Raw genomic sequence first — 57,284 nt, forward strand, 5'->3', positions numbered from 1 at the left:
GTGGCCGTAATACTTGGCGTAGTTGTGCACATCCACGATCACGTACATTTTTGCCGCCTTGGCGTTGGCGACTGCCTGCCGGATCAACGCCAGCTGGGCCGGATCCAGCTCGCCACCTGTCTTTGGCTGCAGCCGTTCCCACAGGATCGGCAAGCGCACGGTGTTCATGTGCTTGCCGGCGAAGTAGGCATATTCATCGGCCGCCGGATACCGATAGTCGATGTTGAGCACGCCGGGCTTTTGCGAGGATTTGATCTCGGCGCCGGAAAGATTGACGCCTGCATACTTCAGGCCGGTGGCGCTTTGCGCCTGCGCCAGGGGCATGGTGGCCAGCAATAGGAAAGACAGCGCGCGGCAACGCAGCCGGCGCGTATGCGTGGTGAGGGATTTCATGGGGGAACTCCTGAGACTTCTGCGTGCGAAAGAGCTGTGCAAGGACGACGTGCCGAGACGGGCATGAGCTCGTTCGATGTACGACAGCAACGCGTCCATCACCAGACTAGGCGTATGCGCCCGCAAAAACTACGGTTGAGAGGGATCAATCGGCCAAGCTGTGCAGTGACACGCAGTTCTTGTGTTAGAGCGCGCACGCATGGCCCGAACGCACCGCACCGTTTGCACATGCTTCATGCGCGTGGCACACACCATGACCTGCGCGACGGCGTGCTGCGCATCGTGCGAGTGCAGCTGCGTTGCAGGCAATGCCTGGGCACTGCAGCGCGCATCTGCCATCGCGAAGGGTGCCTGATTGATGATGCTGTGGAGCGGGGAGTGCGATGCCACGTCGGCCGGCAGTGCGCAGATATAGTGCGTTTCGCGCACGCGATAGCGCGTGTTGGATGAGACCGCTTTTGCGATATCCACGTCGCGTGGCGCAATCGCATCGCACCAGCGCGTGCCGTTGCACGCCATCGAAGCGCGCACACGGCAACACGTAGCACGTGGACTGGCGCAGGATTGCCGCTGCCTTCTGCTACACCCAGCGAGCCAGCAGCGGTCTGCTTTTCTCAGAAGCAGGCTGCCCCACGCGATGCACGGCAATGACAAAAAAAGTGGCCGCAACACGGGTTGCGACCACTCTTTAGCCTGCGAAGCCGCTTATTTGCCGGCGCGGCGTGCGTACTTGCTCAGGATCGCCATCTGCGGCTTGTCGCTGCCGTCCTTGCCCGGCTGCACGGTGAAGGGGTAGTCCGGCTTCCACCAGGAACCGGCCGCCCACCAGGTCCAGCCCAGCCACACGTCGCTGTTCTTTTCCATGTAGGTCAGCATGCCTTCCAGCGCCTTGTCGCAGACGGGATTGTTGGCCGTGGCGAATTCGCCCAGAAAGCCCTTCTGCTTGTTCTCGCGCAGCCACGAGGTGAAGCCCTGCAGCTTTTCTTGGCCGACCGAGTCGCTGATGCATACCGGCTTGGTGCCGCTGTAGTCCTTGTCCAGATATTGATGCGCTTCGAAGGCCAGGTTGTTGCCCGGGTCCTTGAGGATTTCCAGCGCCTTTGCGTTGGAGACGCCGTAGCTGGTGCTGCGCCAGCTGTGCGCGCCGGTATAGGCGGTGCCCGGCACCAGGATCAGGTTCTTCGCGGCGGTCTTGCGGATCGCGTTGATCGCTCCCTGCGCGGCATTGGCCCAGTCGGGTGCGGAAATGCCATTGGGCTCGTTCATCAGCCCGAAGATCACCGCCTTGTCGTCCTTGAACTCCAGCGCCAGCCGGCGCCAGAGATCGGCCAACGCGCCGGCCGGCACATCGCTGGTGCCGATGCGCTTGCCGTTGTACGTGGCGTAGTTGTGCAGGTCCAGGATCAGGTACTGCTTGTTGGCCTTGGCTGCCTCAAGCGACTTCTTGATCAGCCCCAATTGGGCCTGGTCCAACTGGCCATTGAGTTCGGGCTGCACGCGTTCCCACAGGAACGGCAGGCGGATCGTATTCATGCCCTTGCCGGCGAAATAGCTGAAGTCCGAGGCGGCAGGGTAGGTGTAGTCCTTGAACAAGGTGCCGGGCTTCTTGCGCGAGTTGAACTCGGCGCCGGACAGATTGACGCCGACATACTTCAGGCCGGCGGTTTCCTTCCTGGGGCCGGGCGGCTCCTTGGCCTGGACCAACGGACCGGCGGCGAGCAGGGTCAGCGCGAGCGCGGCGATGCGCAAGCGGGGAAAGTGCGGGGGAGTGCGGAACATGGAAAGTCTCCTTCGGCATCGACGTGGGCGGCCGCGGGGGAGGGCACGGCCAGCGCAGATGGTGCAGCGCCATCTGCTGCTGCGTGAGTCTGGAAGCTCGCACGTTAGCGCGCCATTCACGCGCAACGCCCGGATTTGACCGCCTGCGAACAAGCGCAAGGCGCATCATGCCGCTGCGCTCGCGTTCGCAAGAGACCAGGTAAGACGCACTGTCGCAGGAGTGCGACATCTACGCGTTTTAAGCTATCGATCCCCTCTCCCCGTTGTTGGCGCGCCTCGCCGACGACGCAACACCCCGGAGTTTTCCATGAGCACAGCCCACGCCTACGCTGCCCAGGCCGCCGACCAACCACTTGCCCCGTTTGTGTTCGAGCGCCGCGCGCCCGGCCCCAACGACGTGCAGATCGACATCGCCTACTGCGGCGTGTGTCACTCGGACCTGCATACCGCACGCAACGAATGGCACAACACGCTGTACCCCTCGGTGCCCGGCCACGAGATCGTCGGCCGCGTCACGGCGGTGGGCAATGCGGTCACCGGCTTCAAGGTTGGCGACCTTGCCGGTGTTGGCTGCATGGTCGACAGCTGCCGCAGCTGCGCCTCCTGCCAGGAAGGCGAAGAACAGTATTGCGAACAGGGTTTCACTGGCACGTACAACGGGCCGATGTTCGGCGGCGGCGAGAACACCTACGGCGGCTACTCCGACCATATCGTGGTCGACCAGAAGTACGTGCTGCGCATCACCCACAGCGACAACCTGGCCGCGGTGGCACCGCTGCTGTGCGCCGGCATCACCACCTATTCGCCGTTGGCACACTGGAAGGTGGGTCCGGGCCAGAAGGTGGGCGTGGTCGGTCTCGGCGGCCTGGGCCACATGGCGGTGAAGATCGCCAAGGCGATGGGCGCCACCGTGGTGCTGTTCACCACTTCCGAAAGCAAGCGCGCCGATGCGATGCGCCTGGGCGCCAGCGAAGTGGTGATTTCCAAGGATGAAGCGCAGATGGCCGCGCAGTACAACACCCTGGATTTCATCCTCAACACCGTGGCCGCGCCGCACAACCTGGACCCGTTCCTCAATGCGCTCAAGCGCGACGGTGCCATGGTGCTGGTTGGCGTGCCCGAGCAATCGCATCCGTCGCCGGCGGTGTTCAACCTGGTGATGAAGCGCCGCACCCTGGCCGGCTCGCTGATCGGCGGCATCCGCCAGACCCAGGAAATGCTGGATTTCTGCGCCAAGCACAACATCGTCTCCGACATCGAAACCATCCGCGCCGACCAGATCAACGAGGCCTACGAGCGCATGCTCAAGAGCGACGTGAAGTACCGCTTCGTGATCGACATGGCGACGCTGGATAAGGCGGCCTGATCGCCCCGCATTAGCTTGATGTCACTGCCTGCGTCTTCATTCGACGCAGGCAGTGGCGCATAAAAACAGTGCCTGCTTAAGAAAGGGGCCAAGCCACATGGCATGCCTACTCAATGGACTGTCGCAATCGCGACATATATTCGCCCAGCGTGGGCCCACTTTTGTCTACTTCTTCGGCAAGATATACGATCTTTCCACTCTTGTCTGCCGCCAGCTTCAAGGGCCCCGGCTTTTCATCGTTCGTCAGCACGAAGGCGCCAAACAAGCGGGCAGCTAAAGATGCATCAGCTTGATTATTACTCAACCCGGTCTTGCGTGAGCTTTTCCGCGTAACTGGCACTTAATCTCTGGCAATGCATAAAATTTTCGATCTGCGTCGGATTGAAACGTGCCCTGTCCGAATCCGCCGTAAACTTGGGCTTTTGAGGGCAAGCCGTCAGATCGAGGGTTTGGAAGCCGAATACTGATGCCGTCTTTATAGACGAACGCTCAATACTAGCGAAAATGTAGGCCTTGAGCGCTTCCTTTTTACCGCCGTTAGGGATCGCTTCAATTTCGATTTCTGCTTCTCTAGTGAGGTGTAGCGTATATATGTCGGACGGAAGTTCAGTTGCGAGATCTATTGCCCTGTCGTGAAGGTAGTTCCACGCGCAGCTATCGATATAGATGGCAATGGTCATATCTAAAATCTTAATTAAGTGAAGCGTGCAAAACGCAGCTCGATTATGAGACTCGAATGCTCAGCACGCCAAGTACACATCTTCCGCGTACAAGCGCGTAACCCGAGGCAAACGGCTTGCCACTCGCTGGCCAGAGCTGCTCATAAGCCAGAAAATAATCTCCAGGCCGATATTGCTCCTTGAGCCACAACCAATCTTTGTTGGCATAAGCAAATGGCACTTGCGGTGCCTTTGTATTTTTAGCGGCGTACGTGAAACCAATCTGCTCCATCTGCACAATGGAAAGAGGCAAGCCATCAAACCGCAGATTGTCCGATTCTTGGCATGTGGCGGCCGGTGCTGCAATAGCGCTACTGGCTGTCAAGATAAGCAGACAGGTAACGAGTGACCTGAGCATGGGGCCAGCGCCTCTCACGCCGCAGCCGGCTCCTTGACCTGCGCCTTCACTCCCAGCATCTGCACGATGCTGCCCGCCGCGTCGCGGCCTTCGGCCACTGCGGTGACCACCAGATCCGCGCCGCGCACGCAGTCGCCGCCGGCGAACAGGCGCGGGTTGCTGGTCTGGTAGGGCAGGCGGCCGTTGCCATCGGATGGGGCGACGATGCGACCGTTGCTGCCCGCTTCCACGCCTTGCGAGGCCAGCCAGTGGGGCAGGGTGGGCGAGAAGCCGAAGGCGATGATCACCACGTCCGCTTCCAGCAGCGATTCGCTGCCTTCCACCGGCACCGCATTGCGGCGGCCGCTGGCATCGGGCTCGCCGAGTTTGGTTTCCACCACGGTCACGCCGATGGCTTCGTCGTCGGCGCCGGATTCGATCGACAGCGGTTGGCGGTTGAACAAAAAGCGGACGCCTTCTTCGCGGGCGTTGGCCACCTCGCGTGCCGAGCCGGGCATGCTGGCCTCGTCGCGGCGGTAGGCGCAGGTGACCTTGGCTGCGCCCAGGCGGATGGCGCTGCGCACGCAGTCCATGCCGGTGTCGCCGCCGCCCAGTACCACGACGCGCTTGCCGTTGAGGTCGGGCAGGGCGAGCTGGTCTTCCCAGCCGGCGATCGGCCGGCCGTGTGGGTCGTTGCCGCTGACGATGCGGCTGTTGTGCACCAGGAACGGCAGCGCGGGCAGCACGTTCTTCAGGTCCTGCCCGGGCAGGCCGCCGTCGGTATAGCGATACGCGCCGGTCCCTAAGAACACCGCGTCGTATTCGGCCAGCAGCTGCTCGATGCTGACGTCGCGACCGATCTCCACGCCCAGGCGGAACTGCACGCCCATGCCTTCGAGAATCTCGCGGCGCTTGCCGATCACCGACTTGTCCAGCTTGAAGCTGGGAATGCCGAACTGCAGCAGGCCGCCGATCTGCTCATAGCGGTCGTACACGACCGCTTCGATGCCGGCACGTGCCAACCGGTCCGCACACGCCAGGCCGGCCGGGCCGGCACCGATCACCGCCACGCGATGGCCGCTGGGCTGCACGTTGCCCAGGTCCGGTCGCCAGCCCATCTTGAAGGCGGTGTCGACGATATATTTCTCCACCGCGCCGATGGTGACTGCGCCGAATTCCTCCAGCGTGCAGCTGCCCTCGCACAGGCGGTCCTGCGGACACACGCGCCCGCACACTTCCGGCAGCGGGTTGGTGGAATGGCACAGCGCGGCGGCTTCTTCGATGCGGTTTTCCTGCACCAGCTGCAGCCACTGCGGGATGGCGTTGTGCACCGGGCATTTCCAGCTGCAATACGGATTGCCGCAGTCCAGGCAACGGCCGGCCTGGTATTGCGCATCGGCCTTGTCGAACTTGCCGTACAACTCGCCCCAGTCGCCGGACGTACGCAGTTCCACCGGAATGCGCGTGGGCATGGTCCGCGGCAGGTCGAGGAATTGGAAGGCTTGTTTGCGGCTCATAAGAAAATCCGTGGCTGATTCCCTTCTCCCGCGTGCGGGAGAAGGTGCCCCCGAAGGGGCGGATGAGGGGCGGCGGGGCCTGTGCCCTCACCCCCGACCCCTCTCCCGCGCGCGGGAGAGGGGAGCACAACTCAGGCTGCGCGGCGCAGCGACTCGGTGAGCGACTCGATGCTGGCGGCCTTGGGTTTGACCAGCCAGAACTTGCCGATGTAGTCGCGGAACTCGTCCAGGATCTGCTGCGCCCAGATGCTGCCAGTGAGTTCGCGGTGGCGGCTGATCAAGGTGTGCAGGTGCTGGCGATGGTTCTCGAAGCCTTCGGCCGAGACGCGATGGATGTCGATCAGCTCGTGGTTGTAGCGGTCCACGAAGTCGCGCTCGATATCCAGCACATAGGCCAGGCCGCCGGTGAAGCCGGCACCGAAGTTCAGGCCGACCTTGCCCAGCACCAACACGATGCCATCGGTCATGTATTCGCAGCAGTGGTCGCCAGCACCTTCCACCACCGCCAGCGCGCCGGAGTTGCGCACCGCGAAGCGTTCGCCGGCGCGGCCAGCGGCGAACAGCTCGCCGCCGGTGGCACCGTACAGGCAGGTGTTGCCGACGATCGGGGTGTTGCGTGCCTCGAAGCGCGCGCCGCGTGGCGGACGCACCACCAGCCGGCCGCCGGCCATGCCCTTGCCGACGTAGTCGTTGGCTTCGCCTTCCAGTTCCAGCTGCAGGCCGCCGGCATTGAAGGCGCCGAAGCTCTGCCCGGCGGTGCCGCGGAAGCGCAGGTTCAGCGGCGCATCGCTCATGCCGTGGTTGCCGTGCGCGCGCGCGATGGCACCGGACAGGCGCGCGCCGATCGAGCGGTCGGTGTTGTGGATCAGAAAGCGATGGTCGCCGCCGGTCTTGTTGGCGATCGCATCGGCGAGCAGGCCGTCCATCTGCGTGGCCAGGCTGTCGGGCGATTCGTACAGGCGCTGGGCGGCGCAGTGGCTGCCGTCATAGCGCGCATGGGTGAGCAGGCGCGACAGGTCGACCTTGACGCCCGGGCGCGGCGACACCTCCAGCTGTTCGAGCAGGTCGGTGCGGCCGACGATTTCGTCCAGCGAGCGCACGCCCAGGTACGACAACCACTGCCGCACTTCTTCGGCCAGCAAGCGGAAGAAGTGCTCCACGCGTTCCGGCAGGCCGGTGAAGTAGCCGGCACGCAGGCGCTCGTCCTGGGTGGCCACGCCGGTGGCGCAGTTGTTGAGGTGACAGATGCGCAGGTACTTGCAGCCCAGCACGATCATCGGCGCGGTGCCGAAGCCGAAGCTGTCGGCGCCGAGCAGCGCGGCCTTGACCACGTCCAGGCCGGTCTTCAACCCGCCATCGGTCTGCAGGATGGTGCGCTCGCGCAGGTCGTTGGCCACCAGCGCCTGGTGCGATTCGGCCACGCCGAGCTCCCACGGTACGCCGGCATAGCGGATCGAGCTGACTGGGCTGGCACCGGTGCCGCCGTCATGGCCGGACACGGTGATCAGATCGGCGCCGGCCTTGACCACGCCAGCGGCGATCGTGCCGACGCCGGCATGCGCCACCAGCTTCACCGACACCAGTGCGGTCGGATTGACCTGCTTGAGGTCGTAGATCAGCTGCGCCAGATCCTCGATCGAATAGATGTCGTGATGCGGCGGCGGCGAGATCAGGCCGATGCCGGGCTTGGCGTAGCGCAGCCGGGCGATCAGTTCGTTGACCTTGTGGCCGGGCAGCTGGCCGCCTTCGCCGGGCTTGGCACCCTGGGCGACCTTGATCTGCAACACTTCGGCATTGACCAGGTATTCCGGGGTCACGCCGAAGCGGCCGGAGGCCACCTGCTTGATCTTGGAGCGCTTCTCGGTGCCGTAGCGGGCCGGGTCTTCGCCGCCTTCGCCGGAATTGCTGCGCCCGCCCAGGCGGTTCATCGCAATCGCCAGCGCTTCGTGCGCTTCCGGCGACAACGCGCCCAGGCTGATCGCGGCGCTGTCGAAACGCCGCAACACGTCCTCGGCCGGGGCGACCTGATCCAGCGGGGTCGGGGTGTCGGCACGCTTGAGCTGCACCAGATCGCGCAGCGTGGAGGCCGGGCGCGCATGCACCGCGTCCACGTACTTCTGCCAGTCGCCGGCATCGCCGGTGCGGGTGGCACGCTGCAGCGTCATGACCACGTCGGGGTTGTACATGTGGTACTCGCCGCCGTGCACGTACTTGAGCAGGCCGCCCACTTCCGGCTTGAGCTGGTCGTTCCAGGCGCGCACGGTGAGTTCGCGCGCCTCGGTGTCCAGCCGCGCCAGGTCCACGCCGCCGATGCGTGCCGGGGTGTCGGCAAAGCACAAGTCCACCACGTCCGGATCCAGCCCGACGATCTCGAACAGCTGCGCGCCACGGTAGCTGGCGATGGTGCAGATGCCCATCTTGGAGATGATCTTGGACAGGCCCTTGTAGATGCCCTTGCGGTAGCGGCGGCCGATCTGCGACTGCTCACCGCCCTTGCTCAGTTGCAGGATGCCGCGACGGCCCAGGTCGAACAGCGTCTGGTAAGCCAGATACGGATACACCGCGGTGGCGCCGACGCCGAGCAGGCAGGCCATGTGGTGCGGGTCGCGCGCGGTGCCGGTCTCGATGATCAGGTTGACGTCGCAGCGCAGGCCCACCTTGCACAGGTGGTGGTGCACTGCGCCGGTGGCCAGCAGCGCATGCGCCATCGGCCGGTCCGGCACCGGGTAGCGGTCGGACAGCAGCAGCATGACGGCGCCATCGCGCGCAGCCGCTTCCACCTCCTGGCAGATGCGTTCCAGCCCGGCCTTGAGGCCTTCTTCCAGGCTGTAGGACAGGTCGATCAGGCGGTTGCGCTCGACGTACTGCTCCATCTTCAGCAGCTGGCGCAGCTTGCGCTGGCTGAGCACCGGCGAGTTGAGGATGACGTGTTTCACCGTCTCCGCACCGGCATGGAAGATGTTGGTCTCCCTGCCGAGCTGGGTGGTCAGCGACATCGCGATGCCTTCGCGCAGCGGGTCGATCGGCGGGTTGGTGACTTGCGCGAACGCCTGGCGGAAGTAGTCGTACAACGGCCGGGTCTGGCGGCTGAGCACCGCCATCGGGGTGTCGTCGCCCATCGAGCCGGTGGCTTCCTGCTCGGTTTCGGCCAGCGGGCGCAGCACCTGCTCCACTTCCTCGGTGCTGAGCTGGAACAGCTTGTGGTAGCTGCGCAGGGTCTGTTCGCTGAAAGGTTCTTCCACCAGCGAGGGGTCGATCAGTTCGGTCTGCAGATAGGTCACGCCCTGCTGCAGCCACTGCTTGTACGGCGCGCGCGCGCGGTTGATGCGGTCGATGGCATCGGAATCGAGCAGGTCGCCGCGCTTGAGATCGATGGCCATCATTTCGCCCGGGCCCAGCTTGCCCTTGCGGGTGATGCGCTCGGCCGGCAATTCCCACACACCGGCCTCAGAGGCCACCAGGAAATGGCGGTCGGAGGTCAGCATCCAGCGCGCCGGGCGCAGGCCGTTGCGGTCGAGCATGCACGCCGCATAGCGGCTGTCGCAGGCGACGATGCCGGCCGGGCCGTCCCATGGCTCGGTATTGAGGCCGTAGAACTCGTAGAACGCGGCCAGGTCGGCGTCCTTGAACTCCAGCGACTGGGTCGCCGGCGGCACCAGGATGCGCAGCGCCTGCAGCAGGTCCATGCCACCGGCGATCAGCAGCTCCAGCATGTTGTCCAGGCTCTGCGAATCGGAGCCGTGCATGGAGATCACTGGGTCGAATTCGGCGATATCGAAACGCGGGGTCTGCCACACCTTGCTGCGCGCCTGCGCCCAGCGTCGGTTGCCTTCGATGGTATTGATTTCGCCATTGTGGGCGAGCAACCGGAACGGATGCGACAGCGGCCAGCGCGGCAGCGTATTGGTGGAAAAGCGCTGGTGAAACACAATCGCGCTGGAGGACAGGTCGCTGCGCTGCAGGTCCGGGTAGAACGTGCTCAGCTTGTCCGGCAGCACCATGCCCTTGTAGCTGATGCCATTGGGCGAGAGCGTGGTGACATAGAAGTCCTGCACGCCCTGCAGCTGCTGCTCGGCGCGGCGGCGCGCCAGGAACAGTGCCAGGGTAAAGCCGTCTTCGGTCTGCTCCGCGCCGGCATCGACAAACACCTGCTCGATGCGCGGCAGGGTGTCGCGCGCCAGCTGGCCGCACACGCTGTCGTCGGTGGGCACCACGCGCCAGCCGCGCAGCTGCACGCCGGCGCTGAGCAACTGGCGTTCCAGTTCGGCGCGACAGCGCGCCGCATCACTTTCGTCCAGCGGCAGGAACACCACACCGGCTGCGTAGCGCGAGCCCAGGGTGATGCCGGCATCGCGCGCAAGTCCGCGCAAGAACGCATCGGGTTTGCGGATCAGCAACCCGCAGCCATCGCCGGTGAGCCCGTCGGCGGCCACGCCGCCGCGGTGGGTCATGCGCGAAAGCGCCGCAATCGCGGTATCCACCAGCGCGCGGGAGGGTTGGTCGTCCAGCTGGGCGACCATGCCAAACCCACATGCGTCGCGCTCATCGCGCACGCTGTTGTAGAGACCGTAGTCGTTGAGCCCTTGGCGAATGCGGGGGGCCATGTCTGCCTCTTTGCGATCTTAGGAGAGCGGCGACGACGTTGCAGCGCTCGATCCGTGGAGCGTTCGAAGAGGTCACCGGATGATCGACTAGACCACAGTTGATGCGGTGCCGCAATACACCGTTACAGCTGCAACGAGAACCGCTGCAAGCCCTTGTGCCAGCAGGCTTGGCGCCGGTCTTCCGACCGACGCCAACGCCGTATCAGCCGCAGCGCACCGAGGTGATCACGTTCTTGGCGTCCACTTCCAGATTGAGCCGTTCGCCGTTGAATTCCATGGTGGTCATCTGGCCGGGTTTGAGCACACGTACCGACTTGGCGCCGGCATCGCTGCGCGCCTGTTCGCCCACCGCATCGGTCAATGGCTGGCCCACCAGCGACTGCACCTGGGTGGCATCGCAGGTACCGATCGGTGGCGCGTCCGGCGCTGCATCCGGCGCGGGCGCAGCGGCTTGTTCGGCCGCGTGCTGGGCCTTGGCGGTGACGGCTTCCTGCTCGTCGGGTTGCGGTTTGTTGCAGGCAGTCAATGCAGCCAGCATCACCAGGGTGCAGGTCAGGCGAGCAACAGGTAGAACAGCGCGCATCGATCACTCCAGCAAAGGGGGATGCCCAAGCATAAGCACAAAGTCACGCGACGGGCATGGCTTGCGCACACGGCGTTGTCGCAGCGTTGACGCAGCCTAGTCTTGCTGCGGCCAACAATCGCGGCCAGTCCCTCGACCTGTGCGCAATGAAAGCCAAACGTGTTGTTCGCAATGCCGCCGTCGCCGTCAGTACCGCCGGCAAGCTCGCGGCGGTCGCCACCGGCGCCGCCGTCGCCACGGCCGCCGTGGCAAGCGCAGCCGCTGTGGCGCAGGCCAGGGCGACCGCGCGTGCGGCCGGGCTGACCTACGTCAACGATCAACAGCCCGGCATCAGCCGCCGCAAGGCCGGCAAGAGCTTCAGTTACCGCGATGCCGACGGGCAGCGCGTTGCCGATGCCGAGACCTTGCAGCGCATCCGTTCGCTGGCGATTCCGCCGGCCTATACCGAAGTGTGGATCTGCGCCAAGCCCAACGGGCATCTGCAGGCCACCGGGCGCGATGCCCGGCGGCGCAAGCAATATCGCTATCACCCCGAGTGGGCGCAGGTACGCGGCGAGGGCAAGTTCGAACGCGTGATCGCCTTCGGCACTGCGCTGCCCAAACTGCGGCGGCGCTTGCGTCGCGATCTGCTGCTGCCGGGCTTCCCTCGCGAAAAGGTGCTGGCGATCGTGGTGGCGTTGCTGGCCGACACCCTGGTGCGCGTGGGCAACGCCGAATACGCGCGCAGCAATCGCTCCTACGGGCTGACCACGCTGCGCAACCGGCACATGGAATTTCTCAAGGGCGGACGCGCGCGGCTGAAGTTCCGCGGCAAGAGCGGCCAGGACCACGATATCGAAGTGGACGACAAGCAGCTGGTCAAACTCATCCGCGAATGCCAGCAGCTACCCGGCCAATCGCTGTTCCAGTACCGCGACGACGATGGCCAGTTGCAGCCGGTGGATTCGGGGGAGGTCAACGATTATCTGCGCGAGGCGATGGGCGAAGACTTCACCGCCAAGGATTTCCGCACCTGGGGCGGCACCTTGGCGGCATTGCAGCGGTTGGCACGCCTGCCCTTGCCCGAGCGCAGCAGCGAACGCGCGCTGACCCAGGTGCAGAACGATGTCATCCGTGAAGTGGCCGATGCCTTGGGCAACACGCCCTCGGTGTGTCGCAAGGCCTATATCGACCCCTGCGTGTTCGAAGGCTGGCGTGCGGGCCAGCTGCAGGCCATGGCCACCGGCGTGCGTGGCGAACGCCAGTGGGAAGCGGCCACGCTGAAGTTCTTGAGCGCTTCGCGCAGCAAGCTCAAGGCACAGGCGAAGTCTGCGACAAGGCGCAAGTCGGCGTAAGCGCCCGACGCCACGGCGTTCGCCACAGCCAAGGGGTCGGCGTGCGCGGGCATCATGTACCGTGCGCGCGCCGGTTCCTGCGCGTCGCGCATGTCCGCCTGGCGACGATCAGCGGCGCGGCGTCAACCATTCCAGGTGGTCGTCTCGGGACGCAGGCAGCGGCGAGTGCCGTACCGAATCCCGAATGTCGACTCCCCAATCCCGAATCTTCAGCCGCAATAAATGGCCGTGATGCTGTTGTTCGGGCCGGTTTCGATGGTGAGCTGATCGCCGCCGCTTTCGCTGGCGCCCTGGGCCGGGTCGGCCAGGCCACTGGCGGTGGTGCCGCCGGTGGCGCGCTCGCCGCGGCGCACGATGACGCGCTGGCTATCGCTATCCACGCGTGCACGTTCGATGGTCTGCGCCGCTGCCGCCAGACCCACCGCACCTCGCACCTTGTCGCTATGGCACTGGCCGGAGATGGCGCCGTCGATGGGCTGCACCTGCGCCACCTGGTTGGAGGCACAAGCCGACAACAACGCAGCGGCAGCGAGTGGGGCGAGGATACGGATCATCGGGAAGCTCCAGGGCAAGAATGCCGCAAGCGTGAAGGTGGTGTTGTCGGGATGGCATGAAGATGCTGCGCCACGCCTTGCGAGGACAGGCGCCACCTGGCTGGTCGCGCGCCGCCAGCCGGTTCTAGGTGGATGGTCGTGGCGCAGTGCGCCTCTGTGCGAAGGCCGACGAGGGTGGATGACCGCGACCTCGGACGGCTTGCTGCGGCTGCCTGTGCGCGCGCTGCGATGGATGCCGCTGCCGCCGACAGACCTTCGAACCGGTGGCCAGACACGTGCAGCAGCAACAACGCCGGCCTGATCCGGGCCCCGCGCATTGCACAGCAAACGCGAACCTCTGCGCGCTTGCTGCACCGCTGGCTGTGCCGCGTGCGCTCATGCCGGCGCAGTCGCCTCGCGCACGAAGGCCTCATAGGTGCGCAGCGGACGTCCCAGCAGCGCCTGCAACTGCGCCACCGTGCCGTCTGCCGCGTGCATGCCCAGGCGCTGGATGCTGGCCATCATCAGGCGCATGTCATAGGCCAGCCACGACGGGCCGTACGTCGCCAGCTGTGCCTCGAAGGCGGCCACGTCGTCGCCGGCGTAGACGATCTCGCGCCCAAGCGCTGCGCTCCAGACCTTGGCAGCGTCCACGCCGGTCAGCGCCTGCGGACCGACCAAATCGAGCGTGACGCGCGGCAGCGGACCGTCTGCACGGTCGCGGCGCAGCAGCTCGACCACGGCGATCTCGGCGATGTCGCGCGCATCGATCATCGCGATGCCCTGCGCGCCGATCGGCATCGGGTAGACGCCGTATTCGGTGATCGTCTGCTGCACCATGCCTTCGTTCTGCATGAAGTACGCCGGGCGCAGGATCGTTGCCGGAATGTCCAGGCTTTCGATCATGCGCTCGACGGTGTGCTTGCCGGTGAAGTGCGGCACGTTGGTGTAGGTGTCGGCATGGATCACTGACAGATACACGATGCGCTCGATGCCGGCTTCCTTGGCCAGGTTCAAGGCGATCAGCGCCTGGGTCACTTCGTCGGGAGTGACCGCATTCAACAGGAACAGGGTGCGCACCGGTGCCAGTGCGGCGCGCATCGATGCGACGTCGGTGAGGTCTGCCACCACTTCGGTGACGCCGGCCGGAAAGGGGCGTTTGCCTTGCTGGCGGACCAGCGCCTTGACCTGCGCGCCGGCGTCGGCAAGGCCTTGGGTGACCAGGGAACCGACGGTGCCGGTGGCACCGGTGACGAGAATGCTCATGGTGAATCTCCTGCGTTGGATGGAAGGTTGGGTGGGTGCCAAGCGGCCTGTGCGGTGTGCTGATGCCGGTGCGGCCGCTTGCTCGGTGGGGCAACGATATGCCGTTGCACTGCCAGTACGAAGACGCCAGGATGTAGACATCTCGTTTCAGATCTGGAACAGCATGGACCTCAATGCCCTGATCGATTTCGCGCTGGTGGCCGCCAACCAGGGGCTGGGCAAGGCCAGCCGCGCGAGCGGCAGATCGAAGGCGACCTTGTCGCGGCGCATCACCGAACTGGAGGAACAGCTGGGGGTGCGCCTGGTCGAACGCAGTGCGCGGGGACTCAAGCTCACCGAGGCAGGGCAGCAATTGATGGAGCGCACCCAGGTGCCGCTGAGCGAAGTGGCCGAGGCGCTGACGGCCGCACGCGAGGGGCTGACCACACCGCGGGGCCGCTTGCGCGTGGCGGCCCCGGTGTTGTTCTCCCAGTTGGCGATGGGGCACATCGGCGCCGACTTCTGTGCGGCCTATCCGGAGATCACACTGGAGGTGGTGGCCGAGGACCGTACGGTCGATCTGATGGAAGAGCAGTTCGATGTCGCCATCCGCATCAACCCAAGCCCGGACAGCCGCCTGGTCGGACGTTGCTTTGCCAAGGACCGGTTGGTGGTGGTGGCCGCACCGTCCATTGCGATGCCGTCCGGCGATGCGGTGCATCCGGTGCCAGGCGTGGTGATGTCGAGCTTCGAGCCCACTACCTGGACGCTGGATGGCGGGCGGCTGGTCCTGGAGCCGATTCCGCGGATGCGGTTTTCCTCATTCCTGATGGTGCGCGATGCGGTGATTGCCGGTGGCGGCGTTGCGTTGATTCCGCAGTCGATTGCCGGGGATCAACTGGCGCGCGGCGAGTTGCTGCAGTGGGGCACGATCTCCGGCGTGGAGCCAGCGTTGTGGGTATTGCACACCTCCAGGCGCCTGGCTGCACCAAAGGTGCGCGCCTTCGTGGATTTCATCTGCGCCCGCTATCCGGACGCGTCGTTGGTGTTGAAGGGGTAGGGCGGTGGCGCCTTTTTGTTGACGTGCGCCAGGTGCGCCGGCGCGTGGCGAGCTTCTGCGCGCAAGCGGTTGCCCGTGTCGTCTGGCCTGGGCAGCGGCAAACGGACGCCACGGCCACCCACACCTCCCCCTGCCATCCGACCTATTGACGACAGCTGTCGTCAGGCTTACGGTAGCGACAACTGTAGTCATGGAGAGCGCCATGCGTGGCAAGACCATTGGGGACCAGGAGCTGGCCCTGCTGCAATACATCGAAGAACAGCGGCATGCCAGCGTGGGCGAAGTGGCGGGGGCGTTCGGTGAGCCACGCGGGCTCGCGCGCTCCACCGTGCTGACCATGATGGAGCGGCTGCGGGCCAAGGGCTTCCTGCGCCGCAAGCAGGTCGAGGGTGTGTACCGCTACAGCGCCACCGCCGGCCAGGACGATGTGGTGCGCGGGGCGGTGGGGCAATTCGTCGAGAAGACCCTGCAGGGTTCGGTTTCGCCGTTCGTGGCATGGATGTCGCAGCGTGCCGAAGTCAGCGATACCGAACTGGCCGAACTCGAAGCATTGGTTGCCAAGCTGCAATCGCAGCGCAAGGAGGATTGAGTCATGTCGCCCCTGATCGAAGCGGTGTTATGGAAGCTTGGCGCCACCAGCGTGCAGACCGCGGTGCTGGTGCTGGTGGTGTGGGCGCTGTGCCGCGGCGTGCGCCGCCTGCCGGCAGCCACGCAGACCTGGTTGTGGTGGCTGGTGGGGGTGCAGGCGATGGTGGGCCTGGTGTGGAGCAACCCGGTGCAGCTGCCGGTGCTGCCCGCGCACAGCGTGACCACGGCACTGGGCTCGGCCGACAGCCTGGCGCCACTGGCGAACGCCACCGCCGCGGCATCCACGGCCGCGCATGCAGGCGTCGCCGCGCAGGCCATGCCGGTTGGCGCGTGGTCGACCTGGCCGGTGGCATTGCTGGCGCTATGGGCGGCCGGCGTGCTGGTGCTGGCCGCCGGCACGGCGCGCGCGTATCTGCGCAGCCGTGCATTGGTGCGCGCGGCGCAGCCCTGCACCGACCGCGCCCTGGTACAGGCGTTGCAGATGGCCTCCGAAGCACATGGTTTGTCGCGCCCGCCGGCGCTGCGGCTGTCGGCGCAGATCGATTCGCCCCAGTTGATCGGCCCATGGCACCCAGTGTTGTTGTTGCCTGCTGCGCGGCTGCCGCACATGGCCGATGACGATCTGGACATGGCGCTGACCCATGAGTTGGTCCATCTGCGTCGTGGCGATCTGTGGTGGGGACTGCTGCCGGCGCTGGCGCAGCACCTGTTCTTCTTCCACCCGCTGGTGCACCTGGCCGCGCGCGAATATGCAATCGCCCGCGAAGCCGCCTGCGATGCCGCCGTGGTCGCCGGGCACCGCCATTGCCGCCACGACTACGGCCGCCTGCTGCTGCAACTGGGTGTGGCGCCGCGCCCGCGCGGTGGCGTGGCAAGCGCCTCGCCGTCGTTCATCAGCTTGAAGCGCAGGCTGTCGATGTTGCAGCACACCCACGCGTTTCCGCGGGTGGCCGCCACGATGATTCTGGCCACGGTAGCGGTGTGCGGTGTGTTGCCGCTGCGCCTGGTGGCCATGCCGGTGCCGGCACCGGTGACGTCTGCCGGCATGCAGCCGGTCGTGGTGACGGCCCCGGCAGCGCCACCTGCACAGGTCAGCAGCATGGCGGAGCCTGCCGAGGCCGCAACGCCGATGCGCGGGTTGCCTGCACCGGCGGCGCCGGCTGCGCCTGCGCAAGCGGCCGCGCCTGCCACGCACGGTGTGATCGCCGATGTGCTGGGCACCGAACCGCTGCATGACCAGGACGCAGACCCGATAGACAGCGGCTGGAATCTCGACCTGGACCGCATCCGCCGCGACGCCAGCCGTGACGCGCAAGCCGCCGTGCACGATGCGCTCGCTGCCGACAACCACGATCTTGAACTGCAGCAAGACCGCATGCAGGCCGCACAAGAAGCATTGCAGGACGCACGCGAAGAACTGGCCTCGTTGGGCCCGGAACTGGCGCAGGCCAAACAGGAGGCGCAACAGCAAGCACGCGAAGCCGAGCAGCAGATTCGCGAAATGACGCAGCAGCATCGTCAGGCGCAATACGCATATGCGGCTGCGGTGCGCCAAGCGGATGCGTTGTCGCGGCGTCAGGTCGAAATGGCCAAGCAGGCCGCCCTTCAGGGCCGCGCCGAGGCCGAACGCGGGCAACGGGAAGCGGCGCAAGCGCAACGGCAGGCAGCGCAAGCGCAGGTCGAGGCCGAAAAAGCGCGAGCAGAGGCAGACCGAGCGCAAGCAGAAGCAGAACGCGCGAAGTACCACTAGGCGCGATCGACCAAACGACTGCGCTCACCGTCAGGCGCGCGTGGTCGGGACCGGGAGTCGGCATGCACCACGCGCAGGTTCGGCGACGTACCGCTTCTGGCCAGCTCGCGACGCCAGCTGGCCGCCATCGCCGACAGCTGTTCGCACCGGCTTGCCGGTTGCCGCAGCGGTCCGATAGACAGAGCCAGCGTCGCCGGTCGCGGTAGACCGCACGCTACCGCCGCGATGGGGTTCCGTTGGCCACGGAGCAGCAACGCGTGGCGTGCGGCCGGCTCCACCTCCGGCCGTGCACGGCCGGAAGACACGCGGCCGCAATCACGGCGGAGAACAGAACGTAGCGAGCAGTCGTCGGGTGGGCGTGGCCAGCGCGATCGCACATCGCAGCGTAGGCGCGGGATATGCCGACGCAGCACATCGGCCGCACCCACCGGGCGGTGAGTGAAGCCACCATTGTTGCTGTTTTTCCGCGCAGTTCTTGATGTCAGCACCTGCCGGCGCGATGCGCTGGCATCGCATGGTCACGGCAGTATCCGCATCACACGGGCTCGCCACAGCCCGGCACTCCTGCGTCACGACGCCTGCAGCGTCGGCAACGCCGTGGCCGCGTGATCGCTGTTTCCATCCGCCGATGCGCACTGCTCAGGCGGCACTCAACTTGCTGTGCTCTTTCGTGGAGATCTCACATGATCCAGACCACTTCCCGCGTGCTGTGCCTGCGTTCGGCGTTGCTGTTGGCCGTTGCCGGCAGCGCGGCCATCGCACACGCCTCTGCCGTGCCTATGGTTATCGGCGCGCGCCCCGCACCTGCTGCGCCGGTAGTTGCGGGTCTTTCTGCGCCTTCAACGATGCCGGTTGCATCCATTGCCGATGTCTTGCCTGCCAGTGGCATCGCAACGGCTGCGCCGGTCACACCGCAGATGACCGTGGCACGAACCGCGCCTGTTGTCGCCGCAGCGCGCGCGCCTGCGATCACTGCGCTGGCGCCGACCGCTCCCATGGCACCGGCGCTTGCCGTGGCCGGTGCCCGGGCGGCACCAGCAGCGCGCGCGGCCAACGCAGCACCTGCTGCACCTGCCATTTTTCCAGCAACACCGGTCGCTCCCACTGCAGCGGCTGCACCGGCGCGGCCGCGCATGGGCATGCAGACATCCTGCGGCCATGCCATTGCAAATACGCAGGGCGAAGGCGATGCCTACGTGCTGGCGCATGGCGATCGCGAGGTGATGCATGGCACGCCCGATGATCTGCGCACGGCGCGCCGCTACGCTGGCGATGGACGACGCGTGCTGTGGTTTCGCGCCGATGGCAAGCAGTACCTGGTGCGTGATCCAACCTTGCTCCATCGGCTGGCTGCTGCGCATCTGCGCAGCCAGCAGTTGGCCGACGTTCAAGCCAGACTGGCCGCACGTCAGCAGGCCTTGAGCGAACGGCAGGCTGCACTCGCCGCGCAACTGTCTGCGCACGCCGAGCCGCGCCTGCTGCAGGCCTCGACACGCACGGCACCGGCCATGACCTCCACCGCGGCGCAGCCGCCTGCAACCCCCGATGCCCTGCAGGCGTTGGCCAGCCAGCAACAGGCACTGGCGCAACAGCAGGCGGTGCTGGCAAGCAAGCAGGCCGGTGCGTCCAGGCTGGCCACGCAGCAGGCATTGAAGGTACTGCGCGAAGCACTGAGAAGCGGTCTGGCAACCCGTCTCGGCACTTAGTTGCACAGTGCCGGTCACGCAACAGCGCAAGCGCAGATGACGGTGCGCTTCGCCGATACTGTGCGCAGACACAGGCGGCGAGCAGGCCATGACGTATCGGGTACTGGTATTGGGTGGCTTCGGTCATTTCGGCGCACGCATCGTGCGCGCGCTGGCGGCAACGGCGCAGATCCATGTCATCGCGGCAGGGCGGCATCCGGGCGATGTAGCGAGCAAATGGCCGGGTGCCGCACCTGGCCGCATCTCCACATGCCGCCTGGATATCGATGCCAGCGACTTTGCCGCGCAGCTGGCGGCCACCGGTGCCGATGCGGTGGTGCATACCGCCGGGCCGTTCCAGGGACAGGAGTACGCGGTGGCCCGCTGCTGCCTGCAGGCCGGCATGCACTACATCGATCTGGCCGATGGCCGCGCCTTCGTCCGCGATTTTACCGCAGCGATGGATGCCGTCGCGCGCCAGGCCCAGCGCGTGGCGATCAGCGGCGCCAGTACCTTGCCGGCGTTGTCCAGCGCGGTGATCGATGCGCTGTTGCCGCGCTTTTCGGCATTGCACGAGATCGGCATGGTCATTGCGCCCGCACAGGGCACGCCGTTGGGCCTGGCCACGGTGCGTGCGGTGCTGTCGTATTGCGGCACGCCGTTCACCTGGTGGCAGGGCGGTCGCTGGCAGCAGGTGGTGGGCTGAGCGTGTCCCACGCGCGTGCACTTCGCGCAGCTCGCCCCACGCCTGGCCTCGCCGTGCGATGTGCCCGATCACGACCTGTTGCCGCAGCGCTATCCCGGCGTGCAGACCGTGCAATTTCGTGCGGCGCTGGAAGTGCCGTTGCTGCAGCGCTGCCTGGCCGGCGTTGCCTGGTTACGTCAACGCGGCGTGCCGCTACCGATGCAGCGCCTGGCCGCTGTATTTGCCAACGCCGGGCGCTGGTTCGACCGCTTCGGCACCGATCTGGGCGGCATGCGCGTAGAGCTACGCGGCAGCTGCGATGGCACGCACGGGGCAAGCCGCCCGCTGGTGCTGCATTGGGACCTCACCGCAGCGATGCTGCACGGCCCGGAAATTCCCTGTTTCGCCACTGTCTTGCTGATACGCAAACTTGCTGCCGGGCATCGGTTGCCGATCGGTGCGCATGCCTGCATGGGCCTGCTGACGCTGGCCGAGTTCGAGCAGGAATTTGCCGCGTGGCAGATGACCACGGCGGTGACGCAAGCGCAGCGCTAACCGGGCGATGCGCAGCACAAATGCAGCGCCCGGCCTCGCCAAGCACACCAGGCGGAAACGAAGCGCTCGGTGCGCTACGGGAAGTCTTGAAACCACGTAGCCGGCACACGGCGCTGCGTCGCTGTCTCAACGCAACCTCAGACCTCGTACACCGTGCGAAACGCGTCCATGTCCTTGAACGTACAAAAATGAAAGCGCCGCACCGTGATCGGTCCCGCGGCTGCCAGCTGCGTGAGCCAGCCGCGCACCGCCGTGCGATACGCCGTTTGCTCTGCCGCATCCAGCGTGTCGCACAGGTAAGCCAGCGAAATATGAAACTGGAAGTTGGTGTAGTCGGGGCGTTGCAAGCGTGTCAGTTGCATCAGCGCTTGGCGCGCCGCTTCCAGGCGCTGCGCGGTTTGCGTGTCGGCCGGCTTCAACGGAATCAGCAGATTGTCGTTGATGCCGGTCTTGGCTGCGGTCGGGTTGACCAGGAAGCGGCACGCGCCCAGCGGCGGCGCGGCGCGCTCCTTCAACCGTGCCAGATAGGCCGCGTCGATATCGGCCAAGGCATGGTCGCGCGGCAGATCGTTCGGCCAGGGCCCGCTCGCACGGTCGATCTCATTGACCCCGCCCAACAAGGTCACGTGGTAGCTGCTCGGCGGCAACAGGGCGAACTTGTGGGCAAAGCGCTGCTCGGGGAACTGGCGGTAGATGTTCAGCACGCGGTCGAAGCTGTCGTAGCCATCGCCCTGTTGTTCCAGATGACCCACAAAGGTATTGCCGGCAAACGGCATCGGCCGTCGCGAGCGCAGAAACTTGCGGCCCACATCCGCTGGTGACGGCGTCATGGCCAGCGTGGGCAGACCGGTGGCCAGCAGCGAGGTGCCGGCGGCGGCCATCAGGTGGCGGCGGCTGATGCGTGTGTCCAGAAGCGACGACATGGGAAAAGCCTCAGAGTTTGACGTTGATGCCGAGCATCACGGTGGGTGCCATTTTCCAGGCCGATTGCACGTATTCCTGGTGGCGGCCGATGCGGTATTCGTAGCCCTGGCCGGTCAGGTTGAGCACATCCAGGCTCACTGCCACTGCCGGCGAGACATCCCAGGCCAGTTTCAGGTCGAGACGGTCCAGCGGCTGTTGGTAGCGGTTGCGATAAAACTCCTGCTGGTTGCTGTAGTTGGGGTAACGGTCGTCCCACAGCTCGCCGGTACGGCTCCAGGCCAGGGTGCTGCGCAGCGGCCCACGGGCGTAGTTCAGGGTCAGATTCCACAGCTGCTTGGGCTGTTGCGGCAGCACCGACAAGGTGGTGCGGCTGCCGTCGCCGAGCACCACCGGGTAGTCCACGTCCAGGAAGGTGACATTGGCACCGACCGACAGCCCGGCCAGTGCGGGCAGCCACGGGCCCAGTTCCTTGATCGCGCCGAGTTCGGCGCCGCGCATGCGGACCGGCCGGTCGGTATTGCGCGGTTGGGTGACCAGCACCTGCTCGCCGTCGATGCTCTGCAGCTGGCCGTAACGGAAAATCTCGTTGTCGATGGTCTTGTGGAACAGCGCGATCGACAGCAGGCTGCCACCGTCGTCGAACGTCCAGTCGTGGCCAAGGTCCAGATTCTGCGAGCGACGCGGCTGCAGGTCCGGGTTGCCCTGGTTGAGCGTGGGCGGGTTGCTGCCCAACCTGAGCACGCCGCCGTTCAACGCCATCTGGTCCAGGCGCGGTCGCCCGATCGAGCGCGAGGCGCCGAAGCGTAACGTGCCGTTGGCACTGGTCTGCACCTGGCCGGCCAGCGATGGCAACCAGTTGCGGTAGGTGCGTTGCGCACTGACAGGCGCCCAGACGCTGCCGCTCAATTGCTGGCCGCTGCTGCCGAAGCGGGTCTGCTCCAGGCGCACGCCGCCGGACAACCGCCAGCGCTCGCCGCGCCACTGTGCTTGTGCGAAGCCGGCACGCACCTGCTCATCCACGCTGTAGGTGCCGCTGTTCTGCGCGGTGATGTCCGCCACGCCGCGCGCCTGGTCGGACACCGCATCCCAGCGCGCATCGGCCAGGTCCGGGTCGATGATCAACATGGGCGCATTGCAACCCAGGGCGTAGGTGGGATCGCCCAGCACATCGGCCAGCGAATAAGGCAACCCGCTCCAGGTCGTGCGCTGGAACGCGGTCTGCATGTGCGTGCGCACCTGTCGCAGGCCAAAGGCCAGTCCCAGCCCCTGGCTGTCTTCGTCCATGTTGCGACGCAGCTCCAGTTGCAGGTCGCTCACCCGTTCGGCGTAGGTGGTGCGCTCCTGCTGGTGGTTGAGGTTGGCGTAGCGGGTCGGGTCGTCCGCCAGGGTCGGGTCCAGGGCCGTGAATGCCGGCAGGGTGCCATTCCAATCGAAGCCGTAAGCCAGGCGGTTCTGCTGGAAGCGGTCCCAGGTCTGCGGGTTGTCCACCGTGGCCCGCGAGGTGCTTGCCCGCAGCGCGCCGCGCCACTGGTCAGGCAGTTCGGCCAGCAGTTCGCCGTTGATGCCGGACAGCCCGCGCTTCCAGCGCAGCTGCCCCAACTCGACGAGCTGGTTGAGATTGTCCAGCGTGCCGCTTTGCGCGCCGCTGCGGGTCAGGCGCGCGCTGTTCTGCACCTGGGCGACCTGGGCATTGCGGTCGGAAGATTCGTGCTGGTTGAACGTGTAGCCGGACACATGGCCGCTGAGCGGACCATCCGGCTGCCAATCCACGCGTGCGGTCACACCGCGCCGTTCGCGGGTGTTGTCGTAGTTGTACCAGCGCCGTTCGCTGGGCACCGCAGCGCCGGTGCCGCCATAGGCCGACGACGCGCGCGTGCCGTCGGCGTTGTACCAGTTCAGGGCACCGCCATTTTCCTGCTGCGGCACCGAAATCTCACGGCGCCAGACGCTGGCCGCGCCCAAAAACGCGAACTGGCCGTCACGCCCGAAGCGCTTGCCCCATTTCAGCTCGCCTTCGCCCACCGGCGTGCGGCCGCCATAGCGGCTCCCCATGAGGTTGGCGCCGCCCTTGGCCGAGGCGGTCAGCAGCCCATCGGGCCGAGCAAAGCCGGTAGCGGTGACCAGATTGGTCACGCCACCGATCGCGCCGCCATCGTTCTCCGGCAGCAGCGACTTCACCACATCGATGCGGTCCACGAAGTTGGCCGGCAGCACATCCATCAGCGCCTGGCGGCTACCGATGTCGTTGCTGGCGAAGGCAAAGCCGTCGATCAGCATGCTGTTGTAGTTGCCGTTGAGGCCGCGCACCGTCACATAGCGTGGTTCGCCCTGGTACTCGACCGTGCTCACGCCGGTGACCCGGCGCAGCGCATCGCCCACATTGAAGTCCGGCAATTGCCCGATGCTGTCGGCGGCAACCGAATCCACGATGGTGGGCGCCGCCTGCTTGGTGGCGATGGCGCGCGTGTTCTGCGACTGGAACGGGTTGCGCACCTGCACCGCGTCCAGGGTCAGCGCGTCGCCTCCGCCGGACATGTCGGCTGCGGTGGCGTACGAAGGAAGCCAGCCGATCAAGGCCAGCCCCAGCGCAAGCGACAGCGCATGCCAAGACGGGGCAGTGCAAGGGGGGCGGGACGGGGAATGCAACAGGCGCATGGCACGATATCAACGTCGGTGGCCCCAACGCAGGGCCGCGGACGGATTAAATTAAGCTGCTTAATTAAAGCAATTATGACAACGACGGACGTTTCGCCCTGCATGCCCTCTTTGTTCGCAAACGCAGCCATTCGTTCGCATTACCGTCGTCGCAGCGATGGGCAGGCCGCCGGTTCCAGCGAGCGCCTGCTGCTGGATCTGATCCGCAGGGCAGGGCAATTCGAGCGTGCGGATCTGCCGCGCGCCAGCGGGCTCAGCGTGCCCGGCATCAAGGGCATCGTCGACCCGCTGGTGGCGCACGGCCTGCTGCAGCTGCGGCCCTCGTTGCGGCGTGGCCGTGGCCAACCGAGCGCGCAGGTGAGCCTGGTGCCGGGGTATGCCTACAGCGTGGGGGTGTCGGTGATGGTCGATGGCTTTGCGGTGGTGCTGATCGACTTCGCCGGCCAGGTCCGCGGCATGCGCCAGCTCACGGCCTTCCCGCTGACGCTGGCGGTGGTGCGTGCACAGCTGCCGGCCCTGGTGGAGGCACTGCTCACGGCGGCCGGCGTGGATCGGCAGCATGTGTTCGGCGTCGGTCTGAGCATGACCGGTCCGCGCATCGGCGACGGCACCCGGGTCAATCCGCCCCTGTCGCTGGCAGCGGAATGGATGCAGGTGGAGCTGGACCGGTTTGTCGCCGATTGCCTGCAGCTACCGGTCTGGATGGACAACGACGCCCATTGCGCCGCCCTGGCCGAGGCCGTGTACGGCATTGGCCGCCAATCGCCGGACCTGGTCTATCTGTCGATCTCCGACGGCTTTGCTGCCGGCGTGATTGCTGCCGGCAACGTGCGCCGCGGCGCACACGGCAATGTGGGCGAACTGGGGCGCATTTCGGCCATCACCGGCATGGCGCGGCCGACCCTGGAAAGCCTGCGCCAGGCGCTGGTCGCCGATGGCCACGCGCTGCTGGACCTGCACACCATGCTGCAGCACTACGATGCGGCGTGGCCGCAGATCGATGCGTGGCTGGATGCAGTGGAGCCGACCGTGACGCTTGCGGTGGCGGCGATCATTGCGTTGATCGATCCGCGTGTGATTGTGTTTGGCGCGCGCCTGCCAACCGATCTTGCGCAACGGCTGATCGCCCGCATCGCCTTCGAACCTGCGCCGCGGCGTGGCGTTGCATTGCCGTATCCCACGCTGCAGGTCGGGCAGGTGACGGCGCATGCCACCGTGCTGGGCGCGGCCATGCTGCCGTTCAAGGAAACGCTGTTCTAGCGCACCGCATACGCGGCGATATACGCGCCAAGTGCCGGGTAACGCGTCCAAACAAGGGCTGCGCTGCACGCCTGCCAACGCGCGCAACGCAGGCATCGTTTCGCATCCGGGCGGTACTTTTCGCCTAAATTGCGAATTGTCATATGCCACGCGCTTTACTGGCCGCCCGCCGCATTTTCGAGGTCATCATGCGTATCGGTCCTCTGCAACCTTCTGTCGCGCACACGGCTGCGCCGGCACTCCCGACGCACACCAATGCGATCAGCCCGACGCAGGTGCCGCACATGCCGGGCAACACCCCGCCACTGCGAGAAAGGCCGCGTCGCCGCGCCGGCAATATGCCCCCGCTGGTGCCGTTGAACGGCAGCGCGATGACCGGCAGGCCGGCGCTGGTGGCGCTCGACAGCGAATTCTCCGAGCAGCGCCTGGCCGAAGTGCAGGCGCGCCAGATCACCGTCCAGACACTGCAAACAAAGCTTGCCACGCATCTGGCGCAGGCCGGTACGGCGCCCAAACCCGACAGCATTGCGGCACGTTTTGCCGCCGGGACACTGGAGCCGGTGTATCTGGATACCGCCGCCTTCAATGCCATGTCGCGCGGGCTGCCCGCACACGCACGTGCGGCCGCAGGCCCGGTGCTGATCGATGCGCAACAAGGTCGCATCATCTTCAACCTGCAACGCGCGTTTGCGCCTGGCGACACCTTCAGCGACGCGGCGCTTGCCGCGCTTGGCAAGCAGTTGAATCTCTCCGGCCACGGGCTGGCGATGCCGGACTGGCTGCAGCCTGCCGCAGGCACGCCGCGGCGGCGCAAGTTGCAGCAAGCCGCGCGCTACCACGGCCACGAGGTGCCGGCCCGCGACGGTGGTGCCGGGTTCTTCAAGGCCAACGACCATCGTCTGCTGGAAGGCAAGCAAGCGCTGTTGCGCAATCATCGAAAATCGCTCGTGCACGACCACTACTTCGAAGCACCCAGCACGCGTGCGTTCGGAAAGGACGTCATGGTGCATCGCGGGCTGTTCGATAATCACGCCGGCATTCCGGAAAACTCGCTGGCGTCCATCGATCATGCCTACGAGCAGGGCTACCGCAATCTGGAGCTGGACGTCGAAGTCAGTTCCGATGGCGTGCCGGTGTTGATGCATGATTTCAGCATCGGCCGCATGGCAGGTGACCCGCAGAACCGATTGGTGTCGCAGGTGCCGTTTGCCGAGCTGCGTGAAATGCCGTTGGTGATTCGCAACCCGTCTGATGGAAACTACGTCAAGACCGACCAGACCATCGCCGGTGTGGAGCAGATGCTGGAGCACGTGCTCAAAAAGCCCGAGCCGATGTCGGTGGCGCTGGACTGCAAGGAAAATACCGGCGAAGCGGTGGCGATGCTGCTGATGCGCCGGCCGGACCTGCGCCAGGCTGCCGCGATCAAGGTCTATGCCAAGTACTACACGGGCGGCTTTGACCAATTCCTGTCCAATTTGTACAAGCACTACCAGATCAACCCGTTGCACTCGCAGGATGCGCCGCGCCGCGCCGCGCTGGACCGCTTGCTGGCCAAGATCAACGTGGTGCCGGTCTTGAGCCAGGGCATGTTGAACGACGAGCGCTTGCGCGGCTTCTTTCGAAGCAATGAGCAGGGCGCCGCAGGGCTCGCAGACACCGCAATGCAGTGGCTGGATAGCTGGACCAAGATGCGCCCGGTGATCGTGGAGGCGGTGGCCACCGACGACAGCGATGCCGGCAAGGCCATGGAAATGGCGCGGACGCGGATGCGCCAGCCGGACTCGGCCTACGCGAAGGCCGCGTATTCGGTGAGCTACCGGTATGAGGACTTTTCCGTGCCGCGCGCCAATCACGACAAGGACTACTACGTTTACCGCAACTTCGGTGAACTCCAAAAGCTCACCAACGAGGACTTCGGCGTCAAGCGCACCACGGCCGGCGCGTTTCGCGACGATGGCGAAAGCCTGTTGACCGATCAGCCCGAGGCGGAATTGCTCGCCATCCTGGAAAACCGCACGCTGGCCCGGGGCCATACCGGCAACGAACTCGACGTGCCGCCGGAAACGCCCATCGACATCAACCGGGACGCGGAGATCGTGAAGCAGCGAACCCAGCAATTCCAGGCCAGCTCCATCCCCGCCGATCCGAACCACATCGCCGCGGTTCGCGAAGGCAAACAACACGATCGCACCGCAGACATGGTCAATGACCCTGCAGCAGCGCGTGCGCTGGACAAGCGCGCCGAAGCGCTTGGCTTGTTGACCGACAAATACCGTGGCACGCCTGTGACCCACTATCTCAATGAGCAGGCCAGGCAGACCGAAACGGATTGAACCTTCCAACCACCGCTTCGGTTGGCAGGTTGAGCGCTTGGGGCGGCATGCAGACGCCCCAAGCCACGCCCGGGCAGCGTCGGGATTGCGAGAGATCACGCGCCTGCACCGGCAAGCCGGCGCCGGGAGCGATGGTGCAGCTGATCAGGCGCGAGGCAGTGCCCTGCGTCCACGTGCCGCGGCGTGCGGCGCCGCGTTACCTGCGTACGCATCCGCCGTTGCCTCCCGTCGATTCATCGATGGAAGTGGCTGCGTGGTCTTATCGGAATGACCCGCAGCCGCCTGCAGTGCGCCATCACGGCGTTGCATGTCGTCCATCGCAGGCATCCGCCCATGGCTGGCGCGCCACGTGGCTCAACACGCCGCAATGAATGACCGGACGGGTGGTCGTGGATTGCACGTAGCGTGCGTCAAGCGCCCTGTCGTGGGGCAAGTCCGGCCGACATCCTGCCCCGAACTAATTCCCCACCCAAATCGCATGACCGGTCAAGGCGTGCACGCCAACGTCAGCGCATTGCGCTCCTGCGCGTCCACCGCCACCAGCCGTTGCATCAGCAGCGACAGCGTCACCACGTCCTGGTGGTTGTGCTCGGCCACGCGGCGCAGGTTGCGCGCGCTGCCGCCGCGCAGGTAACTCAACCAGGCGGCCGGGGCCTCGGAGCCGGGCAGGTCGTCTTCGCGCACCATGCGCAGCAGTTGCCGCTCGATGGTGGACAGCTTGCAGTTCTCCCAGGTGCCGCGATACCGGCGGCGGGTGGGGAACAGCAGATCCACATGGTCCAGTGCAGAAATCGGGTCGCCGCGACGCGCCAGGCGGTAGCGCGTCTTCAGCAGCGGCGCGTCGTAGCAGCGGCCGTTGTAGCTGGACAGCACGGTGCGCGGTGTCAGCCAGGTGCGGAACAGATCCAGCATCGCGCTTTCGGCCGCCATCGTGGACATCATCAATTGACGCACGCGCAGGCCGCTGCCTTGCGCGGCATCGACCACCCAATCGGCCACCCCGATCATGAAGGCACGGGTGCCGGTGCCGCCGGCCAGGCCGGTGGTTTCGGTATCGAAGAACAGCAGGTCCATCGGGTCGACGGCATCGTCGCGTTTGGCGAAGGCCAGCGAGAGCGCCTGTGTGGGAATCGCCTGCGGCAGGAACGCCTGGATCAGATGCAGGCCGGGCGCGATCTCGTTGCCAGGCAGAAATCGGTCGCTGGATGGCGCGCGCACCGGTGCATGTGCCGAGACCGCGCGTTCGCGCAGGCCGATCATCTTGCGCAAGCCGGCGATGTCGGTGCGGCGTTGCGCCGGATGTGCCAGCGACATCGCCGCGGGCGCCGCGGTCGTTGTGCTGCGCGCTGTCGGGCAGTGGCGTGCGCGATCGGCAGCCACGGCGCTGATTGCATCGACATCACCATTCGATGGCAGTGCCGGCTTGTGGCGCACATCGTGCTCCACCCACGCAAAGACCGATGCGTCGCGCGCGGGCGGCGCAGGCACGGGCGACTGCAAGGCGCGGCGGGCGAGCGTCGATGCGGCGCGCGCCGCGTCAGGGCCGCCGGCCGCCGCGCCATGACCTGCAGCTGCGTTCTCTCGCAGCGGCAAGCGCGCAGCAGGTGACGCGGTGCTGGAGACCGCCGCCCGCTGTGCGCGTGTCGGCATGACCGCATCGTCGTTGCGCGCGGCAGGCGTCAGCCCGCCAACCTGACGGCGCAGCAGGCGCAGCCGTTCGGCGCTGACGCCCGGCGCATGACCAGGCGCAGGCAAGGCGCCCTGCGTGTCCGCGCCGGACGCCGGCTGCGCGAGCTCACCGACAGGCGCGGTATCCGCGGCCTTCGCATCGACTGCCGACGCATCGTGCAGCGCATCGCCATCGCCATCCTTCACCGGCGCAGGCACATCCGCCTGCCCGGCCTGACGCCGCAACAAACGCAGCCGGTCCGCACTCACACTCATGCAAGCACGTCCAGCGCCAGGTCGTCGTCCACCTGCATGGCATGTGGCAACGGTGCATCGGCATCGAACAACAACGCCAGCACCGTGAGTGCCAGCGACTTCGGCGACTCGCCCTTGCCTTCTTCGTGCGCGGCCAGCACCGGGCCGACGCAGGCCGGGCACCCGGCGCTGCAATCGCAACGCCGCACCAACTCGTCCGCGCGCTGCAGCAGCTCGGCCTGGCGCAGCCACAGCGGCTCGCTCAAGCCCACCCCGCCGGGGAAGTTGTCGTACAGGTACACCGTGGGCACGAAGGCCTGCTGCAATTCCACCGTGGCCGCATCGCCTTCTTCCACGCCGCGCAGTTGCCCACGCCCGGTCTGGTCGGCCACCGCAAACCACGCGCCATCGCCATTGCCCACGGCCTTTTGCAGGTCGCGCGCATCGGCCATCACCGCCACCGTGGCCACCACGTGCAGCGCGTAGGCCGCGCCCAGGAAGCCATCCAACGCGTCCTGCTTGGACGCGAACGCCTTGCCCAGGGTCGCCTGCGGCAACTGCCACCACACTGCGGTGGTGTGCAATTCCTGGTCGGGCAGGTTCACCGGGCCGTAGCCGATGTTCTCGTGTGTGTAGTAGCGGATCTTCTTGTAGCCGGACACGCGCCGCACCACATGCACCTCGCCATGGTGGCAATCGCCACGGCCGGCCACACCGCCATCGAAGCGGTCCAGCACCTTCAGCTTGGTGTAGTCGATGCTGTCGGTGTAGTAGTCCACATGCGTGCGCGTCACGTACGCCTTGCGGCCTTCCCAATCCAGCCGCTCCACCTGGTAGGGCGTGCTCTGCACCATGTGGATAGCGCCTTCGTACAAGGTGAGCGCAGCGGCCGAATAATCCACCTCGGCGATGATCTGCTGCTTGCCATCGCTCTTGTCCACCACCACGAAATTGCCGTCGGCCACCGAACGCAGGCTCACCGCGTTGGCCGGGTAGCTGTCGGCGATCCATTCCCAGCGGTCGCCTTCCTGGTGGATCACTTCGCTTTCGGCCAGCGCTTCCAGGAACACCAGCGGGTCGATCGGGCCGAATGGCTCGCTGGCAATGAACGGCAGCTCGAATGCCGCGCAACGGATGTGATCGAACAGGATCAGCGGCTGGTCCGGCGCGATGCGCGCATGTTCGGGCGAGGCATCGGCGAAGAAATCCGGGTGCCGCACCACGTATTGGTCCAGCGGTTGCGAGCTGGCCACCAGCACGCCCAGCGCCGGCTGCTGGCGCCGCCCGGCGCGGCCGAAGCGCTGCCAGGTGGCCGCCACGCTACCGGGGTAGCCGTTGAGGATCACCACATCCAGCGCGCCGATATCCACGCCCAGTTCCAACGCAGAAGTCGAAATGATGCCGTCGATGTTGCCGGCGCGCATCGCCCGTTCCACCTCGCGGCGCTCGGTGGGCAGATAACCGCCGCGGTAGGCACGAATCCGCGCCGGCTTGCGCGGATCGTGGTCGAAGATGTCCTTCAGATACTTGGTCAGCACTTCCACCATCAGCCGCGTCTGCGCGAACACCAGCGTCTTCAGCCCACTCTTGATGGCGATGCGCGCAATGCGGTTGCTCTGCGAGCGCGCCGAGGCGCGCAGGCCCAGATCGGCATTGACCACCGGCGGGTTCCACAACAGCACATGCTTGTCGCCGGTGGGCGCACCGGACTCGGTGATGGCATGCACCTGCTCTTCGATCAAGGCCTGCGCGTGCGCATGCGGGTTGCCGATGGTGGCCGAGCACAGGATGAATTGCGGGGTGGCGCCATAGAACGCGCAGATGCGCTTGAGCCGGCGCAGCACGTTGGTGACATGGCTGCCGAACACGCCGCGGTAGGTGTGGATCTCGTCGATCACCACATAGCGCAGGTTCTCGAAGAACTGCGCCCACTTGGTGTGATGCGGCAGGATCGCCTGGTGCAGCATGTCCGGGTTGCTCACCACGATGTCGCCATGCAGCCGAATCGCCTGGCGCGCATCGCCCGGCGTGTCGCCATCGAAGGTGAAGGCTTTCACGCCCAGCTCGCCGGCGCGGTTCAACTCCAGCAGCTCGGCCACCTGGTCCTGCGCCAGCGCCTTGGTCGGAAACAGGTACAAGGCCTTGGCGCCGCTGGTCATCGCCGCGCTCACCACCGGCAGCGTGTAGCACAGCGATTTGCCCGAGGCGGTGGGCGTGACGATCGCCACATGCTCGCCGCGCTGGGTGGCTGCCCACGCGTCGGCCTGGTGGCTGTAGAGCTGGCTGATGCCGCGCGCCTGCAGCGCATCGGCCAGTGCGCTGGGCACATCGTCGGGGATCGGCGCGTAGCTTCCCGCGCGCCCGGGAATGGTGAAGCTGCCGGTGATGCGGTCGTGGTAACGCCGTTCCAGGCGCTGCGTGAGCAGCGCACCATCGCGGCTGGGTCGGCCGTCGGTGGTGGCCAGTGCGCGTTCGGCGGTTTCGGTGCGGGGAGCGAGGGCAAACGGAGGCATACGGCAAGGGCTCCCAAAGAGGGAGATCAAACGAAAAGGATGTCTCAGGGTATGAGACCGGCGCGCCTGCGCCCAGCCTGCCTCACTGAGCGGATTCAGCAAGCCGGGTATCCTGTCGCCCCCACAGCGTCACGGCTGTCTTGCACGCTGTGGGATCCCCCACATCGAAGAAACGCCGTGCCCGTGCCTGCCAACGTCACTGCTCCGCATTACAAGTCCGTTTCTGCCCGCCGCGCCGATATCGCGGTACATGCCGCCGGCCTGTTGCTGGCCATCGTGGGCGGCGCCTGGATGGTGGTGCGCGCGCACGCCAACCAGACCATGCTGCTGGCCACCTGCATCTACGCGCTGGGGCTGCTGGTGATGTTCGCCTGTTCGGCGGCCTACAACTTCGCCCCACCGCAGCGCCAGCCGATGCTGCGCAAGTTCGACCACGCCGGCATCTTCGTCATGATTGCCGGCTCCTACACGCCGTTTTTCCTGGTGGCACTGGACGGCACCTGGCGCTGGGTGATGATCCTCAGTGTCTGGTGCGTGGCCTTGTTCGGCGTGTTCGCCAAGCTGTGCCTGCCCGGCATCGCCAAGGGCTTCTGGGTGGCGATCTACCTGCTGCTGGGCTGGGCCGGCATCGTGGTGATCAACCAGATGATCGCCGGGCTGGACAGCGCGGTGCTCTGGCTCATCGTCGCCGGCGGTGCGTTCTACACGGTGGGCGTGTGCTTCTACGTGCGCAAGTCCATGGTCTACAACCGCGCCATCTGGCACGCCCACGTGCTGGGCGGCGCGCTGTCGCACTGGTGCGCCATCTGGTTGTGCCTGCGGCCGTTGGGCGAGGGGTGACCACGCAGTGTGACGTCCTTGGGCCGGCCGCGTGCCTCGCCCGAAGTGATACTGCAATGTCACTGCATGGGCACCGAACTTGTCACCACGCTCAAGCGTCAGGCGACCGAACTCCTTGCAGCTGCAGCGCGCGACAAGGAGCCAATCCTGATCACACAGCACGGTTTACCTAGTGCCTATCTGGTGGATGTTGCCAGCGATGAGCGCATGCAGCAGCGCATTGCGCTTCTCCAAGGAATCGCCCGTGGAGAAATGGCAGTCGCGGAAGGCCGTACGCTGAGCCATGAACAGGCACGGCAGCGCATGGCGCGATAGCTGAAATAATCTGGTCGGTGCCGGCATTGGCTGATCTGGACGCAATTGCCGACTACATCGCAATCGATAACGCACCCCCTGCAGCGGCGCGGGTCAAACGGGTGTTCGCGCAGGTTGAGCAATTGATCGAACGCCCCGGACAGCGGAAGCCGGCCACAGGAACTCACGCGCCAGCTATCGCCAGATTGTCGACCACCTTGCCGCGTGTTCTACCGCGTGGATGGGCAGCGCATCGTGGTGGTGCACGTCATGCGGTGGGAGCGCGCGCTTCGCAGGAACCGTCTTTCACGCTAAGAGCGGCCAACAAAACCACGGCATAGCCGCCAGGCAGGCGCGGCCGGTGCTCGGTGCGGCATGCACCACGCCGACACTCCGGTGGTGAGTGCGCCGTCCACATCCAGCTGACCACTGCTCGCCACCGTCTGTTAGCCGCTCTACGGCCGGCAGGCACTCCAAGCGCCTGCCGCATCCCATCATTCCACCACGCGCGGTGCCAACAGGTCGCCCAATCCCGCACGGTGCAGCATCTCTGCGCGCAAGCGGTCGAGCACGGCAAAGCCGACGTCGGCGCCATCGCCCGCCGGGTCGATATGCACCCGGAACGGCCGCTTGCCGAACGGTGCGTTCACCACCTGCACGATCGCCTGCGCCACCTCGGCCACGTCGGCGTCTTCGGGCACCAGGCGCGCAAACGCCTGCTGCACCTGTTCGCCAAAACCTGCATAGGGGCCGGCCGCGTAGGCCGCGGCGCGTGCGGCATCGTCCGGTGTGCCGGCATGGGCAAAGTGGTTGGTGCCCTTGGTGAAGGCACCCGGCACGATGATCGAAGTCTCGATGCCCCAGCGCGCCAACTCGCGTGCGTACTGCACTGCCAAGGCATCCATCGCCGCCTTGGCCGCGAAATAGGGGCCCAGATACGGCGGTGTGCCGCCGGCCGAGCTGCTGCTGGACACCCACACCAGCAGACCCTGCTGCTGTGCCCGCAATTGCGGCAATGCCGCGCGGTTGACCCGCTGCGTGCCCAGCACGTTGATGTCGTAGACCTGCGCCAGCTGTTCGGCGGTAAACGCCTCGGCCGGGCCGAACACCATGTGCCCGGCGTTGTGCACCACCACGTCCAGCCCACCGGCCTGCGCCACGATGGATGCCACCGCCGCGTCGGCCGAGGCCTGCGATTGCACGTCCAGCTCGACCGTGTGCAAGGCCAGCTGCTGCTTGTCCGCCAATTCGGCCATCGCCTGCGCCACGCCGGCATTGCGCCCGGCGGTATCGCGCATGGAGGCGTAGACGGTGTGGCCGGCGGCGGCCAGCGCTTGCGCGGCCAATCGGCCGAAGCCGCTGGACGCGCCAGTGACCAGGATGCGTTTGCTCATGTCAGTGCTCCTTGAAAGGGAAAACCAGCAGCGTGCGCACTGCCGCGCGCCACAGCGGGTCAGACCATGCCGCCGTTGGCGCGCAGCACCTGGCCGTTGATCCAGCCGCCATCGGGGCCGACCAGGAACGCCACCGCCGCCGCGATGTCGTCCGGGCAGCCAAGGCGTTCCAGCGGATTGGCCTTGGACAAGCGTTCGATCAATTCTGGTGACTTGCCGTCCAGGAACAGCGCCGTGCCGGTCGGGCCAGGCGCCACCGCGTTGACGGTGATGGCACGCCCGCGCAATTCCTTGGACAAGATCGCCGTCAGCGTTTCCACCGCCGCCTTGGTGGCCGCATACACCCCGTAGGTTTCCAGCTTCAGGCCGACCACGCTGGTGGAGAGGTTGACGATGCGGCCCCCGTTGCGCAGCCGGCGTGCGGCCTGGCGCAACGTGTTGAAGGTGCCTTTCAGATTGATCGCGATGTGTTTGTCGAACAAGCCATCGTCGCTGTCGGCCAGGGTGGCCAGCTGCATGATGCCGGCGTTGTTGACCAGCACATCCACCCCGCCGAACGCAGCCTCGGCGGCGGCAAACAGGCGCTCGACGGCGGCCGGGTCGCTGACATCGGCCTGCACACCGATCGCGCGGCCACCGGCCGCTTCGATGCTGCGCACCTGTTGATCGGCCTCATCCGCATGGCCGGCGTAGTTGAGCACGACGGCAAAGCCATCGCCGGCCAATCGCTGCGCGATGGCAGCGCCAATACCGCGCGAGGCTCCGGTCACCAATGCCACTTTCTGCTGCTGAGTCATGCATGTTCTTCCGTTATGCCGCGGGCTGCGGCGTTGCGGAAACTATCCAATGCAATGACACGACGATAATCACACTAAACTGCACAGCACTGTTTCCAGCGCCCGAACAGTGGGCAAGGGGTGCCATGGATCGGTTCGACGCCATGCGCTTGTTCGTGCGGATCGTGGAGCGGCGCAGCTTCACTGCAGCGGCCAACGACATGGAAATTCCGCGCTCCACCGCCACCAAGGTGATTGCCGAGATGGAAGCGCGCCTGGGCGTGCGCCTGTTACAGCGCACCACGCGCGTGGTGCGGCCCACGCTCGATGGCGAGCTCTTCCATCAACGCTGCATGCGCATTCTCGACGATGTGGACGATGCCGAAGGCGGCTTCCGCGGCGTGGCACCCAAGGGGGTGCTGCGGGTGGAAGTGCAGGGCACGCTGGCGCGGCACTTCCTGCTGCCCGGCTTGCCCGCATTCTTTGCGCAGTACCCGCAGATCCAGCTGGTGATGAGCGAGAGCGACCGCTGGGTGGATCTGGTGGAAGAAGGCATCGACTGCGTGTTGCGCTATGGCCCGCTGCGCGACAGCGAACTGGTCGCACGCCGCGTGGCCATGCTCGAACGCCTCACCTGCGCCACGCCGCAGTACCTGCAACGTTTCGGCATGCCTGCGCAGCTGGAAGCGCTGGACCACCACCGCATGGTTGGCTTGCGTTCGATCACCACCGGCGTGGTCACCCCGCTGGAGTTCCAGACCGCGCAGGGGCTGCGCACCTTCGCATTGCCCAGCCCGCTCAGCGTCACCGGTACCGAGAGCTATCTGGCCGGCATCCGGCTTGGCCTGGGCATCGCGCAGGTGCCGCGTTTCCATGTGGCGCACGACTTGCAGCAAGGCACGCTGGTGGAAATCCTGCGCGATACCCCGCCGCCGTCCAACCCGGTGTCGCTGCTGTATTCCCGCGCCCGTCAGCTGTCGCCGCGGGTGCGCGTGTTTCTGGACTGGGCCGCTGGCGAATTTGCCAAACAGGCGGGCGTGGCTGCGCCAATTGGATAGGCGCAACGGCGGGCTCTGTAGTGCGTAACCGGCGTGGCAGCGGCAGCTGGTTGGTGATATCCGCAGCACGCCGCGCGGCGGCAACCTGCACCCTCCGCATCGCTGCCAGACATCATCGGCTGCGTGCACCGCATGCCGAAGCGCCGCAGTCATCGGGCGATGCAACGGCGCGCTGCATCGGCATCGCCTGCGCAGTGCACCTGCGCAGACGCTTCACCGCTGTGGCACGCGCCCGCCCACACCAAACCCTCGCATCGGCAGTCCCGGTGCTTCAGGCGCGCGCCGCTGCACCCACATCTCGCCCATCATCCGGTCCAGCCCACGGTCCAAACCGGTCACCAACCCGGCGCCGGGGGTGAAGGTGAGTTCGCCGAAATACACCTGCCCGTGCTGGATATACCAATCCACCCGCACATAATCGAAGTCGCTGGCCAGCACCTTGCTCAGTTCCAGCGCCTGCTCGAGCAGCTCCGGTGCACACGGCGGTGCGCGACCGTCGTCGCGGATGCGGTGAAAAGCCTCATGCAAGTTGCCGACGAAAAACGTCATCGCCAATTTCGGCGTGTCGAAGCGCCCGTAGATCACCTGCAGCACGTACTTGAACGTGCCATCGGTCTGGCGAAACATGTGGAACTTGTAATCCACCGGCACCTGCTGCGCATCGCCGATATAGGTTTCCACCAGGATGCGTGGCGGAATATCGCGGTAATGGATCTCACGCACCATGTCGGAAAAATCGGTGCGCAGCCATTGGCCGCAACGCGCGATGATGCGGCGCTTCTGCTGCGCGTCCGGCTCTTCGCGCACCACCTCCACCATGGCTGCGCCATGGTTGGCCTTGATCACCGTTTGCTGCCACTGCGGCAACCGCAGCAAGTCCTGCGGATCGGTGGTGTCCAGCAATAGCGGGATCAGATGCGCCTGGCCGATCCTGGCCGCCACATACGGCCGCACCGCGAACTTGTCGGCCAACCGCTGGTATTGCAGGTAATCACCGTGCACGCATTTGCGGTAGAGGATCTTCTCGTTGAAGCACTTGGGTGTGTACAGATCGGGCAGGCGTCCAAACGTATGCAGGAAATACAGCCGGTCCTGATGCCGCCAGGGCAAGGTGCACACCAGGCTGCGCGCGCCCTTGCGCAGCAGACGCTTGAGGCTGGCCGCATCTGCCGCGGTGCGCGTCGGGGCTGCCGGGCGACCAGTGCCTGCGGGCGGTGCCAACCCCGGCAACAGTGCAGCCCATGGCTGGGCTGCCGCCCGCTCTCCACCCACCGGCTGCGTTTGCAGCCCCATCCTGTTCTCTGTCACGGCCAGCTCCTTCTCGAATATGAGATGCACATCACGTTTTACAGTGATGGGTGCCACGGTATACGAGAAAACTCCGACCTGCGTCACATTACGTCTCAAGCCGCCCTACTGTGCAAATCCGGCCGCGTTTTCGGTCCAACGATGCCGGATCCGACCACGGTTGCGTCCGCTTTGATGCATTGCGGGAGTAGGCGCGAGGGCAACCACCAGAGCAACCGCCAGAGCTGGGGCACCACCCACCCACCGGCCGTCGATCGAACCAACGCCACTGGCCCCGCATCGCGGGCACGGCCAAAGCGTTCAACACTGCCAGCCAGCCCCATGCCGCGTACTCGGCCGCCTGTCAGCCCGCGTCACCGCCAGCGAACGCTGCGATACAGATCGACGTGCGTCTGCTGCGCCTTCGCCACGTGCCACGGGCGATGCACGGCGTAACTACCAGGCGACAGCAGCGTGCAGCGGACTTGACCGCGTCATCGCTGCCACGCAAGGTGCAGGCGCAAGGAGCAACGCAGCTGCGGCATGTGCGCCCCGCACGTCTCGCACGCCACCAGGGACAGCCCAATGAAATTCGCTAGCACCGCATTGATCGCGCTCACTGCAATGGCCCTGGGCAGCTGCACCGACACGCCGCCGCCAGCGCAAACGACCTCAGCCAGCGCGCCTACCGTCCACGTGCGCACCACCGGCCACGGCAGCGCACCGAACAAGCTGTCGCGGTCACCGGCGGCGCGTGTAGCGCAAACCCATGCCGACACAGCGCCATATCTGTGCCACCCCGGCTCAGACGCCTGCAGCGCTGGCGGCCCGCTGCTGGCCAGCTCGCAGGCCGAAGCGCGCTGGCTGATCGCCCACGGCTACCCATCGCCGGCCGAGCACGCACGCTTGAGCAGGATGGATCAGGCCCAGTTGCAGGCTCAATCGCTGGCGGGCAATCCGGCGGCCACGGTGCTCTACGGCAGCAAGACCGCGCTCAGTGGCCGCTTCGAGAGCGGCGTGGCGATATTGCGCAAGGCCGCAGCCACCGGAAATCTCTACGCCTACTCTGGGCTGTCCGAGGCCTACAACGGCGACACTCCGCAAAAGAACCTGGTCGAGAGTGCGGCGTATCTGCGGCTCGCCTATCTGCTGGGCGATCGCAAGGCATCGGCAGCGATTGCACAACGCGACTTGAGTGACATCGAGAACGTCCTCGCAGACGAGCGTGCGGCAGTGCTGTACCAGACCTTTGCCAAATCCCAGAGGCCTTCTCCCCGGCCGTTCGAGTGATGTCTGGCGGGGGGCGACGCGTTGCCGCACGCCCCCGGACGCGTGGCTGCCTAGATTGCATGCGTTACCAGTACACGGTGATGCGGTGGCACGTCAGGAGTAGAGCTGCAGTCGTGCAAGCCACGGCACAACGCGCGAGCGTTATTGGCATGCAGGCATACGGGCATACGGGCATACGGGCATACGGGCAGCTGGTCGGGCCTGCCAGTCATCATGACGCAGCAGCTGCAGCCTGGAGTCAGCTGGGTTCGCTACCGGCAGAGGCTCTTGCGCCAAACAACCGCGCGCCAATCGCCCGCGCCGTGTCGAAATGCGATTGCGGAAAGGCCGCATCCGGCACCGTCAGCAGCTCGGAGGTGCGCACCGGCGCCCCGCAGAAATCGAAGATGCCGTGGGCGATCTGCGTCTTCATCGCACCGAAGTAGCCGTGCCGCGCGTAGGTGCGCTCGTCCGCACCGCCAATGGCCAGCAGGTGCACATCAAGGCGCTGCAGCTTCTTCACGATCTTGCCATCGGCGCTTTCGTCGAACGCCCAGCCCAGCGTAAATACCCGGTCGATCCAGCCTTTGAGCAGCGCAGGAAACGACCACCAGTAAATCGGAAACACCAGCACCAGCGCATCGGCGCGGTCCAGGCGCGCGTGTTCGGCTGCTACATCCGGCGCGGGTGCCGCGCGCTGCTGAAAGAGTGCGACATCGGCCTGGTTGAAGCGCGGGTCGAAGCCTTCCTGCGCCAGATCGGCAACCTCGACCGTATGCGTTGCATCGGATGCCAGCACGGCATCGCGCACCTGGGCAGCCACTGCGTGCGTGTGCGAGCGGGGATCCGGGTGCGCAACAACAATCAAGGCATGCATCACATGGGTCTCCAAGCGAAAGAGCGCCGTAGCGTACCTGCGTTCGTTGACTCTCGTACACGCATGCCATGCGGACTGAGCTGATGCACGAGCCGGTATCCATGCACACGGCCGCAACGTTGCGGTGTAGTCCTACCGATTCAAAAGCAACGCAGCAGTGCAGCTCTGTGCACCCAAGCATCACCGGCTAGGCGCTTGGGATGCCACCACCGGAAGCCTGCTTCATAGCGGCATCAACGCAAGCAAGCAAAGCAGCAGGCCAGGCGCCAGTGCCTACGCAATGTGTGGTCCCCGCATCTCACCAGGCGTGTGGTTAGGCCAATCGTCACCACCGTGATCGCAAAGCTGATCGCAAAAGCAAATATCCAATTCGTTTTGTGTCTCAACCTTTAGACCGCAGGGAATTCGTCAGTCGCAGCTTGCAGGACTTCGCTTTTCCGCTCAATCTTGGCGTCACACAGTTGAACCTTCAGGAGCTTATATGGACGCACTTGAGGCTTGCGTAGATGGCTTGTGGTCTGATTTGAAGGAGGATGAACACTTTCCTTCAAAACGCCCCCTGCTCGCGCACTACACTTCTCTTTCGACGATGGAATCAATTTTCCGCGGGGAAGAAATATGGATGTCGCATCCTTTTTTGATGAATGACGATGAAGAGCTTAAGTGGGGAATCGTTGAGGGAGTGAAAAGAATTAGGACTAATGATTCCCTTGCAAGTCAATTTGGATCAGTGAGCAATTATGCAGCTTTTTTAGAGGCAGTCGAGAATGCCAGGGACAGTGAGGGTAGTACTAATGCTCTCGATACATATGTTGCTTGCTTCTGTCAGCACCAAAAGGATGACAGGGATGGTCTTCTTTCCATGTGGCGCGCCTATGGTGCAGATGGTGGTGGCGTTGCGATAGTTTTTGATACGAACAAATTGCTAGAGGACGACGATTCGCCGTTGATCATAGCGCCTGTGCGTTACGCGACGACGGAAGAACGTTACGCGTGGATGGACTGGGCTCTAAGCATATGCTCGAAGGCTGTAACTGGCTTTGGGCCCAACGCGAATGATGTAAGCATTGGCCAGATTGCCTCTGCGTATTTCCAAAGGCTAAGGTACTTTGCAATCTTTACTAAGCACGCGGCATTTCGAGAGGAGAACGAATGGCGTGTAGTTTATTTCCCTGATAGGGATGAGACGCGGCGTTATGCGGTGCTGTTGAGTTACGCCATTAACCGAAAGGGCATTCAGCCCAAGCTGAAGCTCCGACTAGGTCAAAACGCAATCGGCGCACCATTACTTCTAGAGGATGTGGTGCATTCAATACTCTTGGGCCCTACCGCGGGAAGTCTACTTTCAGAGCACGCCCTTAAGCGAATGCTTTGCGCTCTAGGCAAGCCTGGGCTTGCAGATAAGGTGGACTTCTCGAGCACTCCCTATCGACCATGACTTGGAACCTTTAAGTGGATTTACGACAGAATTCGTGGCCGGAAGAGGATGGTGTCGCGGCCTGGAACTTCTTCAAATCACTCAAGCCAAACCAGCCGCTTGAATTTGCCAGGCCTAGCTAAACACGGCAGCTAAAGACATAAGGATGAGTCGCTCCAAGATACTGGACTAAGTCTACTTCCTGTCCTGAAATCGCTGCCACCCACCGGCAGCAATCGACACCGAGTGGTGTGGAGTAGGTTCACTCACCCACCCTGACACCGCTGCCAGCCGCCGCCGCCAGCCGACACCTGCTCCCACCCATTACGCAGCCGCTTCATCGCTTGCCCGCCGACGCATGCATAACCCAGCTGCTTGGCTTCTGCAGTGCCAAGACCCGGCAACGCGATGATGGAATCCGACGGAGCAGGGCGCCCCTGACGCTGTGCTTCATTGCGCAGCATCATGTTCTCGACGCCTTGGCAGTAACGCACCATGCCCGGATGCGGGTGCACGCGGTATTGCTCGCAGTTGAAGGGCGTGGTGTCGCGCGCCATCGAGTTATATGGCTGCTGCGTCGGCGCAATGTACTTGCTTGTTGCGGTGCCGGTGGCCGAGCGCATGCCTTGTGCATGCGCTGGCTGCACGGACGCGGCGACGCACAGCGCTGACGTTGCCAGCACGATGCATCGCGCGATGGTGGTGATCCTGTCCATGGTCTTCCCCTTATATGCACCGATCCTAGCCCAAGCGCTGCATGCGCGTGTGGATCAGGTCGCTTGGCGATGCGAGCTTGCGTGCTTGATCACATGGCGCCTGGCTTGCATCCAAGAAAGTGTGTTACCGGGCGGTGCCCAAATCCTCCAGCACATCATCCATTTGCTCAGCCAAGTGCTGCAGGCAATGCGCCCACTGCTGTATGGGAATGGCCGGCATGCCCATGGCGCCTTCCTCGCGTGCGCGCGGTGTGGCCAAGGTGGCCAGCAGACGCAGTTGGTCGCGTACGCGTAGCAGGTGGTATCGTAAGCTCCCCAGCCTGACAGACACCGCATAAGTGGATATTTCTGGCATCGTTACCTCAGCCAGGAGGTTCTATGCGCACCTCAAAGTTCACCGAGACGCAGATCGTCGCGACGCTCAAGCAGGCCGACGCCGGCGTGCCGGTCAAGGACATCTGTCGCCAGGTTGGTATCAGCACAGCGACGTACTACCAGTGGAAGAGTAAGTACGGAGGCCTGGAGGCTTCGGAGCTGCGGCGGGTCAAGGAGCTTGAGTCGGAGAACGCCAAGCTCAAGCGGATGTACGCCGAGTTGGCGCTCGACAATGCGGCCATGAAGGATCTCATCGCAAAAAAACTCTAGGGCCGGCGCGCAAGCGCGAGGCCGTGCGGTACCTGATCGAGGTACACGCGCGGCCGCTGCGTCGGTCCTGTGCATGCGTCGGGCTTGCACGTGCGGCGTGGTATGCGCCACCGCTCGACTGGACAGTACGCGATGCCGAGTTGATCGCGGCGATCGCACGTGTCGTCGAAGACCGCCCCAGTCGCGGCTTTTGGAAATGCAGCGACGTACTGCGCAGGACGCGACCTGACTGGAACCCGAAGCGAATCTATCGCGTGTACAAGGCCATGCGGCTCAACCTGCGCCGCGCTGCGAAGCGGCGGCTTCCCAAGCGCGAGCGTGTCGCGCTGTATGTCCCAAGGTTGCCTGATACCGTCTGGTCGGTCGACTTCATGAGCGACGCTCTGGCGTGCGGCCGACGCTTCCGCACCTTCAACGTGGTCGACGACTTCAACCGCGAGGTGCTCCACATCGAGGTGGATACGTCGATCAACTCGCATCGTCTGGTGCGCGTGTTCGAGCAGATCAAGCACGATCATGGCCTGCCGCAGGTCGTGCGTTCCGACAACGGACCAGAGTTTCTGGGCGACGCATTTACCAGCTGGCTGAAGGTCAATGGCGTGGCGATCCAGTACATCCAGCCCGGCAAGCCGAACCAGAACGCCTTCATCGAACGTTTCAACCGCACCTTCCGGGAAGAAGTGCTCGACCAGCACCTCTTCACCCGCCTCGACGATATCCGCGAAGCTACCCATTGGTGGATGATCGATTACAACGAACAGCGGCCCCATGACGCGCTCGGCGGCCTAACGCCGACCGAGTACCGCAACCAACACGCCAGAAGGTCTACTTTTGGACTGTCTGCTTGACGGGGGAGCTTACGATATCTTCGGACGCGGCCACACGCAAAAGCACATCGGCCTGGAAATCTGGAGGGAGTGCCGCCGCCGCGGTGATGACCTCTTGAGCGGACGGCCTGTCTTGCCCAGATTGCACAGGAGCCAACGCACTTCCGCTAGCTAAAGGGTGCTTCTGCACCTGGGAAAGCATGTTCGTTGACGGTGAAACACTCTTGGAGTCGTCAGCCTGTCGTAACAAGAGCCAGGCGAGGGCGGCGATTGCACTAACAATGAGGATGGATTTCCAACTGCTTGCAAGACGCATAAGGTGACCTGGCCCGGATAGGCTTGTCTTCGAACCGTTATGGAAGGGGCCGGCATGCGCCGGCCCCGTTTGGAAATCACAGGTAGCGAGTCGTATCGCGTTTGATAGAGGAACGAATAACGCCTAGCGGGTCGTCAGTGATGATGCTAGTGAAACCGGCAACCACCTGCAGCAGGTAGTTGGGACGCTCATCTGCGGTTTCATCACCGAAGTGCTTGGTGCGCGTCAGGTAATCACTCAGTGCAGCGCAACAGGTGCCATTGCTGCGGACGAAGTGATAACCATCGTGTGAGCTGACGCGATATTCCGACACCGGCGAGAACGCACCAATAGCCTCCTTTTTCGCTTGATTGTCCGCTAGCAGCTCGGCGGTGGGATCACCACGGCGCGGTTGCTTATTGCCAATTTCCAACCACGCGAAGTTTTGTTTGCCTCTGACCTGACTGATCCAGGCGTTGACTCGGCAGAACGGCGTGTCGCTACTGATCGTGCCGCATAGTCCGACATAGCCACCATCGGCAAGGTTGTCCATGTCGCCAGCGTAGATGGTGGGTGCAAATGCAACGCCCTTGGTATAATTGGTGATGCTGTCTGGGTTGCGCGCAAGTAGCGACGCACTGAACTTCAGGACGACCTGGTTCTCCATGCCATATGCCCGTGCAAGATCAGCGGCGCGCGATACTGCGTCAAGTGTTTTCAAGTCCAGCACGATGACCATGTGATTCGCCGAGTCGCGAATCGTGGTAAGCGCGCGAGTCAGTGTGACGGGGTGGTAGCCCGTCTTGGCGAAGTTCCGATCGCGGAGCAACGCAGCATTGAGCTCCGCATTGCTCAACGTGCGCACGTCGGGATTCCAACCCGTCGGATTGTTAGCAGCCTGGAAAATATTGAAATTTGGGCTGTGCTCAAGAAGGCGCCCGACATTCTGATCGTGGAAGAGCCAAGGTGTTCCATCAGCGGACTACTTGACATCCAGTTCGATCGCCTCAACATTGTTGTTGTAGGTGGCAAGGATTGAGCAGGACGAGTTCTCTGGGCAGCCGGCACTCACGACGCCACGATGTGCGATGACGGCGATACTGACGCCACTGATCTGATGCGGTCGCTTGAGCGCGCCGAGGATGTGCTGGGGATTCCAGTTGTTTGCAGCCGATGCTGCGCCGGAAAGCGCTGCAATTGCCAGGCAAGCAAGAGTGCAGATCGTTTTCTTCCAGGGACGCGTGGATCGTTTCACGATGGTTCTCCAGGAGGGTCAAGGGTAGTGAATGAGTGGTGCGATTACGAACAGCCTTACATCTCACGGCGCTCGCGATTTCTTGAGCAGCGTGAAGATCGTGGTGATGATTTAGCGCTTGTAGATAGCAACCACGGTCATGAGTAGGCCGCCCGCTTGTCTATCCGCGCGGCCTTTTATCTGCCTAGAGTATGAAATCGGTTAACGCAGTTTGCCTGGCCATAAAATGACCATCTAAAGTATTCGGCGCCCGTATTGCAGGTAGCTCTGTAGGGCAAAGGGTTGATCTGTTTGCATCATGCTGACACCGCGGTCGCGTAAGACTCCCCAGATCTTCGCCGGATCCCTCAGCGCTTTTGAATCGGTATAGTCGCCTGAAAGGTTCATCGGATGCCCGCTGGCAATATCGTTCGTCATTGTATTGACGAAAAGCCGGATCTTCCCTTTGGAAACGTGACGTGCCGTCTCGATGAGCGAAGCATCGTCGAACATAAGTTGTAGCGATGTAGGCCGCAACGTCGCGGCGCGTTGAAAAGCCTCTGCTGCAGCTATCTTGGTATCGCGTTCGATGTACAACACTTGCAGTGCAATATCAGAGCGATGCGCGCGTTCGACAATTTCGCTGGGCACACCTATCGGTACGTTCAGCAGGACGTCTCGCTGTGCATTGGCCGCCTCAACTGCATCCATGACCTGGCTCAACGAAGCATCCTTGACATCGAGGTTGATCAAGGTTTTCCCGCGCGCGACAGCAAGGGCTTGTGCAAAAGTGGGTGGATGCCACTCGGTCAATGAAGCGTCTGGGCCACCGCCTTTGGTGCGGATGCGCATACGTGCGATCTGTGCGGCGGTGAGATCGGTAACGGCGCCGTGACCGTTCGTGGTCCGGTCAACGCTATCGTCATGCATGAGGACCAGTTGTCCATCACGCGTGGTGCGGATGTCGATCTCTACCATGTCGATGCCGCGTGCCACGCATGCATTGATGCCAGCCAACGTGTTCTCCGCGGCCAGCATCCAGCAAGCACGATGCGAGACCACAATGGTGCCAGCATTGGGGTCGCGCAAGCGCTCGGACAACGTCAGTTTTGCTGGAGTCGAGGCAGCGACGTGGAACGTTGGCAACAACAGCGTCAGGACTGCAACCATAATGTGTGCACGCATGCTCACCACCTCCAGGTCAGCGATGCAGTGTAGTTACGCCCAAAGATGGGTCGCGCGTAGATCGCTTCAGCGGTGCCTTGACCAGACAAGGTATCTACGCGCGCATTGCCTTCGGTCAAGCCAACAACGTTGCTGATGTTGGCTGCATGTAGTTGCAGCTCCAGGTGCTTACTCAGGTAGGTGGATAGACCAAGGTCGTAGCTTGTGTAGGCGGGCAATGCGGTGGCGTTGGTGTAGTCGACGTAGCGCTGCCCGATACGATATGCCGTTGCGGTCAGCTCGGTGGGCTTGCCAGCGATATCGAAATACAGCGTCGGGCTTAACGAGACGATGTATTTCGGGATGCGTGAGATCTGGTTACCATTCAAACCAGGAACTGCGCTGTTGGTGGTCGCGTTGCTCAGGCTTTTAGTCTGCGGATCTTGTAGAGTCACAGAGCCCGTCATACCGAACAGGTCGACTGGACGCCACGTGAACTCAGATTCCAAACCAAGTGTTTGCGTGCTGCCGACCAGGTTGAGGTTCTGCACCGCGCCCGTTGCGTCCAGAACGATTGCGCTGATCGAGAGATCATTGAAGCGGCTCCAGAACGCGACGCTGGAGAGCGAAAGCGCGTCGCCAACTGTGCCGCGCAGACCGACCTCGCCCTGGTCGATGTCGGTAACTGCTGCATTCTGGGTCTGGTAGACGTTTTGCAGGCGTGGCAGTCGCTGTGAGGCGGTGTAACGCGCGAAGGCCTGTAGCGCTGGGTTCACCGCATACTCGCCGCCGACGGTCCATTGCAACGCATGCTGGCGATCATCGCGCGCATTGAATGTGCCACTGAGGCCGCCAACGTTGTCGTCCGCCAATGTTGTTGGATCGCCAAGGTTTCGATTGGTGTTGGCGTAGACGCCGCCGTCGGCGGTATAGCGGGTGTAGCGCATGCCGGCGTCGAGACTAAAGCGTCCGAACTTCACCGAATCCCATAGATGCGGTGACAGGTAGGTGCCGCTTGCAAAGCCTCGCGTAACGCCGTTGCCGTAGCGAACAAAACCGTTCTGCGTGACAGCGCCTACCATGTTGCCGGCCGCGTCATAGGCCAGTACGTCCAGACGCTGTGGGTTGTTGCGTAGTGTGGTCAGCACCGTATTCTGCAGACGATCTTGCGCGTATTCGAAGTGCTGCACATTGATGCCGGCAGTCACCGTGTGTTGTCCGGCTTCACTGGCATCGAAGGCCTTGCTCAGGCGCAGGTCGTCGGACAACGTGCGCAGGCGGGTGCGGCTGTTCCACAAGCCGCTTTCCAATACCAGGCCGTTGCTGCCGGACGGGTCGTAAGGGCTGCCATCGGCGGCGATAACATAACCGGTGCGTGCAACGTTGGCGCCGAACCCGGTGCGCGCGCGCCCCAGTTGGGTGCCGAGATATCCTGCCGCATCGCTAGGGGCTGCGCCGGAGAACAGCGAGGTATAGTCGACCTGCGCACTGACATAGCGCATGCGGTTATCCAGCGTAACTCCATGCCCGAGGCCCCATTCCAGGTGTGTGCCGAACTGTTTGACGTTGGTGTGGATGCCGTCGGCAAGATCCAGGCTCCGCTGTTGGAGTTGGTTGCCGAAGAAGGTGGGCACGGTGGTATGTCGCAGATCGCTGGACAGCAAGGTACCGTCCAATGGATCGATCAGCGCCGAGAGCGAGCGATCGGGCACGCGTGGGTCCCGCAACGGGATCGGGTTGTAGAACGCGGTGCGGTCGTTGAGAAGTTTCGCATCCACATCCAACACCGCATCCCCCAGCAGAAAGGTGAGGGTGCCGCGCAACTGGCCTCCCTTGTCCGCTGTGTAGCCGGTGCGGCGCAAGCCATCGTCGGTACGATGGAAACCACCGATGCTGTAGAGCACGTTCTCGCTTAGCGGACCGGCACTGTAGGCATCCTGGCGCCACTGCCCATTACTTCCATTGGTTAGCCGAACCGCGCCCTCCGGCGTCGCGGTGCCATGCCGTGTGATCGCGTTGACAGTGCCGCCGGGCGCGTTGGTGGCAAACAGCGGCGAGGTGCCCCCGCGAACCACCTCCAGGCGCTCGGTCATCATGTCCAAGGAAAAGAGGTTGTCGATGTTGAGGAAGCTTTCCTGTGGCTCGTCGAACAGGGTCAGGCCATCTTCTTGGTACTGCATGTAGAACCAACCACCAGCGGGCAGTCCGCGCACGTAGAGGTTCTGGCCACCGCCTTGTCCGCCGGAGGGTTCAGCAGAGATCCCGGGCACTGCGCGAAGCATGTCCACGCTGCTGGTCGCCGAGCGGCGTTGCAAGGTCTCTTCGGAGATCACACTGATGGCGAACGGCGCGTCCTTCTGAGAGCGTCCCTTGGGTGTTCCGGTTACAACGACAGCGTCCAAGTCGACGGCTTGCCGATTCATGGATTGAGCCTCTTGGGCGGACGCCCCGGAATGGGCGGTGGCGGCCGCCAAGGCAAGCGCCAACGCGGTGATGGAAGGTGAGGTAAACGGCATGCAAAGGTCCCCAGTAAAATAATGTGGGGGTAATACTATTTACCATGTATGAAATTATTGTGTCCACATGGTAGATTTGTCGCCCGCTCCATGCAGGGCCGCATCGCGTATTCATGATGGACGTTTCCTCTGGCGTTCCAAGCCCTGGCGGGCGCTTGCTGCTTGACCATCTCTTCAAGTTCGGTGTGCAGAGCCAGGCCGCCTTACCGCGACTGCTGGGCCTCTCACAGCCCACCGTGGCCCGCTTGCTGCGGGGATTTGCGCAGAGCGATCTCTTGCGCCTTGCCTCCAGAGCGCCAGAGGGGCCGGGCAACCCAAGCGTGGACGTGCGCTTGAACCCCAACCATGCCTTTGCCTTCGGAGTCAGCATGATGGGTGACGCGTTCGCGATTGCCCTACTGGATCTGAGCGGCGCTGTGCGTGGGCAACGGCGACAGGCGATGGCACAGATGGATCGCGTGCAGGTGTTGGCGCAACTGCGTGAATTTGCTGATGAGCTGCTGGCAGAGGCGGGTGTTACGCCCACGCGCGTCCTCGGTGTGGGCGTGGGTATCTCCGCGTTTTTCAGCGGGCAGGGGGCCGAGATGGTGGGCCCACCCGCGCTGGAGGACTGGACAGGAATGGAGCTGGTGCCGTTGTTCGAACAGGCCCTCGGAGTTCCGGCGATCGTCGAAAACGACGGCGCAGTGGCCGCGGTCGCCGAGAGCCTTTACGGCATCGGTCGTGACTGCGCCGACTTCGTCTATCTCCATCTGACTAATGGATTCGGCGGCGGCATCATCAGCAACGGCCGCCTGCTCCGTGGTCATCGAGGCAATGCAGGCGAGTTCGGCGGCATCTGGACTGTGTCCGGTCTGGAGTATCCCAATCTTGACTCCTTACTGCGCTATGTGCAGGCCGCGGAAGGGAAGATGGAAACCGTCGAGCAATTGCTTCCAAACCTGACCATTGCAACGCCTGGTGTGGAAGCATGGCTCGCTATGGCCCAAGAGCCGTTCGCCCGACTCTGCAGCATCCTGTCCTATGGCCTAGACCCCCAAATGGTTATCATTGGCGGGCGGCTCCCAGCCCCATTGACAGAGGCCTTGGTGGCGCGTTTGCATGTCCCACGGGCGCCGAACCGTCACGGCCTGTCGCCGCCGCTACCTGAGCTCCGTGTCGCAGGCGTGCGTGGCGATGCCGTCATGCTTGGGGCGGGCTTGCTGCCGCTGCAGCGTGCTTTTTTTGTCTGATGTCTTTACTGGTTCAACCCAACAGCGTGAGATGAACTCCGAGCTCCCCCCGCGGCCGTAGGCGGATCAAAGAGTCATGCCCTTAACCGACTGACGTCCCTGATGAAGATCGGGACTTCGCAGCACCCTAGCTGGTGCTGGCACAAGGGCTCACGGTCGCTCAACCCGTGCGACGCCTGAGCCAACCCGTGCGACGCCTGAGCGGCAGCGTGCCCGTGCCTTACAAGATTCGACTCCCGCTGCTCTGGCAGTGCTGCGTTTCATGCAGTACGGAAGTTGCGCACACGGCTGAAAGTGTCTGGAAGGAAGTGGTTGTCGATGGTGTCGAAGGTTCTGGTGGGTCTGCTTTTGGTTTTTGCTTCGGTTGCTGGCATCGCAGCAGAATTGGTAGGCCGCGCCACGGTCACGGACGGCGATACCCTCACCGTGTCGAAGCAACGCATTCGCCTATGGGGGATCGACGCCCCGGAAAGTAACCAGCTATGCATCAGGAGCAACGGACGCTCCTGGCCATGTGGCCGGCGGTCCGCAGCCGCGCTAGACGACTATCTGCTGGACAAGACCGTTCGCTGCCAGCCCAAGGACACGGACCACTACGGCCGAGTGGTAGCCGAGTGCTTTCTCCACGGGGAGTCGGTCAACCGCTGGATGGTGAGTTCTGGTTGGGCAGTTGCGTATCGACAATATTCCACGTCCTTCGTTGCTGACGAGAGCATTGCTCAGCAACACAAGCTCAACATCTGGAGCGGCTCTTTTCAGTTGCCAGCAGACTTCAGACGCGCAAAGCGCGCTTCATCAGTTAAGACCTCATTTTCTACTACGCTCCCAGTCGCTACTGGCTGCAACATCAAAGGCAACCTCTCCCGCAACGGAAAGAGGATCTTTCACATGCCTGGGCAACGTGACTACGAACGCACTTACACAACTCCCGCACGGGGCAAGCGAATGTTCTGTACGCCCACCGAGGCCCTGAAGGCAGGATGGCAGCCGGCAAGGCGCTGATGCCCTTGCTGTGGAAGGCCGGCCCAGTCGGTATATAGGGAGGACTAAAGCAGGAAATTTGATGTGGAACATGGCACAACATAAAAGGGATGAGGGCCACATGTAATCGCTGGTGACAGATCAGCTAAGTACTGGCTTTTTTTTTTCGCGAAGTCAGGGGCGATGGGACGTGAAGTTGTTGGGTAGTTTTAGGGCGGCTTCAACAAGTCATGGTTGACGTTGACCGAGCGGCTTTCGCGTTTTCGTAGAGTGAGAGACCGCCCTTACTGACGGCACAGCTTACGGCTTCGTCAACGCGCCAGCAATCCTGATTTTTCTGGCTCAGTTGCCCGAGTTGGTCGGCATGCCTTGGCAGGTCTACGCAGTCTGTGCGGTGGCCCTGGCCATCATCTATTTGCTGCCGCTGTTTACCAGGACGATTCCCTCGCCCTTGGTCGCGATCGTGGCGATGACGGCCGTATGCATGTTTTGGGGCATCGATATCCGTACTGTCGGCGACATGGGCAGATTGCCCGATAGCCTGCCGACATTTTTCCTGCCCGATGTTCCTTTGACCTCGGATACCTTTCGCATCCTGTTTCCGGTTTCGGCGACGTTGGCGATGGTGGGTGTACTGGAGTCGCTAATGACAGCGCAGATTGTGGAAGACATGACCGACACGCCTTCGCAACGCAATCGCGAATGTATCGGCCAGGGCGTGGCCAACATGATTGCTGGGTGTTTTGGCGGCATGGCAGGGTGCGCGATGGTCGGCCAGTCGGTGATCAACGTAAGTTCAGGCGGGCGCGGACGCCTGTCCTGCCTGGTGTCGGGCGTGGTGCTGCTGCTTATGGTGGTCTACGGCGCGCCATGGGTTAGCCAGATTCCGATGGCCGCGCTGGTGGCGGTGATGATCATGGTGAGCATCGGCACTTTCAACTGGAGGTCGTTTGGCGACCTGAAGACTCACCCCAAGAGCTCGTCGGTGGTGATGATCGGGACGGTGGTCGTCACTGTGCTGACACACGACCTGGCCAGGGGAGTGCTGGCGGGCGTGCTGCTGTCTGCCTTGTTTTTTGCCCGCAAGGTTGGGCGCATGTTGAATGTCTTGGAGCGGGATGTGGATTCGGACACGCGCGTGTACGAGGTGCGTGGCCAGGTGTTCTTCGCCTCTGCTGGACAATTCGCGTCCAGCTTCGATTTCCTGAGCAGTCCGAAGAAAGTGATCGTCGATCTCACCCATGCCCACTTCTGGGACATCAGCGCGGTGGGGGCGCTAGATCGCGTGGTGCTGAAGCTGCGATCCCATGGGGTACAAGTCGATGTCATCGGCTTGAACGAGGCCAGCGATACGCTCATCGATCGGCTGGGAACCCATCGCCGGGAAGGTGCGACGCTGTCGCTTGGCCATTGAGGCCAACGGACACCAGCGTGCCAGTGGCATGGTGATGCCGGGTGCATGCCCATGTCTGCGAGCACGGCGGAGTGCCTGCGGCAGCCTGTCAGAGAGTGCGCCGGGGTGGCAGCCGCCCGGCTGGGTTACCGGCCGTCGGACTGGGGAGGGATCGCCTTGCGAGGCAACTGGATGGCGGCAAGGAGTCCGCCTCCATCCCGGTTGCTGAAGCTCAGCTGCCCACCGTGGGTCTGGCAGATCGCCGAAGCGATCGCCAGCCCCAGTCCACTTCCACCGGACTGTCGCGCGCGTGAGTGTTCTGCGCGCCAGAAGCGATCCATCAAGCGCGGAAGATCGCCAGGATCCACGCCGGGACCTCGGTCGCCGACAAGAATGTGGTACAGCTCTGGCTCGGCCGCGACGGACAGCTCCAGCACCTGGCCAGAGCTGCCGTAGCGGATGGCATTGTCGATCAGGATCGACACCACCTGACCCAGGCGAGCGCGGTCGCCCGGCACGTCCAGATCGGATGGAATGTTGCAGCTGATGGCCATACCTGCCCGGCTCAGTGCAGGAGTAGCCCATTCCAGCCGCTCGTTGATCAAATCGGTCAACGAGAAGTTATCTATCTCCAGGACCAACTGTCCGGCACGCGCAAGCGAAACCAGATGTAGCTCGCTCACCAGCCGGTTGATCTGTTCCAGCTGTGCATGCACCAGTGCCAATTGCTCCGGCGCACGTGGGAATACCTCGTCCAACATCCCTTGTACGCGACCCATCGCTGCGGTGAGCGGGGTACGCAGTTCATGCGCAAGCATGGCACTGGATTCGCGCAACTCCCGCTCATACTGCTGAAGCTTGGAGCTCATTCCATTGAAGTCAACCGCGAGTCCGGTGAGTTCCCTGGGGGCGCCATCCACGACGGGGACGCTCCCGCCGAACTGACCCTCACTGACCCGATGTGCGACGCGAGCGACATGCAGCAGCTGCCGTGAAAGCGGCCGGGCAATCAATAATCCACAGAGCAGGATCAACGGAATAAACACCACCACCATGCTACTCAACACAACCCAGTCCGGATTGCTCATTCCAGGAAGCACCAGATGGATGTCGTAGTAACGTTCGAGCAATTGCCACAAGCGCGCCTCGTTTACGTCGGGCTGTGCCCGCAACAACTGGATCTCTGCCTGAACGTCTGGTGGAACATCGCGCAGGATTAGGTAATCTCGGATATTGAAGTACGTCCATAGGTAATCTCGGATATTGAAGTACGTCCACATGCTGAATGCGATCAAGCAGACCGTGGTGATCGCCAGGCCACTGATTCGCATCCCGATCCACAACGAAAGCGGCGCGTTGCGGTGTGCCATGAGCCATCTGCGTAGTTTCCGCATCATTCTCACTTGAACCGGTATCCGACAGAGCGGACTGTAATCAGCACGCCGGTGATGCCGTGTTGATCGAGCTTGCGTCGTAGATTCAGGACGTGAGTATCCAGAACCCGCTCCAACGCATCGCTATCGGGCAGACAGGCCTCCAGTAACTCGCTACGCGTAAAGGCCTTGGAGGGGGTCCGCAGAAGGGTCATCAGGAGCGTGAATTCGGTGCGAGTCAGCTCCAATGGCACGAGGCTGCCGTCTGCGGACTCGATGTGCGCCGCGAAGCTGGCGGGATCTACACGCAGGCGCTCATAGCGGAGTACTTCTTCGATGTTGCGCGTTGTCATCGTGCGGCGCATGACGGCAAAGACCCGTGCTACCACTTCCTTGGGGCTGTAAGGCTTGACGACGTAATCATCGGCGCCGTAGCGCAAGGCGCCGAGCTTTTCCGGCTCATCACCAATGGCAGTCACCATGATGACAGGGGTGTCGCCCACTCGGCGGATCGCCGACAACACTTCGATGCCACTCAAGGCGGGCAGCATCATGTCCAGCAGGACAAGGTCAGGCTTCCACTGCGCATGCAATTGCACCGCGCGAATCCCGTCTGCGGCAATCGCGACATCGAAACCTTCCCTGCGCAGGTATGCCTCCAGAACGCTGGCGCTATCAGCGTCGTCCTCGACGACCAGGACCTTCTTTGCTGCCATGCGTCCTCCGGTGTTCTTGTCTTGATGAAATCTTGATGAAGTCCCGAGGGAACCTTGAATATCGGCCCCGATGCTATGCCTCGGTCGGTCCACAGGCATATCCCATGATTCCACAGATTGCAGCAGGCAACCCCGTCAGACATGCGGCCCTGGCGCTGGCATTGGCCGCCGTATTGGGTGGCTGTTCACTTGCGCCTACCTATGAACGCCCCTCGGTGGCGTTGCCGGCCAGTTTTGCTGCCGCGCAGGCACCTGCCGCCGGTGCACCAGATGCGACGGCGCAGGCCCAGGAATTGACCGCTCAGGAACTGGAGTTCTTGCGGTCCTTCGCTCCCCGCACCGACCTGGCGCCGCTGGTGAAGGCCGCGCTGGCTCACAATGCCGATTACCGCCTGGCAGCACTGCAGGTCGAACAGGCGCGCGCGCAGTACCGCATCGAGCGCTCGGCGCGCCTGCCGACGGTGGGAGTGGATGCGCAGCGCATTCGCCAGATCTACGATGACCCGGACCTGCAACTGCGTTTCCAGCAGGAACTGTCGGTGACCACGGTCGGTATTGGCGATTTCGAGCTGGATTTCTTCGGCAAGCTGAAGTCCCTGTCCGACGCCGCACGTGCACGCTACCTGGCCTCCACGCACGGCCAACAGGCTGCGCGTGGGGCTCTGATCGCCGAGGTAGTGCGCGCCTACACGCTGGAGCGTACCGCCGCGCAATCGCTGGCGATCCAACGGTCCATCGAGGCGGACGCCACTATTTTACTGGGCTATGCCGCCCGCCAGCATGCGGTGGGCCTGCTGTCGCAGGATGACCTTGGCCGGCAGCGCGCCGAGGCCGATCTAGTGCATGTGCGCACGCGCCAGGCTGCGGACGACCATCGCGCCGCACAACGCGCCTTGCGCGTTCTGGCCGGCTTCGATGCCGGCCAGACGGGGGGCGAACTGAACGCCTTGGTTAGCGACCAGGTCGCGACTACCGCATTGCGTGGGCTGAACTCGGAGGTGTTGCTTCAACGTCCGGATGTGCAACAGGCCGAGGCCGAATTGCGGGCGCGCAATGCCGATATTGGTGCAGCCCGCGCGGCCTTCTTCCCCTCCATCCGCCTGAGCACGGGGCTTGGAACGGCAAGCAGTGCGCTCAGCGGCCTGTTCGACAGCGGTAGCCGGACCTGGTCCTTCATCCCGCAGATCACGCTGCCGATCTTCGACTTCGGCCGCAACCGTTCCAATCTGGATCTGGCGCAGGTGCGCAAGCAGGCCGGCATCGTCGAGTACGAGCGCACCATCGAGTCGGCGTTCCGCGAGGTGGCCGATGCACTCGATGCGCATGCCACGCTGGGCGATGCACGCCAGCGCAGCCAGGCCTACGTGCAGCGCGAGCAAGCACGAGTGGAGCGCATGAGGGTGCGGGTAGAGCACGGCCTGCAGGACCGTAGTGCGTTGCTGGAGGAACGGGTGCAGCTCGGACGCGCGGAGCTGGACAACCTGGCGGTCGAGCGCGATGTCGCGCTGAACCGGATCGCCGTGTTCCGCGCGTTCTACGGCGTCCGGCTTCCCGCCGCATCGTGACAGCCAGCCTTCGGCAACAGCGTTTTCCAACGCACTGATGGTGCCCACTTCTTTTGATCATCAAACACTCGGACAGGACTTCTCGTGACCATGCAATCCTCCATTCTCACCACTGCCCTGCTTGCCGCACTACTGGCGCTGCCGGGTTGTTCCAACGATGCCAAGCCTGCACAGGATGCTCCGCGCGCGGTCAAGCTGACCCCCATCGGGACCGACATCGCCGGTCCGACGCGCTTCACGGCCACCGTCCGGCAGGAGCAGCGCAGCGAGCTGGCATTCGAAAACGGCGGGCGCATCAAGGCCATCTATGTGGATGTGGGTGACCGCGTGCGCGAGGGGCAACTGCTGGCGCAACTGGACCTGGAGCCGGCGCGTCTTCGCTTGCAGCAAGCCCAGGCCAATGCGGCATCGGCCGCCGCCGACCTGCGCGAGCGCAAGATTCAGCTAGACCAGCAGACTGCCATGTTCACCGATGGCGCCACCTCGCAGGCCACCTTGACCACCGCCACCGTGGCAGCCGATGCCGCCCGGGCGCGGCTGCAGGTGGCCGAGTCCGATCGTGCTCTGGCTCAGCGCGCGCTGCGTCAGGCCGATATCCGTGCGCCGTTCGATGGCAACGTAGTTGCCCGCCTGCAGCAGCCGCACGTGGATGTGCCGGCCGGCCAGGGGGTACTGCAATTGGAAGGGCAGGGCCGGACCCAGGTGGTGGCTTTGTTGCCGCCGCAGGTAGCCGACCTCAGCCCCGGAAGCACGGTTGCCGCGACACGCACCGACGTGGCCAAGGAGCCTGTGATGCTGCGCCTGCGCAGCGTGGCCGCCGGCCTGGATAACGCCGCCACCGTACAGGCGATCTTTGATGTGCAATCCGGTGGCGGCACCCTGCGCAGCGGCGAGAGCATGCTGCTGTCTCTGCCCGGTGCGCACGAGGCGCAGCCATCGCTGCCGCTTGCCGCGCTTTTGCCTCATCGCGATAACCGCAGCGGCACGGTCTTCGTCTACGTTTCGGGCAAGGGGCGGGTGGAGCGCCGCAAAGTGACCATCGGAGCGATCGAGGGTGATCGGGTGCAGATCCGT

44 protein-coding genes, 1 other RNA gene and 4 pseudogenes (2 of these 49 running past the window's edge) are annotated in these 57,284 nt (G+C 64.2%); 22 read left to right on the top strand and 27 right to left on the bottom strand.

Features of this window, described 5'->3' with window-relative positions:
* The 3 genes from FLG15_RS21830 to FLG15_RS21840 all read right to left on the bottom strand — a co-directional run.
* Positions 1 to 393 carry the 5' end (the start) of a glycoside hydrolase family 5 protein gene (locus FLG15_RS21830; protein WP_057679179.1) on the bottom strand. It extends 660 nt beyond the left edge of the window, so 393 of the gene's 1,053 nt are visible here — the first part of the coding sequence; the start codon lies at positions 391 to 393; the stop codon falls past the left edge of the window.
* 129 nt (positions 394 to 522) lie between these two features.
* On the bottom strand, positions 523 to 912 hold the full coding sequence (locus FLG15_RS21835) for a hypothetical protein (RefSeq protein WP_057679180.1): 390 nt from the start codon (positions 910 to 912) through the stop codon (positions 523 to 525).
* A 186-nt stretch (positions 913 to 1,098) separates the two neighbouring features.
* The gene (locus tag FLG15_RS21840) at positions 1,099 to 2,172 is read right to left on the bottom strand and encodes a glycoside hydrolase family 5 protein (protein WP_057679181.1); all 1,074 of its coding nucleotides are present in this window, start codon (positions 2,170 to 2,172) and stop codon (positions 1,099 to 1,101) included.
* Positions 2,173 to 2,479: 307 nt separating this feature from the next.
* Here FLG15_RS21840 and FLG15_RS21850 point away from each other — a divergent pair, with 307 nt between their 5' ends.
* On the top strand, positions 2,480 to 3,538 hold the full coding sequence (locus FLG15_RS21850) for an NAD(P)-dependent alcohol dehydrogenase (protein WP_008572924.1): 1,059 nt from the start codon (positions 2,480 to 2,482) through the stop codon (positions 3,536 to 3,538).
* A gap of 106 nt (positions 3,539 to 3,644) precedes the next feature.
* Here the strand turns inward: FLG15_RS21850 and FLG15_RS21855 are convergent.
* The 5 genes and pseudogenes from FLG15_RS21855 to FLG15_RS21875 all read right to left on the bottom strand — a co-directional run bounded on the left by FLG15_RS21855 (position 3,645) and on the right by FLG15_RS21875 (position 11,298).
* A pseudogene (locus FLG15_RS21855) lies at positions 3,645 to 4,218 on the bottom strand (hypothetical protein).
* Between the two features lie 43 nt (positions 4,219 to 4,261).
* On the bottom strand, positions 4,262 to 4,615 hold the full coding sequence (locus tag FLG15_RS21860; protein WP_169790125.1) for a hypothetical protein: 354 nt from the start codon (positions 4,613 to 4,615) through the stop codon (positions 4,262 to 4,264).
* A gap of 14 nt (positions 4,616 to 4,629) precedes the next feature.
* Entirely contained in the window at positions 4,630 to 6,111 is a 1,482-nt protein-coding gene (locus tag FLG15_RS21865) for a glutamate synthase small subunit GltD family protein (RefSeq protein WP_057678649.1), read from the bottom strand.
* Between the two features lie 131 nt (positions 6,112 to 6,242).
* The gene (gltB, locus tag FLG15_RS21870; RefSeq protein ID WP_150147405.1) at positions 6,243 to 10,715 is read right to left on the bottom strand and encodes a glutamate synthase large subunit; all 4,473 of its coding nucleotides are present in this window, start codon (positions 10,713 to 10,715) and stop codon (positions 6,243 to 6,245) included.
* Positions 10,716 to 10,917: 202 nt separating this feature from the next.
* The gene (locus tag FLG15_RS21875) at positions 10,918 to 11,298 is read right to left on the bottom strand and encodes an I78 family peptidase inhibitor (protein ID WP_057678651.1); all 381 of its coding nucleotides are present in this window, start codon (positions 11,296 to 11,298) and stop codon (positions 10,918 to 10,920) included.
* 56 nt (positions 11,299 to 11,354) lie between these two features.
* Here FLG15_RS21875 and FLG15_RS21880 point away from each other — a divergent pair, with 56 nt between their 5' ends.
* The gene (locus FLG15_RS21880; protein ID WP_057678652.1) at positions 11,355 to 12,632 is read left to right on the top strand and encodes a DNA topoisomerase IB; all 1,278 of its coding nucleotides are present in this window, start codon (positions 11,355 to 11,357) and stop codon (positions 12,630 to 12,632) included.
* 209 nt (positions 12,633 to 12,841) lie between these two features.
* Here the strand turns inward: FLG15_RS21880 and FLG15_RS21885 are convergent, their stop codons facing one another.
* Together FLG15_RS21885 and FLG15_RS21890 are read right to left on the bottom strand one after the other, a co-directional pair.
* On the bottom strand, positions 12,842 to 13,186 hold the full coding sequence (locus tag FLG15_RS21885; protein WP_008572913.1) for a hypothetical protein: 345 nt from the start codon (positions 13,184 to 13,186) through the stop codon (positions 12,842 to 12,844).
* A 375-nt stretch (positions 13,187 to 13,561) separates the two neighbouring features.
* On the bottom strand, positions 13,562 to 14,431 hold the full coding sequence (locus tag FLG15_RS21890; protein WP_150147408.1) for an SDR family oxidoreductase: 870 nt from the start codon (positions 14,429 to 14,431) through the stop codon (positions 13,562 to 13,564).
* A gap of 163 nt (positions 14,432 to 14,594) precedes the next feature.
* On the opposite strand from FLG15_RS21890, the gene FLG15_RS21895 reads away from it, so the two are divergent.
* The 3 genes from FLG15_RS21895 to FLG15_RS21905 all read left to right on the top strand — a co-directional run bounded on the left by FLG15_RS21895 (position 14,595) and on the right by FLG15_RS21905 (position 17,808).
* Entirely contained in the window at positions 14,595 to 15,470 is an 876-nt protein-coding gene (locus FLG15_RS21895) for a LysR family transcriptional regulator (RefSeq protein ID WP_017154812.1), read from the top strand.
* 190 nt (positions 15,471 to 15,660) lie between these two features.
* Complete coding sequence (locus tag FLG15_RS21900; protein WP_008572904.1) at positions 15,661 to 16,059, top strand: BlaI/MecI/CopY family transcriptional regulator; 399 nt, start codon at positions 15,661 to 15,663, stop codon at positions 16,057 to 16,059.
* A 3-nt stretch (positions 16,060 to 16,062) separates the two neighbouring features.
* The gene (locus FLG15_RS21905; protein ID WP_150147412.1) at positions 16,063 to 17,808 is read left to right on the top strand and encodes a M56 family metallopeptidase; all 1,746 of its coding nucleotides are present in this window, start codon (positions 16,063 to 16,065) and stop codon (positions 17,806 to 17,808) included.
* Between the two features lie 969 nt (positions 17,809 to 18,777).
* Here the strand turns inward: FLG15_RS21905 and FLG15_RS21915 are convergent.
* Positions 18,778 to 18,957, bottom strand: a complete 180-nt coding sequence (locus FLG15_RS21915; protein WP_057678687.1) for a hypothetical protein — start codon at positions 18,955 to 18,957, stop codon at positions 18,778 to 18,780.
* On the opposite strand from FLG15_RS21915, the gene FLG15_RS21920 reads away from it, so the two are divergent.
* Positions 18,948 to 19,514, top strand: a complete 567-nt coding sequence (locus FLG15_RS21920; RefSeq protein ID WP_057678688.1) for a hypothetical protein — start codon at positions 18,948 to 18,950, stop codon at positions 19,512 to 19,514. The genes FLG15_RS21915 and FLG15_RS21920 overlap by 10 nt on opposite strands.
* Positions 19,515 to 19,602: 88 nt before the next feature.
* A pseudogene (locus FLG15_RS21925) lies at positions 19,603 to 20,733 on the top strand (saccharopine dehydrogenase family protein).
* 137 nt (positions 20,734 to 20,870) lie between these two features.
* On the opposite strand, the gene FLG15_RS21930 reads toward FLG15_RS21925, so the two are convergent.
* A complete protein-coding gene (locus tag FLG15_RS21930) occupies positions 20,871 to 21,656 on the bottom strand; it encodes a DUF1868 domain-containing protein (protein ID WP_057678656.1) in 786 nt (261 codons plus the stop codon).
* A 10-nt stretch (positions 21,657 to 21,666) separates the two neighbouring features.
* Complete coding sequence (locus FLG15_RS21935) at positions 21,667 to 24,312, bottom strand: TonB-dependent receptor (protein ID WP_209228251.1); 2,646 nt, start codon at positions 24,310 to 24,312, stop codon at positions 21,667 to 21,669.
* Positions 24,313 to 24,414: 102 nt separating this feature from the next.
* Between FLG15_RS21935 and FLG15_RS21940 the strand changes: the two genes are divergently transcribed.
* Both FLG15_RS21940 and avrBs2 read left to right on the top strand, forming a co-directional pair.
* Entirely contained in the window at positions 24,415 to 25,572 is a 1,158-nt protein-coding gene (locus FLG15_RS21940) for an ROK family protein (protein WP_150147415.1), read from the top strand.
* A gap of 143 nt (positions 25,573 to 25,715) precedes the next feature.
* Positions 25,716 to 27,905, top strand: a complete 2,190-nt coding sequence (avrBs2, locus tag FLG15_RS21945; RefSeq protein WP_057678658.1) for a type III secretion system effector avirulence protein AvrBs2 — start codon at positions 25,716 to 25,718, stop codon at positions 27,903 to 27,905.
* Positions 27,906 to 28,391: 486 nt separating this feature from the next.
* Here the strand turns inward: avrBs2 and FLG15_RS21955 are convergent, their stop codons facing one another.
* On the bottom strand, positions 28,392 to 29,849 hold the full coding sequence (locus FLG15_RS21955) for a ribonuclease H-like domain-containing protein (RefSeq protein WP_150147418.1): 1,458 nt from the start codon (positions 29,847 to 29,849) through the stop codon (positions 28,392 to 28,394).
* Positions 29,846 to 32,341: a DEAD/DEAH box helicase gene (locus FLG15_RS21960; protein WP_057678661.1), complete on the bottom strand. Its 2,496-nt coding sequence runs from the start codon at positions 32,339 to 32,341 to the stop codon at positions 29,846 to 29,848. The genes FLG15_RS21955 and FLG15_RS21960 overlap by 4 nt, the downstream gene beginning before the upstream one ends.
* Positions 32,342 to 32,518: 177 nt before the next feature.
* Between FLG15_RS21960 and trhA the strand changes: the two genes are divergently transcribed.
* The 4 genes and pseudogenes from trhA (at position 32,519) to FLG15_RS21980 (ending at position 33,927) form a co-directional block, all read left to right on the top strand.
* The gene (gene trhA / locus FLG15_RS21965) at positions 32,519 to 33,181 is read left to right on the top strand and encodes a PAQR family membrane homeostasis protein TrhA (RefSeq protein WP_057678662.1); all 663 of its coding nucleotides are present in this window, start codon (positions 32,519 to 32,521) and stop codon (positions 33,179 to 33,181) included.
* A 66-nt stretch (positions 33,182 to 33,247) separates the two neighbouring features.
* Positions 33,248 to 33,496, top strand: coding sequence for a type II toxin-antitoxin system Phd/YefM family antitoxin (locus FLG15_RS21970; RefSeq protein ID WP_057678663.1), 249 nt, complete (start codon positions 33,248 to 33,250; stop codon positions 33,494 to 33,496).
* Positions 33,493 to 33,790 (top strand): annotated as a pseudogene (locus FLG15_RS21975) (type II toxin-antitoxin system RelE/ParE family toxin). The gene FLG15_RS21970 and the pseudogene FLG15_RS21975 overlap by 4 nt, the downstream one beginning before the upstream one ends.
* A 60-nt stretch (positions 33,791 to 33,850) precedes the next feature.
* A non-coding RNA gene (locus FLG15_RS21980) (sX9 sRNA) lies at positions 33,851 to 33,927 on the top strand.
* Between the two features lie 42 nt (positions 33,928 to 33,969).
* On the opposite strand, the gene FLG15_RS21985 is transcribed toward FLG15_RS21980, so the two are convergent.
* Complete coding sequence (locus tag FLG15_RS21985) at positions 33,970 to 34,869, bottom strand: SDR family NAD(P)-dependent oxidoreductase (protein ID WP_057678664.1); 900 nt, start codon at positions 34,867 to 34,869, stop codon at positions 33,970 to 33,972.
* Between the two features lie 59 nt (positions 34,870 to 34,928).
* Complete coding sequence (locus FLG15_RS21990) at positions 34,929 to 35,666, bottom strand: SDR family oxidoreductase (RefSeq protein WP_057678665.1); 738 nt, start codon at positions 35,664 to 35,666, stop codon at positions 34,929 to 34,931.
* 125 nt (positions 35,667 to 35,791) lie between these two features.
* Here FLG15_RS21990 and FLG15_RS21995 point away from each other — a divergent pair, with 125 nt between their 5' ends.
* Positions 35,792 to 36,703 (top strand): LysR family transcriptional regulator, encoded by a 912-nt coding sequence (locus FLG15_RS21995; protein ID WP_150147421.1) that lies wholly within the window; start codon positions 35,792 to 35,794, stop codon positions 36,701 to 36,703.
* A 213-nt stretch (positions 36,704 to 36,916) separates the two neighbouring features.
* Here FLG15_RS21995 and FLG15_RS22000 read toward each other — a convergent pair whose 3' ends face one another.
* Entirely contained in the window at positions 36,917 to 37,996 is a 1,080-nt protein-coding gene (locus FLG15_RS22000; protein ID WP_057678667.1) for an ATP-grasp fold amidoligase family protein, read from the bottom strand.
* Positions 37,997 to 38,596: 600 nt separating this feature from the next.
* Between FLG15_RS22000 and FLG15_RS22005 the strand changes: the two genes are divergently transcribed.
* Positions 38,597 to 39,280 (top strand): hypothetical protein, encoded by a 684-nt coding sequence (locus tag FLG15_RS22005; RefSeq protein WP_081022958.1) that lies wholly within the window; start codon positions 38,597 to 38,599, stop codon positions 39,278 to 39,280.
* A 238-nt stretch (positions 39,281 to 39,518) separates the two neighbouring features.
* Here FLG15_RS22005 and FLG15_RS22010 read toward each other — a convergent pair whose 3' ends face one another.
* The gene (locus tag FLG15_RS22010; protein ID WP_057678669.1) at positions 39,519 to 40,136 is read right to left on the bottom strand and encodes an NAD(P)H-dependent oxidoreductase; all 618 of its coding nucleotides are present in this window, start codon (positions 40,134 to 40,136) and stop codon (positions 39,519 to 39,521) included.
* 481 nt (positions 40,137 to 40,617) lie between these two features.
* Between FLG15_RS22010 and FLG15_RS22015 the strand changes: the two genes are divergently transcribed.
* On the top strand, positions 40,618 to 41,574 hold the full coding sequence (locus FLG15_RS22015) for a DUF2971 domain-containing protein (RefSeq protein ID WP_150147424.1): 957 nt from the start codon (positions 40,618 to 40,620) through the stop codon (positions 41,572 to 41,574).
* 245 nt (positions 41,575 to 41,819) lie between these two features.
* Here FLG15_RS22015 and FLG15_RS22020 read toward each other — a convergent pair whose 3' ends face one another.
* Together FLG15_RS22020 and FLG15_RS22025 are read right to left on the bottom strand one after the other, a co-directional pair.
* Positions 41,820 to 42,269 (bottom strand): hypothetical protein, encoded by a 450-nt coding sequence (locus tag FLG15_RS22020; RefSeq protein ID WP_057678670.1) that lies wholly within the window; start codon positions 42,267 to 42,269, stop codon positions 41,820 to 41,822.
* 124 nt (positions 42,270 to 42,393) lie between these two features.
* Positions 42,394 to 42,624: an XAC0095 family protein gene (locus FLG15_RS22025; protein ID WP_150147427.1), complete on the bottom strand. Its 231-nt coding sequence runs from the start codon at positions 42,622 to 42,624 to the stop codon at positions 42,394 to 42,396.
* Between the two features lie 23 nt (positions 42,625 to 42,647).
* Here FLG15_RS22025 and FLG15_RS22030 point away from each other — a divergent pair.
* A protein-coding gene (locus FLG15_RS22030; protein ID WP_370512609.1) for an IS3 family transposase occupies positions 42,648 to 43,762 on the top strand; the annotation gives its coding sequence in 2 pieces (ribosomal slippage) (positions 42,648 to 42,900 and positions 42,900 to 43,762; 1,116 coding nt in all).
* 371 nt (positions 43,763 to 44,133) lie between these two features.
* On the opposite strand, the gene FLG15_RS22035 is transcribed toward FLG15_RS22030, so the two are convergent.
* From FLG15_RS22035 to FLG15_RS22045, 4 genes are all read right to left on the bottom strand, one after another.
* A complete protein-coding gene (locus FLG15_RS22035) occupies positions 44,134 to 44,901 on the bottom strand; it encodes a hypothetical protein (RefSeq protein ID WP_244666113.1) in 768 nt (255 codons plus the stop codon).
* A gap of 117 nt (positions 44,902 to 45,018) precedes the next feature.
* Positions 45,019 to 45,291 carry a hypothetical protein gene (locus FLG15_RS23665; RefSeq protein WP_244666114.1) on the bottom strand — a complete coding sequence of 91 codons (273 nt, stop codon included), beginning with the start codon at positions 45,289 to 45,291 and terminating at the stop codon, positions 45,019 to 45,021.
* A 234-nt stretch (positions 45,292 to 45,525) separates the two neighbouring features.
* Entirely contained in the window at positions 45,526 to 46,455 is a 930-nt protein-coding gene (locus FLG15_RS22040; RefSeq protein WP_237377046.1) for a glycerophosphodiester phosphodiesterase family protein, read from the bottom strand.
* Between the two features lie 2 nt (positions 46,456 to 46,457).
* On the bottom strand, positions 46,458 to 48,950 hold the full coding sequence (locus FLG15_RS22045) for a TonB-dependent receptor domain-containing protein (RefSeq protein ID WP_057678163.1): 2,493 nt from the start codon (positions 48,948 to 48,950) through the stop codon (positions 46,458 to 46,460).
* A 113-nt stretch (positions 48,951 to 49,063) separates the two neighbouring features.
* On the opposite strand from FLG15_RS22045, the gene FLG15_RS22050 reads away from it, so the two are divergent.
* The 3 genes and pseudogenes from FLG15_RS22050 to FLG15_RS22060 form a co-directional block, all read left to right on the top strand.
* Complete coding sequence (locus FLG15_RS22050) at positions 49,064 to 50,182, top strand: ROK family protein (protein ID WP_057678164.1); 1,119 nt, start codon at positions 49,064 to 49,066, stop codon at positions 50,180 to 50,182.
* Between the two features lie 318 nt (positions 50,183 to 50,500).
* On the top strand, positions 50,501 to 51,184 hold the full coding sequence (locus FLG15_RS22055; RefSeq protein ID WP_081023106.1) for a thermonuclease family protein: 684 nt from the start codon (positions 50,501 to 50,503) through the stop codon (positions 51,182 to 51,184).
* A gap of 283 nt (positions 51,185 to 51,467) precedes the next feature.
* Positions 51,468 to 52,577 (top strand): annotated as a pseudogene (locus FLG15_RS22060) (SulP family inorganic anion transporter); the annotation flags it as partial.
* A 125-nt stretch (positions 52,578 to 52,702) separates the two neighbouring features.
* Here the strand turns inward: FLG15_RS22060 and FLG15_RS22065 are convergent.
* Entirely contained in the window at positions 52,703 to 53,950 is a 1,248-nt protein-coding gene (locus FLG15_RS22065; protein ID WP_150147780.1) for a sensor histidine kinase, read from the bottom strand.
* A 5-nt stretch (positions 53,951 to 53,955) separates the two neighbouring features.
* The gene (locus FLG15_RS22070) at positions 53,956 to 54,645 is read right to left on the bottom strand and encodes a response regulator (RefSeq protein ID WP_150147430.1); all 690 of its coding nucleotides are present in this window, start codon (positions 54,643 to 54,645) and stop codon (positions 53,956 to 53,958) included.
* Between the two features lie 104 nt (positions 54,646 to 54,749).
* Between FLG15_RS22070 and FLG15_RS22075 the strand changes: the two genes are divergently transcribed.
* Together FLG15_RS22075 and FLG15_RS22080 are read left to right on the top strand one after the other, a co-directional pair.
* Complete coding sequence (locus FLG15_RS22075) at positions 54,750 to 56,210, top strand: efflux transporter outer membrane subunit (RefSeq protein WP_150147433.1); 1,461 nt, start codon at positions 54,750 to 54,752, stop codon at positions 56,208 to 56,210.
* A 90-nt stretch (positions 56,211 to 56,300) separates the two neighbouring features.
* On the top strand, positions 56,301 to 57,284 hold the 5' portion of the coding sequence (locus tag FLG15_RS22080; protein ID WP_057678167.1) for an efflux RND transporter periplasmic adaptor subunit. Its footprint extends 117 nt past the window's final position; only the first 984 of its 1,101 coding nucleotides appear in the window; it begins with the start codon at positions 56,301 to 56,303; its stop codon lies off the right edge, out of view.

The organism is Xanthomonas phaseoli pv. dieffenbachiae, assembly GCF_008639345.1.
Taxonomy (GTDB): domain Bacteria; phylum Pseudomonadota; class Gammaproteobacteria; order Xanthomonadales; family Xanthomonadaceae; genus Xanthomonas; species Xanthomonas phaseoli.

Excerpts from the sequence above, each read along its gene's own strand:
- FLG15_RS21995 (WP_150147421.1), top strand. The coding sequence starts at position 35,792 with ATGGATCGGTTCGACGCCATGCGCTTGTTCGTGCGGATCGTGGAGCGG.
- FLG15_RS21990 (WP_057678665.1), bottom strand. The coding sequence starts at position 35,666 with ATGACTCAGCAGCAGAAAGTGGCATTGGTGACCGGAGCCTCGCGCGGT.
- FLG15_RS22010 (WP_057678669.1), bottom strand. The coding sequence starts at position 40,136 with ATGCATGCCTTGATTGTTGTTGCGCACCCGGATCCCCGCTCGCACACG.
- FLG15_RS22015 (WP_150147424.1), top strand. The coding sequence starts at position 40,618 with ATGGACGCACTTGAGGCTTGCGTAGATGGCTTGTGGTCTGATTTGAAG.
- FLG15_RS21915 (WP_057678687.1), bottom strand. The coding sequence starts at position 18,957 with ATGTCTGCATGCCCATGCGCGGCCGCGCCGGTGCAGCCGCTGCAGTGG.
- FLG15_RS22000 (WP_057678667.1), bottom strand. The coding sequence starts at position 37,996 with ATGGGGCTGCAAACGCAGCCGGTGGGTGGAGAGCGGGCGGCAGCCCAG.
- FLG15_RS21835 (WP_057679180.1), bottom strand. The coding sequence starts at position 912 with ATGGCGTGCAACGGCACGCGCTGGTGCGATGCGATTGCGCCACGCGAC.
- FLG15_RS21960 (WP_057678661.1), bottom strand. The coding sequence starts at position 32,341 with ATGCCTCCGTTTGCCCTCGCTCCCCGCACCGAAACCGCCGAACGCGCA.
- FLG15_RS21935 (WP_209228251.1), bottom strand. The coding sequence starts at position 24,312 with ATGCGCCTGTTGCATTCCCCGTCCCGCCCCCCTTGCACTGCCCCGTCT.
- FLG15_RS21905 (WP_150147412.1), top strand. The coding sequence starts at position 16,063 with ATGTCGCCCCTGATCGAAGCGGTGTTATGGAAGCTTGGCGCCACCAGC.
- gltB (WP_150147405.1), bottom strand. The coding sequence starts at position 10,715 with ATGGCCCCCCGCATTCGCCAAGGGCTCAACGACTACGGTCTCTACAAC.
- FLG15_RS21850 (WP_008572924.1), top strand. The coding sequence starts at position 2,480 with ATGAGCACAGCCCACGCCTACGCTGCCCAGGCCGCCGACCAACCACTT.
- FLG15_RS22050 (WP_057678164.1), top strand. The coding sequence starts at position 49,064 with ATGATGGACGTTTCCTCTGGCGTTCCAAGCCCTGGCGGGCGCTTGCTG.
- FLG15_RS21930 (WP_057678656.1), bottom strand. The coding sequence starts at position 21,656 with ATGTCGTCGCTTCTGGACACACGCATCAGCCGCCGCCACCTGATGGCC.
- avrBs2 (WP_057678658.1), top strand. The coding sequence starts at position 25,716 with ATGCCACGCGCTTTACTGGCCGCCCGCCGCATTTTCGAGGTCATCATG.
- FLG15_RS21840 (WP_057679181.1), bottom strand. The coding sequence starts at position 2,172 with ATGTTCCGCACTCCCCCGCACTTTCCCCGCTTGCGCATCGCCGCGCTC.
- FLG15_RS21895 (WP_017154812.1), top strand. The coding sequence starts at position 14,595 with ATGGACCTCAATGCCCTGATCGATTTCGCGCTGGTGGCCGCCAACCAG.
- FLG15_RS21985 (WP_057678664.1), bottom strand. The coding sequence starts at position 34,869 with ATGAGCAAACGCATCCTGGTCACTGGCGCGTCCAGCGGCTTCGGCCGA.
- FLG15_RS21875 (WP_057678651.1), bottom strand. The coding sequence starts at position 11,298 with ATGCGCGCTGTTCTACCTGTTGCTCGCCTGACCTGCACCCTGGTGATG.
- FLG15_RS21860 (WP_169790125.1), bottom strand. The coding sequence starts at position 4,615 with ATGCTCAGGTCACTCGTTACCTGTCTGCTTATCTTGACAGCCAGTAGC.
- FLG15_RS21885 (WP_008572913.1), bottom strand. The coding sequence starts at position 13,186 with ATGATCCGTATCCTCGCCCCACTCGCTGCCGCTGCGTTGTTGTCGGCT.
- FLG15_RS22065 (WP_150147780.1), bottom strand. The coding sequence starts at position 53,950 with ATGCGGAAACTACGCAGATGGCTCATGGCACACCGCAACGCGCCGCTT.
- FLG15_RS22075 (WP_150147433.1), top strand. The coding sequence starts at position 54,750 with ATGATTCCACAGATTGCAGCAGGCAACCCCGTCAGACATGCGGCCCTG.
- FLG15_RS21865 (WP_057678649.1), bottom strand. The coding sequence starts at position 6,111 with ATGAGCCGCAAACAAGCCTTCCAATTCCTCGACCTGCCGCGGACCATG.
- FLG15_RS22055 (WP_081023106.1), top strand. The coding sequence starts at position 50,501 with ATGGTGTCGAAGGTTCTGGTGGGTCTGCTTTTGGTTTTTGCTTCGGTT.
- FLG15_RS21955 (WP_150147418.1), bottom strand. The coding sequence starts at position 29,849 with ATGAGTGTGAGTGCGGACCGGCTGCGTTTGTTGCGGCGTCAGGCCGGG.
- FLG15_RS21920 (WP_057678688.1), top strand. The coding sequence starts at position 18,948 with ATGCAGACATCCTGCGGCCATGCCATTGCAAATACGCAGGGCGAAGGC.
- FLG15_RS22070 (WP_150147430.1), bottom strand. The coding sequence starts at position 54,645 with ATGGCAGCAAAGAAGGTCCTGGTCGTCGAGGACGACGCTGATAGCGCC.
- FLG15_RS22040 (WP_237377046.1), bottom strand. The coding sequence starts at position 46,455 with ATGCGTGCACACATTATGGTTGCAGTCCTGACGCTGTTGTTGCCAACG.
- FLG15_RS22020 (WP_057678670.1), bottom strand. The coding sequence starts at position 42,269 with ATGGACAGGATCACCACCATCGCGCGATGCATCGTGCTGGCAACGTCA.
- FLG15_RS21970 (WP_057678663.1), top strand. The coding sequence starts at position 33,248 with ATGGGCACCGAACTTGTCACCACGCTCAAGCGTCAGGCGACCGAACTC.
- FLG15_RS21890 (WP_150147408.1), bottom strand. The coding sequence starts at position 14,431 with ATGAGCATTCTCGTCACCGGTGCCACCGGCACCGTCGGTTCCCTGGTC.
- FLG15_RS22025 (WP_150147427.1), bottom strand. The coding sequence starts at position 42,624 with ATGCCAGAAATATCCACTTATGCGGTGTCTGTCAGGCTGGGGAGCTTA.
- FLG15_RS21900 (WP_008572904.1), top strand. The coding sequence starts at position 15,661 with ATGGAGAGCGCCATGCGTGGCAAGACCATTGGGGACCAGGAGCTGGCC.
- FLG15_RS21880 (WP_057678652.1), top strand. The coding sequence starts at position 11,355 with ATGGCTTGCGCACACGGCGTTGTCGCAGCGTTGACGCAGCCTAGTCTT.
- FLG15_RS21940 (WP_150147415.1), top strand. The coding sequence starts at position 24,415 with ATGCCCTCTTTGTTCGCAAACGCAGCCATTCGTTCGCATTACCGTCGT.
- FLG15_RS22045 (WP_057678163.1), bottom strand. The coding sequence starts at position 48,950 with ATGCCGTTTACCTCACCTTCCATCACCGCGTTGGCGCTTGCCTTGGCG.